The organism is Nocardia carnea NBRC 14403 (genome assembly GCF_000308515.1).
In the GTDB taxonomy this organism is placed as follows: Bacteria; Actinomycetota; Actinomycetes; order Mycobacteriales; family Mycobacteriaceae; genus Nocardia; species Nocardia carnea.
The window spans coordinates 1-57671 of record NZ_BAFV01000058.1; the positions used below are offsets into that span (position 1 = coordinate 1).

Consider the following 57671-nt stretch of genomic DNA (forward strand, 5'->3'; position numbering starts at 1 on the left):
ACAATCGTGCGCTCGCCCGGTACGGGATTACTCATTCGGATCGACCCCTCCTGGACGTCGGCTGAGCTATCGGGATACGGCGGACCGATAGCAAACTGTAACTGGGAACAAACGTGCGGCGCCGGATCGTTTATTCCGGCGGCGGTGCCGGGTGAACCAATGCTCGTCAGCGCTTGACACCATGGTATCGGTCCGGTTGGACCACGGATCAACTGAGGGCCGCTGCGATCGATCGAGCGGCAACGGCGAAACTGGCGGCGCGGACGGCTGGCGCAGACCGCCCTGTTCTGCGTACCGTGGGGATGTGCGTGACCATCTACCACCTGGCTTGCCGCCGGATCCGTTCGCCGGAGACCCCGCCGACCCGTCCGCCGCGCTCGATGCCATCGAGCCGGGGGAGCCGCTGGATCCTCATGAGCGCCTTGCGGTCGAAGAGGATCTCGCCGATCTCGCAGTCTACGAGGCGCTACTGGCCCACCGCGGTATCCGCGGGTTGGTGGTGAGCTGCGAGGATTGTCGGCAGGATCACTATCACGACTGGGATATGCTGCGCGCCAATTTGTTACAGCTCCTGGTCGACGGCACGGTCCGGCCGCATGAGCCCGCCTACGATCCGACTCCGGAAGCCTACGTCACCTGGGATTACTGTCGCGGCTACGCCGATGCCTCGATGAACGAGGCGTTCCACGGCGACGGGTTCGACGCTTTCGACAGCTGAGTCCTTCGACAGTCGAGTCGGAGCCGCCGGGTCGACCGGCACATGATCGACCGCCATACGACGGCCGATCGTTTTGGCATATCCGCACCAGGTTCACAACGCATCACCCGTACAGACCTGTGACCGCCCACCTCGGGTGGGCGGTCACAGGGTGACAGATATTCGCGAACGCGACCGGTAGCCGTGCCGCGGTTCAGTTGGTGGGCCCGCTGGGAACGATGGTCGTCGGAACAGACGGCGCTCCGGTCTCCGGGACCTGCGGTACCGACGGTTCGGCCGGACCGGGTGAGCTGATCGTGGACGGCGGCACCTGAGAGGTCGGCTCCACCGAATCGATCCCCGGCCCGTCCGAAGTGGTCGGGTCGGGGGTATCCGGGGTGGTGTCGTCCGGTGCGATATCCGGCGCCTGGGTATCCGGCGCCGAAGTGTCCGGATCATCCGTATCGGGTGCCGGCAGGACCGGTGCGGTGACATCCGGCGCGGTCGGCCGGTCGCCACCGGGCCCCGGGGCCTCCAGCGGAAGCTGCTGACCCGGCCGGGACGTGGTGGTCACCGTAGGACCGGGACGCTCGGACGTATCTCCGGGCGTGGCCGGCTGCACCGGTGCCTCCGGATCCGGAGCGGGAGCCTTCTCCTCGAGCTGTGCGGCAATATCCGGTGCGACCTGCCCGACCTGGCCGACCAGTTCACGCCAGCGCGCAGCGAGCTCGTTGCGTTTCACCGGATCGTCCACCTGGGTGGCATTGGCCGAGGCCTGTTCCAACCGGGCCTTGGCCTGGTCCGGCTTACCTTCGTCGAGCAGCTCCTGCGCGGCGGCCAGATTGTCGTCGGCGTACTGCACGACGGTGCTCTGTGCCTGTTCGCTGAACACCACCTCTTTGACGCGCCACAGCGCATCACCGGGTTCGGCCTGATACGAGAACACCGACAGCCCCCCGAACACCAGAGCCAGCGCGGCCGCCGTGGTCGCTATCGGGCGGAGCAGCCGCAGCCGCCCGCCGGATTGCGCACTGATCCGCGCCTGCCGGGCACCGATCTCCTGATTGACCGCCGCGACGACGGTATCGAGATCGGGTGCGTCCGGTAGCGGCGGAGCCACGATCTCGGCCCGCCAATCCGCCAGCAATGTCGCCAGCTGGAGCTCCTCGGTGCTCTCGGTGGGTATGGGCCCGCCCCGGGCGATAGCGTCGATCAGTTCGTCATCACGACGGACCGCGCTGATATCGACCGGTTCGGACCCGGCACCGGAGCCCTCGGCGTAGGGATCGGTGCTCCGCGATCCGCGACGCGCCCACTTGTCGCCCCGACCGCGCCCGCCATCCCTAGCCATATATTTCACCTGCCCTCGCCACTTGTGCCTTCAGTTTTGCGAGCGCCCTGTGCTGGGCGACCCGTATCGCTCCCGCCGTACTGCCCACGGCGGTCGCGGTTTCCTCCGCTGACAAACCCATCACCAGTCGCAGGATCAGGATCTCTCGATGTTTCTCCGGCAACGTGGCCAGCAGAGTGTTCATCTGCCGGCTCGTTTCCGATTCGAGAGCTCGCTGCTCCGGTCCGTGGTCTGTAGATATGACATCTGGTACTTCGGCCATCGCCTCCGCCTTGTTACGGGAGGCGTTGCGATGGGCGTCGGCGACCTTGTGCGAAGCGATTCCGTATACGAAGGCCATGAACGGCCGACCCTGGTCCTGATACCTGGGTAGGGCGGTCATGACCGCTAGACAGACCTCCTGCGCGACGTCGTCCGCGGAGAGTTGTCCACGCTCCGCGGCACCGATCCGCGCGCGGCAATATCGCATCACCAGCGGACGGACCAATTTCAGTACCTGAGCTAGAGCGGACCTGTCGCCCTGCGCGGCAGCGGCGACGGCGCGGTCCAACTCTTCGCCCGTGTGCGTCATCGTCAGCGGATTTCCTGGCGTTACAAAGTGGCACGGCCGGTAGCGACCTGTGCTTCCGCCGGTCCAGCGGAACGGGATCAACAATAGGACACGGCCGCCCGCACGGGTCGAGACGGTAGAACCTGGGTTACCGTCCGCTATCGCGAAATCGCCCGCCACGCCTAGAGATGAGCGCACGACACGCCTCTGCGTCGGCCGCCGCGGAGGCGTGTCCGGCGGCCGGTTCCGCGGCGGACGCCGGTAGACCGGTTCGCAACATTGCGCACGCCCAGCGCAGCGGTAGCAGGCCCGATTCCCGGCATTGCTCGTCGACCAGGGCAGCGAGTTCGGCAGCCCGCGCGGTATCGCCGGTGACCCCGGCGGCCGCGGCGACCAGCAGTCGCGATTTCACCGTGTGGCGAATCGAGGGGCCGTGCTCGGCCAGGCCCAGCGCGATCTCCGCCGCCGCCAGGGCCTCATCGGCCCGGCCGCCGGCCAGTGCGGTTTCGGCACGTACCCAGTGCAGCCGGACGAGCGCACGAGAACGATCGACGGCCGCCTCACTGCCGCCTCCCCGAGCGGCACCGGAGCGCATCGGACCGGATGGGAGCTCGGCATCCAGCAGCGCACCGCAGCGGTCCAGCAACCTGGTGGCGAGCGCGAGCCTGCCGGTACCCAGCGCATCGGCGGCGAGACCGGTCAGTGCATCGGCTGCGGCATCGACCAAGTCGGGGACGCGGTAGAAACCAGCCGCGCAAGTATCGGCCGGTCCTGGATGTTCGGCGCAGCCCGCTACGCCCCCCGCGCTCACAGCGCCCGCACTCGCGCCACCCGCGGGGTCCGCGTCCGCGAGCCGACTCGACCGGCGACACCGCCCCGGACTGTTCGGATCGATGGGTTCCGCGCTCCACTGCCCGGAAGCAGGGGCGCCGGGCAATCGCGGCAGCACCAGTGCGGCGGCATGACCGTCGTCGTGCGCGGCCCGCGCATGCCGGCCGAGTTGGCGCCGTAACGATCCCTCGGTGGAGGCGGCGAGCGAGAGCAGCACCGGATCGCCGGTGCTCGCCTGCAGCCGGCGCAGGGCGATACGGGCGGCCGCATAGTGGCCCGTACCCCCCAAGGCCACGGCTCGCCACCACATTTCGAGGCTGCTGTCCGGCTCTGGCAACTCGGCAGCGGACCGATGCTGCCGTGGCCCGAAAGCGAAGTCGGCGAGCCGGGGAGAGCGGGTTTCGGAGGGGAGAACCGGGGCGGACACGGGTGCACTGTACCGAGGCCCGGCCGGGCCGGCGGCCGGTGAATCGGCCGGGCCGAACCAGGGCGGGTGTTTCAGCAATCTTTCAGCATTAATCGAATCGACCGTGTTTCGATCAGGTTAAACTCCGCCCATCAATCCATGAGCGGATACGCATCGAATTCAGCAACGTTTCGCTTAATTAACCCAGAAGCCGCCCGGCCGCCATCTGTAATCGTACCGAGATCAGCGATTCCGGCCCCGATACGGGCCCGGATCGTGTACACATTTCGGTCCGGACCGTTCCCGCACCCCATATGGAGATCACTACCTGCGAAAACGTCGACCAGCGCCGACGGATCGAGCAGCAGGCAGCAGGGTAACCACACAGTATCGCCGGAAGATTAGCGAAAGTAAACAGCCAGATGGGTTAAATTCATGCCGCAAAATATTCGACAAATCAGCGCGCCGAACTGTTGACGGAATTTCCCCGTTACCCCTAACGTAACTCATCGCCACGAACGGCGCCGGGCGAAAAATCGCCCGGGATGCCTACGGTCCGAGCGTTCACACGAACGCCGGGCACCACCCGAGAAGTTGACCCATCACTCGCTCGACAATGCCGACGAGCTCGCGTCTACGAGGAGTTCAACCCATGCCCATGCCCACCCACCTTCCCGGACCGAACGCCGATATCTGGGACTGGCAGATGCGCGGTTCCTGCCGGGGTGTGGACTCGGCGGTGTTCTTCCATCCCGACGGGGAACGCGGCCGGGCCCGGGCAGCTCGCGAGCTGCGCGCCAAGGAAATCTGCCGAACCTGCCCGGTCCTCATGCAGTGCCGGTCACACGCACTGAAGGTCAGTGAGCCCTACGGAATCTGGGGCGGGATGTCGGAAACCGAACGCGAAATGCACGCGCGCCGCAACCGGCGCCGAATGGCGGTGTAGCCGCTTCGGCCGGCATCTGCCGTGGCAGGGCCCGTTTCGTCGGTGCCCGGCAAGCTTCGGCGCCTTCCCCAGCGGGTACGACACCGTCTCTTCCGCGGGGCCACATACGGTCTCGGTCATAGCGTGGGGTTATTGTTATGACCGATGACACACGAGAGTATCGAGCTCTCAGCGCTGCTGCAGCGCTGTGGCCATTCGGACGCCGAAGCTTTCGCCGAACTCTACGATCGGACCCGCACGCGGGTCTTCGGTCTGGTGTTGCGTGTCCTACAGGATTCGGGGTTCGCCGAGGAGACCACGCAGGAGGTCTACCTGCAGACCTGGCGTACCGCGGCGAGTTTCGACCCGGCCCGCGGTTCGGCGGTGACCTGGCTGATGACACTGGCCCATCGCCGTGCGGTCGACCGCGTACGTGCCGAACAGGCGCATACCCAGCGGGAGATCGCCTACGGCGCCCGGGTACTCGGGCACGACTACGACGAGGTCATCGAGGAGGTCGAGCGCAAACTCGACCATCAGGCCGTGGTGATCGGCCTGCGTAGCCTCACCGATAACCAGCGCGAGGCGATATCGCTGGCCTATTACGACGGCCGGACGTACGCGGAGGTCGCGCGGCATCTCGATATCGGCCTGCCGACCGTCAAATCCCGGATCAGAGACGGGCTGCTGAGATTGAAGAAGAGTATGGCGGCCGCCCCGCCCATCGGCGAGCGGCGGCCGATACGAGAACGGGCCGTTCACATTCCGCGCAGAGTGTGAACGGCCCGTTCTCTGTGTCCCTACCGATCCCGGCCGGTGGCCGGCCGGGAGATCGGATCAGTGGGCGTGACCGTGCCCGTGGTCGTCTTCTTCTTCGGCGGGCTTTTCCACCACGGCACTTTCGGTGGTGAGCACCATCCGCGCCACCGAGGCGGCATTGATGACGGCCGAGCGGGTCACCTTGACCGGGTCCACGACACCGTCGGTGAGCAGATCACCGTAGGTCAGGGTGGCGGCATTGAAGCCTTCCTTGCCCTCGCCGACCTTGCTCACCACAACGGCACCGTCCAGACCGGCGTTGCTGGCGATCCAGTACAGCGGCGCCCGCAGCGCGCCGCGCAGCACCTCGGCACCGACGGCCTCGTCACCGGACAGGCCGGCGATCAGGCTGTCGAGCTTGGTACCGGCCTGCACGAGCGCGGTACCGCCGCCGGGCACGATGCCCTCCTCGACGGCCGCCTTGGCCGCGCTGACCGCATCCTCGACCCGGTACTTACGCTCCTTGAGCGCGGTCTCGGTGGCCGCGCCGACGCGGATCACCGCGACGCCGCCGGCCAGTTTGGCCAGCCGCTCCTCGAGCTTCTCCCGGTCCCAATCGGAATCGGTGGCCTCGATCTCGCGGCGCAGCTGCGCGCTGCGGGCGGCGATATCGTCCTGGGTGCCGGCGCCGTCGACGACCGTGGTGGTGTCTTTGGTGACCACCACGCGGCGGGCCGAACCGAGTACCTCGAGGCCCGACTCACGCAGGTTGATGCCCAGATCGGGGTTGACCACGGTACCGGCGGTGACGACGGCCAGATCGTCGAGGAACGCCTTGCGGCGATCACCGAAGAACGGCGCCTTGACCGCGACGGCCTTGAGGGTCTTGCGGATGGAGTTGACCACCAGGGTGGACAGCGCCTCACCCTCGACGTCCTCGGCGATGATCAGGACCGGCTTACCGGATTCGGCGATCTTCTCCAGCAGCGGCAGCAGGTCCGGCAGGGAGCTGATCTTCTCGCGGTGCAGGAGGATCTGCGCATCCTCCAGTACGGCTTCCTGGCTGTCGCCGTCGGTGATGAAGTACGGCGACAGGTAGCCCTTGTCGAACTGGACACCCTCGGTGACCACCAGTTCGGTCTGCAGAGTGGAGGACTCCTCGACGGTGACCACACCGTCCTTGCCGACCGTGGTCAGCGCCTTGCCGACCATTTCGCCGATCTCCGGGTCCCGCGAGGAGACGGTGGCGACCTGGGCGATGGCCTGTTCGCCGTTGACCGGGGTGGCCGCGGCCACCAGGGCCTCGGAAACCGCGTCGGCGGCCTTGGCCAGGCCGGAACCGATGGCGATCGGGTTGGCACCGGCCGCGATGTTCTTCAGACCGCCGCGCACCATCGCCTGGGCGAGCACGGTGGCGGTGGTGGTGCCGTCGCCGGCCACGTCGTTGGTCTTGGTGGCGACGCTCTTGACCAGCTGGGCGCCGAGATTCTCGAACGGATCCTCGAGATCGATATCACGCGCGATGGTGACACCGTCGTTGGTGACGGTGGGGCCGCCGAACGATTTGGCCAGCACCACATGCCGGCCACGCGGGCCGAGAGTGACCTTGACCGCGTCGGCGAGCTTGTCGACACCGCGCTCCAGTGCCCGGCGAGCCTGCTCGTCGAACTGGATCTGCTTTGCCATATGTCTTCGCTCCTGTATCTGGTGCGCTTCGAGTTGTGTGGCACAACGCACTCCGCCCCGGGTCAGCGTTCGACACCGGGGCGGAATGCATGCGCGGCAGTCGGATTATTTGCCGACGACAGCCAGCACGTCGCGCGCGGACAGGATCAGGTATTCCTCACCCTGGTACTTGATCTCGGTACCGCCGTACTTGCTGTAGATGACGGTGTCGCCCTCTGCGACATCCAGCGGGATGCGCTTTTCACCTTCGTCGTCCCACCGGCCGGGGCCGACGGCGACAACGGTGCCTTCCTGCGGCTTCTCCTTGGCCGTATCAGGGATGACCAGGCCGGAGGCGGTCGTCGTCTCGGCCTCGTTGGCCTGGACGAGGATCTTGTCCTCGAGCGGCTTGATGTTCACGCTCGCCACGTTGAGCCCTCCACTTTCAGGGGATAACGGTCGTCCGGAACTGTTGTTCCGGACCATCGATTTCGGTCACGATGCTGACCCTGCGCATAGCCCCGTCGTCGCGGGTGCCGGGACCGCCTGCTCAGTAGTCAAGCCTGGCACCGGGCAACAATCGGTGCCAGCTAGCACTCTATACATGAGAGTGCCAGCGCTCAAGGGCAGGCGGTGCCAACCCGCCGATCGGCCCCGTGAACAGCGAGATGATCTTGCTGTCACCAACACGCCAGCGGACGCGGCCGCTGGTCGCCGGGTTGGGGGCGGGCCACGGCGGGTAACCCGAGAGAAACAGGGCTTCCCAATGATTCTCCGACTCTGTAACGTTCGGATAACAGATCGTGGCACCATGGGTGATGGTTGTTCGCGAGCCCACCGCTTCCCGCAGACGGCGATGGTCTCGCGAACAGCCTCGCCCCATGTCCGGACAGGCCGGCGCGAACGACGAGGTTCCCGCTCGAAAGGAGGTGAAGAGAATATGCGTACGTCGCTCGGCATCTCCGCCGGGAACGAGGTGGTGTGCTCCGCACTGGTCACCACCGCGGCCAACGGTGCGCGGAAGTTCGACTACCGGGTCGTCTCGGCGGAGGAACATTCCGACCTCGGCGATCTCGTCGCGTCCTCGATCGAGTTGATGACGACCCAGCTGCCCGGGAGCCATCAGCACGAAGCCGTTTTCGGACCGCATGTTCCCGCCCCCAGGACCTCCGGTCTCGACGTCGTCGCCGAACGCCCGCCCACCGGCGTCGCCGTGGCCTACCGCGGTAAGGAACAGGCCCAGGCGATCCGGATGGCCACCGGCAGACACCGCGAACCGCAATTGGTTCCGGAGACCACCGCGGCGCTCACCTTCCTGCGTGATACCGGCCTGCTGGACCGATACGGCACGGTCGCGGTGATCGATCTCGGCGCCTCCGGCTGCACGGTCTCGGTGGCCGATCCGGCCGACGGTACGGTCCTGCACACCGCCCGCACCACAACGGTGAGCGGGCGCGCGATCGACGATCTGCTGTACCGGCACCTGGTCGATCAGCACTATGCCCGGCGCGGCACCCGGCCCAACCGGAGTGTGCTGGTCAATCGAGCGCGCACCGCCAAAGAACATCTGTCGGTCACCCAGGCCGTCACCATCGACCATATCGCCGGCCGGCCGCTCAAACTCACCCGTACCGATTTCGAACTCCTCGCCGCCCGCCTGCTGCGCGAACTGGCCCGGTTCACCTCGATGACCTTCGGCCTGGCCGACCGGTCGCCGGAAGCGGTCGTGGTGATCGGTGGCGGAGCGAATATCCCGGCGGTACTGGAAACCCTGCGCAGCGAACTGGATCTGCCCGTCCTGACGGTGCCGGACCCGGACGCCGTGATCGCCAAAGGCGCCGCGCTGCTGGCCGATACCGCCAGCTCCACCACGCCGATCGGCGCACTCGCCCCCGACAAGTCCGGGAACACCCTGCTCAAGGCATTCGGTACGGTCGCCGGCGCCATTGTGGTGGTCGGGCTGATCGTCGGCTACGGAGTGAACACCGGCACACCGAATTCCGACGACGAGGTCTCCCCCGCCGGCACCACCAGCAGCGCGCAGGTACCGCCCACCACCACGGCCGCAGCGACCACCTCTGTTGCCCCCACCACCACCGAGGCGGCGCCGCAGCCGATCGAAGAACCCGCCGAGACCGGTACGCCCTACGTGCCGACCTACGAGCCCACCTACGAACCGCCGGTGACCACCGAACCGCACACCGGCGAGGCACCCTCCACCAGCAGCGAGCCGACCTCGCCCACCGAACCGACGACGATCACCGGCACCACCACCCCGCCGTCCTCGCAGCCGACCTTGCGCCCGGACCCGAATCTGCCGCCCATCCCGTTCCCGGAAGGGCTGGGCCCGGGCGTTCTCGCACCGCCGCTGCCCCTCGAAGAGTCACCGGCCCCGGACGCCCCGTCCACCTCGGACACCCCGTCCGAGGAAGGCACTCAGAGCACCGAAACCACCTTCCAGGTCACGCCCCCGCCGCCCGCGCCGGCACCCCGGCTTCCGGGTACGGGGTCGGCGGGGTAGCGCGCCTCTGCCCCATACGACCCGCGATTCCGCCTGCGCCACGCCATGAGCCGGCCGTCGCTCTCGTCGGCCGTTCCGACCGGGTTGTGGAAGTCGCGTACGGCGGCGCCTTTCGACAACCCGCCTACCGGTCCGCGGCTCGACACGGGACAGCCGCCTCCTGCACGCCGGGCCTCCCGGCTCAGCAGTGGGCAAGGTGGCCGAGGTGAACCGGCGGCCGAAACCGACCGCTCAGCTCACTTGGCTGACCGATACCGGCAGACCCGGATCACTGGCCACCGACAGAGGCGAGGGTTCGGCGCCGCCGCCGATCACATGGGCGCCCAGCGCGGCGATCATCACACCGTTATCGGTGCACAGCCGCGGTTTCGGTATCCGCAGCGTCAAACCGGCCGCGGCACATCGTTCTTCGGCCATCGAGCGGATACGGGTGTTCGCGGTGGCACCGCCGCCGAGCACCAGCGTGTCCGCACCCACATCCTGGGCCGCCCGGACCGCCTTCATGGTCAGCACATCCGCGACCGCTTCCTGGAACGAAGCCGCGATATCGGGTATCGGCAACTCCTCGACACCCTGCCGGTGCTGCGCCTCCACGTACCGGGCCACTGCGGTTTTCAGCCCGGAGAAGGAGAAATCGTGGCGGGCATCGCGCGGACCGGTCATTCCGCGGGGGAAGGCGATCGCCGCCGGATCGCCGGTGACCGCGGCCGCGTCGAGTGCGGGGCCTCCGGGGTATCCGAGGCCGAGCAGGCGGGCTACCTTGTCGAAGGCTTCACCGGCGGCATCGTCCACGGTGCTGCCCAATTCGATCAGTGGCCGCGACAGATCTTCGACATGCAGCAGATGCGTATGCCCACCGGAAACCAGCAGCGCCACACACGGCGGCATCGGGCCGTGCTCGAGCGTGTCCACGGCGACGTGACCGCCCAGATGATTCAACGCATAGAACGGGATATCCCACGCCGCGGCATAGGCTTTGGCGGCCGCCACCCCCACCAGCAGCGCGCCCGCGAGCCCGGGCCCGATGGTCACCGCAAGGGCGTCGGGGGCAACGATCCCGGCGGTGGACAGGGCGCGGCGCATGGCCGGCACGATCGCCTCGAGATGGGCACGCGACGCGATTTCGGGAACCACCCCGCCGAAGCGGGCATGTTCGGCGACGCTCGAGGCCACCTCGTCGGCGAGCAGTTCACAGCTGCCGTCCGGATGGCGCCGCACGATTCCGACGCCGGTTTCGTCACAGGAACTCTCGATCCCCATGACGATCACGACAGCACCCCGTCCGGAGTACGCGGGACGACACCCGCGGGAACGTCTTCCAGCGCGGGCCGGCGCATCGTGTACGCATCGGCGCCACTGGGGTGGTAGTAGTTCTTGCGCAGCCCGATGATGTGGAAACCGTGTTTGGCGTACAGCGCGATCGCCGGCGCGTTATCGGTGCGCACCTCCAGGAACACCGGACCGCCGCGGCGCCCGGCCTCGGCCAGCAACGCCTCCAGCAGAACGGTGCCGATACCGGCGCGATGGCAGGCCGGATCGACCCCGATGGTGTGCACTTCGGCTTCCGGATGCTCGGCATCGCCGAGCAGCGCGATCCCCGCGTAGCCGACCATCTTCCCGGACTCGTCGCGCGCGGTGATGTAGCGGTTGTAGCGGGCCGAGAGCTCCGAGCGGAACGATACGGCCTGCCACGGGTCGTCCTCCGGGAACAGCAGCTGCTCCAATTCCACACAGCCTGCGATATCGGCCGGTGCCATGGGTTCTATCCGGATCCCCATCGTCACGCTCCCATCCGGTCGAGGGTGCGGTAGCTTTTCTCGACCGCGTCGGGTCGCCGCAGATACATCGGAACCAGCGGCTCCGGGGTCGCGCCCGAAAGCAACGCGGGCGCCGCCACCTGCACCAGACCGGCGGGCGACGGAGTCTGTGCGGACAGCACGGGCAGATCGAACAAGGCGGAATGTGCAGCGGACCCGGCGATCTTGGTGGCGCCGGCTGTATCCAGGTCGGCGGGTTTGCCGACCTCGGGTCCGGCGATTCGGCGGATGCCGTGACCGCGGTAGCGCGCGGAATACACCTCGCGGCGGCGGGCGTCGGTGACGACCAGTAGTTCGTCGTCCGGTCCGAGTTCACCGGCACAGTCGGCGGCGAGACCATCCAGACTGCACACACCGTGCACCGGAATACCCAGCGCATCACCGAACGCGGCGGCGGTGGCCATTCCGACACGCAGCCCGGTGAACGGTCCGGGACCGATCCCGGCCACCACTGCCGCGATATCCGTGCGGGCGATCCCCGCTTCGGAAATACATTCCAGAATCTGCGGGGTGAGTGCTTCGGCGTGGGCGCGGGCATCGACGAGCGTCCGGACGGCGAGGGTCCGCGGGCGGGCGGTGCCCGGGCTGTTCGCACCGGCCGCCGCCTGCTCCAGCTCGACCAGTCCCGCCGTGACGGCAGGCGTCGCGGTGTCGACAGCAAGTGCAAGCATGATTTGGTCCACGATACCGGGTGACCGACCGCACACGATGGTGGCGCACGGCTACTCGCCGGGGCCGGTGGCCACCCACTCCCAAGTAGCCGTCCGCACTTCGGATTCCGGTTCGCGGGCCATCCGCACCAGTAGATGGCGGCCCGTCAGCCGTTCCACCACACCGCTGCCCCACTCCACCACGACGACCGCGTCGTCGAGTTCGGTATCGAGATCGAGGGCGTCGAGTTCGTCCAGGCTGCCGCCGAGCCGGTAGGCGTCGACATGTACCAGCGGCACCGGCGGACCGTCCGCGCGCGGGCCCGCGGCATGGCGGCGGGCGATCACGAAGGTCGGTGAACTGACCCGGCCACCGACCCCCAGACCTGCGGCGATACCGCGGGTGAGCGCAGTTTTACCGGCCCCGAGCGGGCCGTCGAGTACCACCAGATCACCCGCACGCAGGCCGCTCGCGAGTTCGCGGCCGAGCGCCTCGGTATCGGCGACGGTCGGTAGTTCGCGTTCGAACCGCTGCTCGGATGCGGTGGGTTGCCCCTCGCTGTGATCAGCCACCGGCGGCCTCGCTCAGACCGTCCTCGCCGACCACCCCGGCGCGTAGCAGCAGCCGGTCCAGGGCAGCATTCGTCTCGTCCGGATACTGCAACTGCGGCATATGCGCGCACTCCGGCAGCCGGACAAGTTCGCAATCGGCCAATTCCCGCGCCAGCGTACGAGAATTGCGAAACGGAATCACCAGATCGCGAGCACCGCCGAGTACCAGCACCGGAACCTCGCGCAGCACCGGCAGTGCCGCGGCCTCGTCGTGTAATTCGATGGCCTTCAGGAACTTCACCACGGTTTCCACCGGTGTCCGGTCGATCATCATGGTGGTGAACCGCGACAGAGTCGGGCTCACCGGGCCGTGGAACGAACTCACATGCAGGATCGGCGTGATGATGTGCCGGGCGGTGACCCGTCCGGCCTGCACCAGCGCCGGCGCGGCGTGCACGGCCAACCGGAACCCGTCGATCGCCGGATTACGCAGGAGCTGGCCGATCCCGGCGGAGGTCACCTCCGCGGCGGCGGTGGACAGCAGGGCCACGGCCCGCACGCGCTGCGCGAACAGATCACCCGCATGCGCGGCGGCGGCCAGCACCGCCATTCCGCCGAGAGAATGCCCGACCAGGATCAGCGGTCCGCGCGGAGCCTTGGCGTCGATCACCGTGAGCAGGTCGCGGCCGAGCTGGTTCACCGTGCAGCTGTCGGTTTCCGGGGTGCCCGACCGGCCGTGCCCGCGCAGATCGAACAGCACCATCCGCAGCCGCGACCCCCAGCGTTGCGCCAGATGCCGGCGCTGGAAATGGAAGGACTCCATGCTGTTACAGAAGCCGTGGACGAAAACCACGGTCGCCTCGGCATCGCCGGTGCCCCATTCACGGGTGGCGAGGCAGACCCCGTCGTCGGCGATCACCTCGCCGGCGCGGTCGAGGTCGATCAGCGCGAAGTTCTCGTCCCGGTATTCGTCGCGCACCGGCGGCCACAGCACTTTCGCGCCCGCCCGGCGCAGTGCGTGTACACCGGCCATGGCGCCCACCACACCGGCCGTGGCCAGCCCGCCGCGTAACAATGTCGTCCGTGGTTTCACCGCGTTCCTCCCCGATAACGCCGGTGTACCCGGCCACGCGGCGCGCACACCACTTCGTAGTGGATGGTGCCGAGCAGGTCCGCCCAGTCCTGGGCACGCGGTTCCCCGCGGGTGCCGGGGCCGAACAGGATGGCGGCATCGCCCTCCACGACCCCGTCGCTGTTGTCGCCGAGGTCGACCACGAGCTGGTCCATACAGACCCGGCCGCGGTTCGGCCGCCGCCGGCCGGCGACCCACACCTCCATCCGGTTGCCGAGCGTCCGGAACACCCCGTCGGCGTACCCGGCCGGGATCAGCGCGACAGTGGTGTCGGCGGGTGCGATCCACTCGTGGCCGTAGGAAACGCCCTCCCCCGCGGCCACCTCCTTGACCAGCGCCACCTCGGCCTGGAAGGTCATCGCGGGCCGCAGATCGAATTCGCCGATATCCGGAACGGGCGTCAGGCCATAGACGGCGATCCCCGGGCGGACCATGTCGAACGCCAGATCCGGCCTGGTCAGAGTGGCCGCGGAGTTGGCCAGGTGCACGAGTTCGGGTTCCAGTCCGTACTCCTTGGCGGTGGCGATGGCTTCCAGGAACCGGTCGCGCTGCCGATCGATCACCGGGTTGTACGGCTCGTCGGCATGGGCGAGATGGGAGAAGATCGCGCGGAACCGGACGATGTCCTCGTCGACGAGTTTTCGCAGGTCGGCGAGCACCCTCGGATAGACGAGCGGATCGACACCGTTGCGGTTGAGCCCGGTATCGACCTTCAGCGTGACGATCGCGCGACGGCCCAGCTCACGGGCGGCCGCGGCCACCGCTACCAGCTGTTCCGGCGAGGAGATACCGATCTCGATATCGGCGGCGACGGCGGCGGCGTAATCGGCGTCACAGACATTGAGCCAGCACAGGATCGGTGCCTCGATGCCGGCGGCCCGCAGCTCCACTGCCTCCTCGATCGTGGTGACCCCGAGTTCGGCCGCCCCGGCGGCCAGCGCCGCCCGGGCGACCTCGACGGCCCCGTGGTTGTAACCGTCGGCCTTGACCACCACCATCACCGCGGCGTCGCCGGCGTGTGCCCGCAGAACGCCCACATTGTGCGCGATGGCCTCCAGATCGACGACCGTCTCCACTTGCCCATTCACATCTGCCGATACTGCCATCTCCCCGAATCGCCGGGTGCGATGCCCACCTGCCTATGCCTCACCGACCTGCATCGGCCCGTCCGGCAGCACCGGTAGTGGAGCCATCGCAGCCGGACGTCGTCATCAGCGCATCAGCTGGTATCGCAGGTGTGCACTTCTTCGGATTCGACGCACTGGCTGTAGCGACGAAGAAAGCAGCACAATAGGCAGAGCCTCAGCCGAATCTGCGCGGGCGCAGGATTCGAACCGACTCGGGTGTCCACCTTTGTACCGCTGTCTCGAAGCCGGGCACCCCCGCCCGCCGGCATCCTGCGAGCTATCGCCTCATCGGCTGGGCGGCAGAGCCCGCAAATGCGCGATGGCTTGCCGGAGATGACGTAGCAGGGGCCCGGCCGAGATCGGGGCGGCGCCGGACTCCACGGAGTGTGCGGCGATATCGGCGGCGGTTGCGTGCGCCCGCGCCGCCGCAGCCGCGGCCCATCCCGGTTCCCGGCCCGCGGCGAGCAGGGCGCCGATCACACCCGACAGCACATCGCCGGCCCCGGCCGTCGCTGCCCAGGAGCCGCCGGCCTCGTTGACCAGCACCGGCCTGCCGGGTTCGGCGATCAGGGTCGCCCGTCCTTTGAGCAGAACGGTGACCTGCCATGTTTCGGCGAGTTCACGCACCGCTGCGACCCGATCCGGGCCGGGTTCGCGGCCGGTGAGTCTGGCGAACTCGCCGGCGTGCGGGGTGAGCACCGTGGCTGCCCGGCGACCACGGACCAGTTCGGGTTGCTGCGCCAGCAGAGTGAGACCGTCGGCATCGACGACCACCGGCAGATCGGTGGCGAGGATCTCGGCGAGGCGGTCGCGGGCGCTGCGATCGGTCCCGGAGCCGGGGCCGAATATCCAGGATTGAACCCGGCCGGTAGCGGCCAGATCGGGGGTCGCGATCACTTCCGGGTACTGCGCGAGGACTGCCCGGCCTGCGGTGCCGACATAGCGGACCATCCCCGAGGTCGCGGCGACCGCCGCCCCGGTACAGAGCACCGCCGCGCCCGGATAGGTCTCGCTGCCGGCATGCACCCCGACAACTCCCTGCGTGTACTTGTCGTCCTCCGCCCCGGGCACCGGCCATCCAGCCCCCACTTCCGCCGGGTCCAGCGCGGCGAGCTGCGGGGCCGGCAGTCGTAAACCGATGGGCACCAGCACGATCCGGCCGCAACGCGACGCCGCCAGCGCGTGCACCGGTTTCCGGGCACCGAACGCGACGGTGACCGCCGCCTGCACCGCGGGCCCGTCGACCGCCCCGGTATCCGGATCGACACCGCTCGGCAGGTCGGCAGCGATTATCGGAACCGTCAGCCCCGCAACGATTCCGGCCGCAGCAGCACGCAACGACCCCCGTCCGGATATCCCGACGATCCCGTCCACCACCACATCCGCACCGGCCAATTCCGCAAGGGCCGCAGCCGGTTCAGCACATACCCGGCCACCGGCCCGGCGCAGTGCGGCAAGTCCGGCGGTATGGGCACGTTCCGGTTTCAACAGCACCGCGGTCACCGCCACGCCACGCCGGCACAGCATCGATCCCGCCCACAACGCATCCCCGCCGTTGTCCCCGGAGCCCACCAGCAGGCCCACCTTCCGGCCCGCGATTCCGCCACTGCGGGAGCGCAGTTCGGCCGCCACCACCGTGGCCAGCCCATAGGCGGCGCGCCGCATCGGCGCCCCCGCGGAGACCCGGGTGAACAATTCGGCCTCCGCGGCCCGCACCTCGTCGGCGGTGTAATAACCGGACAGTTCGCGCACCGAACACACCTCCGCAGTCGACAGCCCACGACGCCAGCAGACTACGCTTGGCCGTCATGCCCCGACCTCACCGTGCCGTATCGGCCGCCGTCACCGGACTTATGCTCGTGGCGGCCCTGCTGGCCGGTTGCGGATCCGACGAGCCCGCCCCTTCCCGCACCGATACGTCGGTCACCGGGTCGGCGGAGAAGCCGGAGGCGACGGTGACCGTCTTCGTCGAGGAGGACGCTTTCTCACCGGCCGAACTCACCATCACCGCGGGCGATACCGTGTCCTGGCATTTCGACGGCGATATCCCGCACGGCGTCCAGGGCATCGGCGACAAGGCGATGGGCCTGAACAGCCCGCTGTTCGAGGTCGGCGATTGGAGTTACACCTTCACCGCACCGGGCGAATACCGCTACCTGTGCCCGATCCACCCGGATATGCGCGGAACGATCACCGTCGAAGAAGCGTGATCGGCTGCCCGCGCCCGAAAACGGCGACGCGGGTTACCGCTATTCCACTGTCACGGATTTGGCGAGGTTACGCGGTTTGTCCACGTCGTAGCCGCGGGCCTGCGCCACCTCGGCGGCGAAGATCTGCAGCGGAACCGTCGACAGCAGCGGCTGGTACAGCGTCGGCGCGGACGGGATCTCGATCAGATCGTCGGCGAACGGCCGGACCAGATCGTCACCCTCCTCGGCGATCACGATCGTGCGCGCCCCCCGGGCCTGGATCTCGCGGATATTGCTGAGCAGTTTGGCGTGCAGCACCCCGCGCCCCTTCGGCGACGGCATCACCACGATCACCGGCAGCCCGTCCTCGATCAACGCGATCGGACCGTGCTTGAGCTCACCCGCCGCGAAACCCTCCGCGTGCATGTACGCGAGTTCCTTCAGCTTGAGCGCACCTTCGAGCGCCACCGGGTAGCCGACGTGGCGGCCGAGGAACAGGATGGTGCGCTCGCGCGCCAGTTCCCGGGCGATCGCCCGCACCTGCGGTGCCGTTTCCAGCACCCGGTCCACCAGTTTCGGCATAGCCTCCAACTCGGCGAACTCGCGCGCCACCTCATCGGGGTACTTGGTGCCGCGCGCCTGCGCCAACGCCAGCCCGACCAGCAGGTTCGCCGTCACCTGGGCGAGGAACGCCTTGGTGGACGCCACCCCGATCTCCGGCCCGGCGCGGGTGTAGAGCACCGCATCGGATTCGCGGGGAATCTGCGCACCGTTGGTATTGCAGACCGCCAGCACCCGCGCCTTCTGGCTCTTGGCATGCCGGACAGCTTCCAGCGTGTCGGCGGTCTCACCCGACTGCGATACCGCGACCACCAGGGTCGAGCGGTCCAGCACCGGGTCGCGGTACCGGAATTCGCTGGCCAGCTCCACTTCGACGGGCAGCCGGGTCCAGTGCTCGATGGCGTACTTCGCGACCAGGCCGGAATGGTAGGCGCTGCCGCAGGCCACCACGAACACTTTCTCCACATCGCGGAGTTCCTGGTCGGAGAGGCGCTGCTCGTCCAGCACGATCCGGCCGTCCAGGCCGGGGGTCTGGTCGAAATGACCGATGAGCGTATCGGCGACCGCGCCGGGCTGCTCCTCGATCTCCTTGAGCATGAAGTAGTCGTGGCCGCCCTTCTCGGCGGCGGCGAGATCCCAGTCGATGGTGAACGGCCGGGAGTGCACACCTTCGGTAGACCCGTGGAAGTCGGTGACGCGGTAGCCGTCGGCGGTGATCACCACGGCCTGGCCCTCACCGAGCTCGACGGCTTCGCGGGTGTGCTCGATGAACGCGGTGACATCGGAGGCGATGAACATCTCGTTCTCGCCGACCCCCACCACGAGCGGGGTCGAATGCCGGGCCGCCACGACCGTGCCCGGATGGTCGGCGTGGGTGAAAACCACCGTGAAGGCGCCCTCGAGCCGCCGCAGTACGGCCAGCACGCTGGCCTCGAAATCGCCCGCGGTCGGCCCTTCGGCGTAGGCCCGCGACACCATGTGCACGGCGACCTCGGTATCGGTTTCGCTGCGCAGCTCGACCCCGGCGTCCTCGAGTTCGCGGCGCAGCTCGACGAAGTTCTCGATGATGCCGTTGTGCACGACCGCGACCTTGCCGCTCGCATCCTGATGCGGATGGGCGTTGCGATCGGTCGGCGCGCCGTGCGTGGCCCAGCGGGTATGCCCCATTCCCGTGGAGCCGGCGAACACGCCCGGGCCCGCCGCGTCCAGCGCCTCTTCCAGATTGCTCAGCCGGCCGGCGCGCCGTTCGATCGCGGCCTGCCCGGTGCCGTCGAGAATCGCCACGCCCGCGGAGTCATAACCTCGGTACTCCATGCGGCGCAAGGCAGCGACGACGACGCCCAACGCGTCCCGGTACCCGACGTACCCCACGATTCCGCACATGGCTCCCCAGAGTACTTATCGGCTAACGTTCTCGTCGTGTCGGCGTCTGTGAAATCACTTCTGAGCACTCTGACCAGCCGCGGCCCGCACCGGGTGCTCCGCGGGAACCTGGCCATCGCGGGCCAGCCCGGGGTGGTGTACACGCCCGAGAGCGGCCGCGACCTACCGGCTGTGGCCTTCGGCCACGGCTGGCTCAACGGTGCCGGTAACTACTCCACGCTGCTGGAACACCTCGCGTCCTGGGGCATCGTCGCCGCCGCGCCGGATACCGAACGCGGCCCGCTGGCCTCCCACCTGAACCTGGCCACCGACCTGCTCACCACTCTCGATATCTGCACCGGCGTCCGTCTCGGCGACGGCACCGTCACCGTCCATCCGGACCGCCTGGCCCTCGCCGGCCACGGCATGGGCGCGGGCGCCGCCGTGCTCGCCGCAGCCCAGCGTCGCGTGGCCGCGGTCACGCCTTTGTTCCCTGCGCCCACCACACCGCCCGCCGAATCGGTGGCCCCCGATATCGACACCCCTGCCCTGATCCTGGCCGGCGTCTCCGATATCGACTCCCTGAACTCCAACGCGGTCCCCCTCGCCGCGTCCTGGTCGGGCCCGGCGATCCTGCGCACCCTCGAAGGCGCCGGCCCCAACGGCCTCGCCGAGGGCCGCCGCCTGCTCTCCGCTCTCGGCGGCGGCAAACACGAACCGAAAACGGCCCGCGCCACCCGCGCCCTTCTCACGGGCTATCTCCTGCACACTCTCCTCGGCGACAAGACCTACGCCGGCTTCTCGGATCCGGAGACGTCGATCCGCCACACCCACGTCATCGATCCGGCGGCCGCACTCCACGACCAAGAGGAGACGCGCCAAGCCGCCGCGACCCCCGACCCGGCAACCGTGGGCAAGCTGGTCCGCACACTGCGCAAGTAACCACCGCGACCGGAGCACCTCTTCTCGCACCCTTTCCACACCGCGCCGGTCGCGGCAGCGCGACATGCCCACAGCAGACCGGATAGTGATCCACACCACACCATGTCAGGTTTTTCGAAGCTGCGTTGTCTTGTTTTCGAACCCTCGAAACGAAGGAGACACCGTGAGCAACAACATCGATGTGGTGGTGGTCGGCGGCGGGTATGCCGGAGTGATGGCGGCCAATCGCCTGACCAAGCGCGACGACGTGACGGTGACCGTGATCAATCCTCGTGAGGTCTTCGTCCCCCGGCTGCGGTTGCACCAACTGGTGGGTGGGACCCACGACGCGGTCGTCGACTATCAGGACGTCCTGGCCGAGAACGTCCGGATGGTGGTCGACAGTGTGACGCGGATCGATCCCGCCGAGCGGAGCCTGACACTGGCCGACGGCACAACGATCGGCTACGACTACCTGATCTATGCGGTGGGCAGCTCCGGCGCCGTGTCCCGAGTACCCGGTGCGGCCGAATTCGCCTACCCCGTAGCAACGTTGGAGGCTGCGCAGCGGCTCAGGTCCGAGTTGTTCGATATCCCCATGACCGCGCCGGTGACGGTGATCGGCGGCGGCCCGACCGGTATCGAAACCGCCGCGGAACTCGCCGAGCAGGGTCGTGCGGTCACCTTGATCTGCGGCAGTGTTCTCGGCTCATATCTGCACCCGAAGGCCCGGCGCACGGCCCGCAAGTACTTCGCCCGGCTGGGGGCGACCGTGATCGAAGGCTCCGATGCGACGGTCACGGCGGTCACCCAGGACGCCGTCGAACTCGGCGACGGGCGGACCCTCGCGAGTGAACTCACGATCTGGACAGCAGGCTTCGATGTCCCCGACCTGGCCAGGCGCAGCGGACTGACCACCGACACCACCGGCCGCATGCTCACCGATGAAACACTGACCAGCGTCGACGACGACCGCATCATCGCGGCAGGCGACTCATCGGCCCCCTCCAACCTCCCGTTCCGCATGAGCGCCTACACGGCCTACTGCCTGGGCGCCCACGCCGCCGACACCGTCCTGCACCGCATCGCGGGCGAACAGCCGGCCCCGATAGACCTCGCCTTCCCCGCCATGTGCCTCAGCTTCGGCCGCCAAGCCGGGATCTATCAGCTCGGCCACAAGGACGAAACCGGAATGCGGCTGTATTTCAGCGGGTTCGCGGGCAAGAAACTCAAGGAATTCGCCTGCGAAGCAGGTATCAAACACCTGGCGACCGAAGCACGCAAGCCGGGCTCACACCGCTGGCTCAAGGACGGCAAACACCGGCCGCAGCTGCTACAAACCCAGCGCGATAACACATCCACGCCGGCCACCTAGAACACCGAAATCCGCCACAGCCCCGAACACTCAGGTGTCGTAATGATACCGGCAAGCAATGACGGTCACTGTGTCATCATCGGCGTGGTAAACGATTCTGTGTTCCTTGGTGATACGCCGCGACCACCACCCGGACAGATTCTGCCGCAACGGTTCCGGCTTTCCGATACCCTCGCCGTTACCGTTGCGCCGGATGTCCTCGATGAGCCGGTTCACCTTCTTCAGAACAGCTCGATCCTCGGTCTGCCAGGACAGATAGTCCTCCCACCCGTGGTCGTCGAAGAGGACCTTACGGCTCATTGATCACCCTCTGTGTCGACGAGGCCACGGGCCTGGACTCGACCGGCGCGGACATTCTCTATCGATTCCGCCAGGCGGCGCGCATTCGTACGCGACGAAAGAAGGTAGGCGGTCTCCTTCAAGGCTTCGTATTCGCGCAGGCTGATCACGACCGCGGGCTCCCGGTCCCCGGACCGCGTGATGATGACCTCGTCGTCGTCCTCGGTAGCGGCATCGAGGACCGCAGCGAAGTTATCGCGAGCCTCGGTGGCATTCATCGCACGCATCGGTTCTCCTTGTCAGGCGGTCTACCACCATAGTACACATTCCGTACAGAATCCCGTACGGATAATAGATCTGTGAGATTGTGGTAGCCCGGCGATCGAGTCGCGACGATCGACGCCATTTTGCCCTGGCATCATCGCCGGCCGAAGCCGCGCCGAAATCAGCAGTCGAACGCGCCCCCAACGTCTCCCGAACCAGAATGCCGCATTCCTCCCGGGTCCACGGAGTTCAGAACCGCCAAGGCCGGTGAGACTTCATCGGCCCGATCCGCAGCCTTCACTACCTCTGACACCAGTTCGGCAAGTCGGCCCTTAGCAGCGTTCGGTGCTGTAGGCCACGGTTTGCTTGGGGCTCACGGAGGTGATGGAATCCGAACCGGATCGCATGGAACCGATTTTCGGACTGGTGCGTCAGAACCTTTACCGGCCCGAATGCGGAAGAGGGGTACCCAGGTGAACGAACGCGACGAAAAGCAGGTGCGAAACGACCTGCTGCGAGTCGAGCTCGATGGGTTGCTGGAGAGCTTCGCCCAGTAGCGCGAACGGCTGGGAGAAGTCCAGTCAAGACTCATGTCGACCACGGTGACCGGGCGGTCCGCTGACAGCATGGTCACGGTCGACAGCAATGTCGCAGGCATTCCGGTCGATGTGCGGCTCGATCCAGCCGCATTCAAACGCTCCACCCCGGACAACCTCGCCCGTTCGGTCCTCGAAGCAGTACAGGCCGCTGCGCAACAGGCCAACGAAGCCACTCAGCAGGCCACCGCCCCATTTCAGTCAATGGCCGCCGAAGTACCTGACCTGCACGATCTCATTCCCGGCGCCCCTAGTGTGAAGGATCTGTTCGCAAATCTCTCTGCACCCCCGGCGACCGAACATCCGGATACTCGGCTCGATCCGTCCGAAGAGGACGAAGACGAGTACTACCGCAGCCGTTCCTACTTGAACCGTGACAGGTGAACGGCACCGATCCGGAATCCGCACTGGCCGGCCTGGCACTCCGGATACGCGGCGAACGTGGATCAAGTTCGGTACCTGGTTCCAGCAATGGGCGATGAAGTCGCCACGGAGGGCATTGATGAATGATCTGTACGCCGATCCAGCCGCCTTACGCGCGACTGGGCCTCGGTTCACCGCCGTGGCCGATGACGTGGCCACTGCCGCGGGCCGCTTGCGTGGTGTGATCGAAGCCGAGGGCGAATGCTGGGGAACGGACCAGCTCGGGCAAGCGTTCAGCAAGGACTACAAGCCCGGTGAAGTAGAGGGCCAAGAGGCAATTCAGGGCCTTCGTGATGTGTTTGCCGGATATGCGAAGGATCTGCCGGCGGTGGCCGATTCGCTGCAAGCGCAAGACGACTCCACCCAGTTCAGCCCTTACAGCGACCAGCACGGCCCGTTGTCGCTGGCGCTGACATTGGGCGCTGATTTCATCGAAACAGAGCCGACGAACCTCGACCTGGACGATGTCGGTTGCATACAACCCGGCGGACATGCGGCCACACGGGCCCATCACGTCAACTACGTAGCACTCGGACACTGGTTCACCCACCAACTCGCAGAGATCGAAACGTACGGCGAGGCCAGATACCACCGTCCTCCGCACGTTGGAGGGTCAATATCTCAAAAGTATCGGTAACGACGACGGTTCTCGCGGCAGATCACTCCAGCCCTGCCCTTGGCAGCGCCCGCCCTACATTCGCCACGGGCGAGCACCAGCATCCAACGGCTTGACAAACACCATTTGCACCGACACATGCCTGAAACGCAGGGTTACAAGAATCCAGTGCCGCCATCGCCGCAAGGGCGCCCGATGAATCCATCGAAACAGCCGATCCCGCCGCCCCTATCAGTCTAGGCAGACCCCCAGATATCGCTGTCGAGGTCGTCCACGTCCTGCATCTCAGCAGCCATATCCTGGAATTCGATTGACTTGTTGGTTGCCAGATTCAGAGAAACCCTTATCGAAGTTGCTCTCAGAAACACTGTGCTATACGTTCCCGCCCAACGCACTTCGGGTACATCGCCCGGAAGTCGACGAGTCGGCTCGCCCAGCACTTCCGTGATCGCAGCGGCATACCAGGCGAAAGTATCGCGGACACCGTCGCGCCCGACATTGTCCTGATCGGCGAAGTCGGTCAGCATCACTTCTATCTCGTCCACGACGCCGTCGCGACCCAGCTGCCTCAATGATCGTGACGGCTCTCCGCGACGCCTACGGGATCCCGAGCCCCGAGGCCCTCGAGTACAACGCGTGGGACGAGAATTCCGGCAACGCCCCTTTGGAACTTCCATCACTGGGGATCGAATTCCACCCGAACAAATGAAATTTAGACCTTGCAAAGGTTTGAGGTAACCGAATGAACGACATTCACATATTTCACTATCTAGGCCGGTTCCCGCTACCCGCCGTATCGGATAAGGATCGCGAAAACGCACGCCGAAACCCTGGAAAATGGTTCTACTACCTGGACCCAGCAGTCCCATCAGATGGGCCGATCTCTCCGGAAAACGTGATGTCCGGCCGAAAGGCAGAAGATAAGGGAAACGTAACCGACGACGTGTGGCGAAATGCCGATTTCATTCCGAATGGGGAAACGGCGAAGATGAAGTTTGCGAATGCGTTCGAATTGATCTTCTGGCGGACCCTGGAAGGGTACTACATGGCCGCAGATTTTATCGAAGGTCTGTCGCGAGCAGAATTTATAACAATGGCCACTCCTGAGCAACCCGGCATGGTTCCTCTACACTACGAAAATGATGGCGAGCAGGTCCTCCGGGTATATACGTCAGCGCAGTTCCTGCCGAAAGATGCCAACCCTTGGCTCCGCGTGCCGATCTCCGGAATGTACGTCTTGGACGAGATCTGTGCTATCGAGAACTCCGTCATCCATTTCAACCCGGACGGAGGCCCGAGCGTCGGTTTCGCAGGATCGATGATCGCTTCGCTGTGGGAAGAGTTGGCCAACGTCAAGGAAAGGATCCAGGCGGAGGAAGCAAGCGGCCATCCCAGTCCGGTGCAGAGGGAGCCTGGGCGACCGCGGTGGATGCCGTAGCGCTGATTGACTGAACCAACTCACACAGAGCCTGGGCCCACGCGTCTCAATTCATGGCCCGCCTGGCCCGGCGATGACGGCCCGTGCGGCGCTAAACCCTGGATGGTCGGCACCGAGGGCGGAGCACTCCGCCAATCTTCGTGAGCGCCCCGGAGCCGCCACCGGCCCAACCGCTTCAGACCAGCCAGCTTTTTCTCCGATAGTATTCGGCTTCGTCGTCACCATCGTCGTCTATCGGTGCGACGACATTGTTCCTGCGACGGGCGGCGGCGGAGCGTGCAATCGATTCACGTGTGTCCAGCTCGCCGACTGGCACCGGCTGCGCTGGGAAACCACTTCCATCACCCCGTTGCACGGGTATTCCGCCGCCTCCAACCGGCGACAGAGCCGCGTCCTGCTGCCGGCGCAGCTCCTCGTCTCGCAGCCGCTGAACCTCCGTCTCCCGCAGTCGGAACGACTCCACCTCCGGCTGTCGCCGAGCAAGCGGGGCCTGCTCATTGTCCTGTCGGCCCTCCGGAGAGACGGGCTCTGCCATCTCCTGCTGAAGCTGTCGCATCTCGGCCGCTGCCTGCTCGGCTTGCGCGCGATTCCGCGCTTCGCGCTGAGCCTTCGCCTCCTCCATCCGCGCCACCATCTGCTCTGAGTACCTGCGGCATTCCTCGCCGATCCGTTCGACTTCGCTCACCATATCTACCTCACCGATCGCGCCCGGAGCCATTACCGTGTTCCTCCCCGGGGATCACAGCGGACCTGCCTCCGCCAACTGAGCACCAGTGTCCACCGGTGGCGCTGGCGGAGGAGCCGGCGCCTCTGGATCGGGGGAATCGTCTTCCGGGTCCTGTGGCGGCGGATAGTTCTGTGGCTGATGCTCTACGTCTTCCTGCGGCTTCCCGGCCGGAGCGCCCGGAACTCCGGCGGGTTGACCAGCGGGCTGCTGGTTCTCGGTTTCCGGTGGCGCCTCGCCGGGCGGATTCTCGCCGACGATGGACGGCTTACCGTCCGGGCCGATTTCGACCTTGTACGTCACCGGTTCACCGCTGGGGCTGTCCACCACCAGTTTCAACTGACCGTCGGGACCCACTTCGAGTTTGTAGTTCTGACCGTTGAACTCGATGCCCTTGTCACTGTCGGCATCCGGCTCACCGTCACCGTCCGCGTCTTTATCAGGTTTGCCGTCACCATCGAGGTCCCTGTCGGGCTCGCCGTCACCGTCGGCGTCCTGGTCCGGGACCCCGTCACCGTCCAGATCCTTGTCGGGCTCATCATCACCATCGGGATTGATGACGTTCTCGGCTTGTTCCCGGAGTTGTTCGAGCGTACTGGTGATCTGCTGACTCGCCGAACTCACCAAACCGTTCAGCCCCTCGGTCAACTGAGTGCCGATACCCGATGAAGCAAGCTGTGTGCCCAGCGCGGCAACCGTGGATAGTGGGTTGTCGGTGCTGGGGGCGGTTGTTGACGGTGTGGTGGTTGTCGACGGGGTCCCCGGGGTCGACGGCGTCCCTGGGGTCGTGGGAGTTCCGGTACCGGTGGGCTGCCCCGTCGGAGTCCCGGCCGGATTGGTGGTCTGCGGTGACTGTGAAATCTTCGGGCAGGGATATTTGGTCTCGTTCAACCCGTGGAACGTTTTCACTAGTTCATCGTAGATATTTGTCACCTGCTGATTGCACTGATTACAGGCGTCGATAAAATTCCTCATATGGGACTCATATTCCGCTTTGAACGGATCATTGAGCCAACTTATGCAACGATCCCTCATTTTGGACGCCTGTTGATGCCTGATAGCATTAGTCGAATTTTGAGTATCGGCGGATGGTCCGGACCCGGACGACTTGAGCCCTTCTCCTGTTACATCTGACCATTCGAGATCACCAGCATTGAATGCGCACTCAGGAAATATTCTGTTGACTTTGTCCAGCAAACTGTCACCGAACCATCCGGTACCAGTTTTATCGAACCCTTTGGCAAAGGTGATTATGCTGTCTATATCTTCAGGAGTCTTACCTTCAACCGTGATTTCTTCGCTTACCGAAATCTGTTTGGCAGCTTCGGACTTGATCGCAACCGCCTCGCGTAGAGCTTGCTGTGCGGAATCCATATTTCCGTAGATCCTACGCACAATGGCGACATCAGCCTGCGCCAACTGGGTTTGCGTCGCAAGCATATTCGAGGCGTTGGTCGCCGCCTCTCCCCACCACATCGAGGGTAGGGTATTCGCGAACGTAGCCTGTTTATTGAGCTCGTTGGCAACATTTTCCAGTACGGTCTTCAACGCATCTGCGGCATCACGGAACGGCTGATCTTTCAAACCATTCTGCTGATAAAAAAGGGTATGCAGTTCATTGTACGACTTGAATTCAGGCGACTTCGCGTCACCTACCCACCGTAGATAGCGGACTTCGAGTATATCGAAATACCGTAGTGCCCGCGATCCGAACTCGAGGATTTCGGTACATGTCCAAGTCTGCACGGTCAGCTCGCAGCCTGCTGAGTGCTTGCGGAATTTTCCTGGTCCACAGTCGATATCTCCAGTAACGTCTGTCCCATTGCGTCACCGGATAGTTGGGTGGCCTCGGACCAATCGTTCAACCAAGCCTGCACAGCCTCCAGCCCAGCATGGATTTGATTGCCTTGCGCCTCGTACGCGAATCCGGTGTCGCCGGATCCGACCATATTCTTGACGACGCTCCCGACCTGCGTCTTGACCTCACCGGCGCTGGCACGCATATCATTTGCCAACTTCGTCAGGGCGGGGCCATCCATCCCGACCGACTGATCACCCGTACTCATGGGTCTCCCCTCCGTCCTGCCCGCCCCTCCCGGGAACTCCCCGATCGGCCCTGCGGCGCTCTGCTGTTACTTGATTCGACGCGCCCGCCCGGGGTTCGGTTCCCTTCCGACTCCGGGCGTTCGAAAAGTTCTTACTCCCCCACTGTCCCCTGATCCGTCTGCCGCCATTCGCCCGTTCCGTCCGGGTTGCGGTGGTACTCCCAGGCCGCGTAGTCGCCGTCGTTTTCCACCACGCTGAGCTGGTCAGCGTAGCCGTCGAGGTCGGAGTCGGTCCAGACGCTCATCGAGTCGGAGTTGGTGGTGGTGAAGGTGTCGAGGATGCCGTCGCCGTCGAGGTCTTGGGTGGGGCTTTCCATCTCGACCGGGCCCAGGCTGTCCAGCGATGAGGTGGCGTCGAAGCTCGGCATTCCGAGACCTGGGAACTCTCCGGATACGGGCATGGGTCCTCCTGAGTTCCATATATCGGCGGCGCTACGAGTTTCGGCCTATCTTTCCATCTCGGGCAGCGGAACGCAGCCCCCGGATCCCACCGCAGTCGCGGCCCGGTCCCGAATCCAGGCGGAATACAGCGCAGCCCCGCTCCCATACGGGAACGGGGCTTGGCGGCGGCTAACGGATAGCCGAGGGGTTCCGGTGCGCGATCAGCGTTTCGGCATCATCAACCACATCACCAGGTAGACCACGAACTGCGGGCCGGGGAGGATGCAGGATACGACGAAGAGCAGGCGGACGATTCCGGAGCTCCAGCCGAAGTATTCGGCGATACCGCCGCAGACACCGCCGACCCACTTGTCGGTGGTGGAGCGTGTGAAGCGGCGTGTGGGGGCGGTCATGGGCGGTCCTTTCGATAAACGGGGACTACACATTCCACTGTCCACGCCGTGGCGTGGGCTCGCATCGGTAGCGATACCGATACTCACCCTGATATCCGGCGGCCCGGGCTCAGGGTCGACCCCGAACCAGCGGTCCCACTGAGGGCTTCGCGTGCCGCACAGTGCTCTCATCGCGCCGATTCCGACCGGACCGGAACTCACCACGAGCACGGTCGCGCATGTCCCGTACCGCGCCGCTCACTGATTCGATGGGTGTGCCGAGGTCACTGGAGGATGCGCAGGCAAGATGGGGGCACAGGAACGGTTCATGCGCAGGTCAGGAGTCATATGCAGAACACCGTCGAACTATTCGCCGCACCGGGCACGCTCTCGGCGCAGCTCGGCGCGGATACACTGTTCGCCCTGGTCGCGACCGGTCTCCTCTTCCTGTCGGCCCTGGTGTTGGGGACGTGGAAGTATCACGGCATCCGCACCTCACCGGAGGGCACGGCGCACGTATACGTCGATATCGCGCACCGCGCCGCCCTGATGTACTCGTTCGCAGGACTGCTGCTGGCGGTGTTCACCGAGCTCAGCGGGTGGCCGACCGCGGTGAACCTGGTGGCCGCCGCGATCGTCCTCGCGTTCTTCGCCGGCGCCATCGCGACCTATGCGTGGCACGGATACCGCCGCGATACCACCAACCAGTTCCACGGCGATATCGGCGCGCAGCTCAGGGTCACCATGATCGCGCTCGTGGTGGGCGAGATCGGCGGATTCCTGGTGTTGTTCAGCGGTTTCCTCTGGACCCTGCGCTGACGACTTTCCAGACCTATACGGCCGCTACGCGTTTGGCGATATCGTCGGCGATTTCCTCGGCCTGCGCGGGATCGGTGGCCTCCACCATGACCCGTACCAGCTGTTCGGTACCGCTCGGACGCAGCAGAACCCGCCCTGAGTCTCCGAGCACGCGTTCGGCCTCCTGCACCGCGGTACGGACCTCCACGGCCCCGGTAGCGGCCGCCTTATCGGTGACGGGCACGTTCACCAGCACCTGCGGCACCTTCTGCACCACATTCGCCAACTCCGCCAGCGGTTTTCCGGTCGCGGCCATCCGCGCCATCAACTGCAGACCGGTGAGGACCCCGTCGCCGGTGGTGCCGAAACGCGGGAAGACCACATGCCCGGACTGTTCGCCGCCGAGGGTGAAGCCGCCGCTGCGGAGTTCTTCGAGCACGTAACGGTCGCCGACGCCGGTGGTGCGTACGGTGATTCCGGCGTCACGCATGGCTATATGCAGGCCCAGGTTGCTCATCACGGTCGCAACCAGGGTGTTCTCGGCCAGGGTTCCGGCTTCGTGCATACCGAGGGCGAGGATGGCCATGATGGCGTCGCCGTCGACGAGTTCGCCGGCGGCGTCCACGGCCAGGCAGCGGTCGGCATCGCCGTCGTGGGCCAGGCCCAGATCGGCGCCGTGTTCCCGGACCGCGCGCTGCACCTGCTCCATATGGGTCGAGCCGACGCCGTCGTTGATATTGAGGCCGTCGGGTTCGGCGTTGATCGCGATGACCTGCGCACCGGCTTCCCGGTAGGCGGCGGGACCGGCCTCCGACGCGGCGCCGTGCGCGCAGTCCACTACGACGGTCAGACCGTTCAAATCCCGGCCGGTGACCTCGACAAGGTGCTCGATATAGCGCTCATGGGTGCCTTCGAGACTGAATTCCGGGATATCGAAGCCGGGATGCCGCGACCCCGGCGCGGCGAGCACCCGCCCGATACCCGCGCCGGTCGGCCGGGCGAAATCACCGGCGGCGGCGACGGCCTCGATCCGGTCCTCGACGGCGTCGTCGAGTTTGTGCCCGCCCGCCGCGAAGATCTTGATCCCGTTGTCGGGCATGGGATTGTGCGAGGCCGAGATCATCACTCCGAGGCTCGCATCGTGCAGGGCGGTCAGGTAGGCGACGGCGGGAGTCGGCAGCACGCCGACGGGTAACACATCCATTCCGGCAGCGGTCAGCCCCGCGGTGACGGCGGCCTCCAGCATCTCCCCGCTCGCGCGCGGATCCCGCCCCACCACCGCGACCTTGCGGCGACCGGATCGGACCTCGGTACCCAGAACCTGCGCCGCCGCGCCCGCGAGGCGCAACGCGAGCTCCGGGCTCAACGAATCATTGGCCAGCCCGCGTACACCGTCGGTGCCGAACAAACGTCCCATACCTTGCCCCTGTCAGTGAGTCCACAGCGCGCGACGCTCCTGCCGGAAACGCCGTCGAGACGGCCGGCCGACGAGCACCGCGGTAGATATAGCACGAGAGCAGGCGACCAGACTCCGGCTGGTTGCCTGCTCTCGGAACCGACACCGGCCTGCCCACCCACATACCGTGAGCGGACAGGCCGGCACCGGTGATATCAGCGCTTCGAGTACTGCGGCGCTTTACGGGCCTTCTTGAGGCCGTACTTCTTACGCTCGGTGGCACGCGGGTCACGGGTGAGGAACCCGGCGCGCTTGAGCGCGGGACGATCGTCGGCGTTGGCCACGGTCAGCGCACGGGCGATGGCCAGGCGCAGCGCACCCGCCTGCCCGGAGGGGCCGCCGCCGTGCAGGCGCGCGATCACATCGAACGATTCCAGGCGCTCGACGGTGACCAGCGGGGACTTCACCAGCTGCTGGTGCACCTTGTTCGGGAAGTAGGCCTCGATCGAACGGCCGTTGAGCACGAAGTTGCCGGTACCCGGCACCAGGCGCACCCGGACCACGGCTTCCTTACGGCGGCCGACGGTCTGGATGGGACGGTCCAGCGGGGCCGCGAACTCGACGAATTCGGCATCGTCTTCGTAGACGACACCCTCGTCCAGCACCTCGGCGGCGGCGTCTTCGACGACCGCTTCGTCGTATTCGGTGTATTCCTCGGGAGCGGTCACTGGGCCACCTGCTTGATCTCGAACGGAACGGGCTGCTGGGCGGCGTGCGGATGGTTCGGGCCCGCGTACACCTTCAGCTTGCCGGCGATGGCATTGCCGAGCTTGTTCTTGGGGATCATGCCCTTCACGGCCTTCTCCACCAGGCGGTCGGGGCGGGTATCCAGCACCTCACCGACAGTGCGGGACTTGAGGCCGCCGGGATGCCCGGAGTGGTGGTAGATGCGCTTACCGTCGCGCTTGTTGCCGCTGATGGCAACCTTGTCGGCGTTGATGATGACGACGAAATCGCCACCATCCATATGCGGAGCGTAGGTCGGCTTGTGCTTGCCACGCAGCAGATTCGCTGCCTGAACGGCAAGACGGCCGAGCACTACGTCAGTGGCGTCGATGACGTACCACTGCCGGGTCACGTCACCCGCCTTCGGGCTGTACGTAGGCACAGTGCTTCCCTGTCTGTCGTCGATGCTGCCGGCCACAATGCGCGGACGAGGGGTTCCCGGCGGCCGGTTGAGACCCGGGCTCGGTGTTCCGCACACCAGCGGACCACGATACCAGCCGGCCGGTGGCCCCCGAAATCGGCCGCTACCGGCTCAGATGTCGAACGGAGGACCGGGGTCGGTGACACCCGGCCGGCCGGGCACCAGATAGCGCAGGGTGTCGATACCGGATCGGCCGCATTCGGCGCCGTCGTCGGCCGGCGCTTCCGGGCCGGGTGCGGATTCGCCCGCACCCGGGGCCGGTGCCTGCGCATAGAGCGGACGCTCCAGCGGCGCTACCCCGGCCTGATCGGGCGGTTCCACCAGCACGCGCGGCATCGGCACACAAGCCGCGGCACGATGCTCGCTCGAGGTATCGACCTTGTGTCCGGCCGGAACGACGACGCCGGGCGGCGCGATCTGCGCCTGCGCGGTAGCCGACCCGGCGACGACCCCGGCTGCGGCGAGAGCCGCCACACCCAGCACGGCGGGCACACCGAACAGGTTGTCCTTCATCTTGTTCCAGAGCTTGCCCTTGCCCGGTGGTACGTCACCGCGGCCGACCTGGATGGTGGCATATTCGCTTACCGGACCGTGCGGACCGGGCCCCACGGCGGACGGGTGCGGATGCGGTCCGGCGGCCGGATTCCGCCCCGGCGAACCGGGTGCCTCATCCGCTCGCCCGGGCGCTCCATCCCGCGGACCCGGCATGTTCGGACGGGCGGGCGGCGCTGTCTGCAGGTAGCCCGCTGAGTCGCCCTCCTCGTCGTCGTCCTCGTTCTCGCTCACCAGCAGATGCGTGGCGCCGAGAACGAGGGCGTGCATGGGGTGTTCGGCCTTCTTCAGCCGTTGCCCGAGATGATTACGGAAGGCGAAGCGCAGGGTTTCGTTGAAGACGACCTGGCCCGCGAGCAGCACCGTCGAATTGTCGGCGCCTATTGCCCGTGCCGCGGCCATCACCTCGATCACGGTGTCGTCGGCGATGCGCGGATCACGGGTGGATTCGGGGTCGATCGGGACGTACACCGATTCGGTGGGCCGTTCCTCGTCACCGTGGACCGCGACCACGAGCACATTGGCGCGGCCGTCGACCACCTGGCCGTCGAAATGGACCGCCGTCGCGCCGAGGCCGTCCGGCAAGCGGTGATCAGGTGCCCGGACCAGGCCGAGCGCCCGCACATACCCGGAGAGCGCGATGGACTCCGGAATAGGCTCCACCTCGACATCGAGCTGCTCGACCAGTCGCGCATAGGCGTCGATCTTCGGATCCGGCCAGTCGTCCGGATACGGCAGCGCGACCACATCGGGTTTCCCACGCAGATGGGTTCCGACCGAAGCCAGCGGGTTGTAGAGCCGGGCCCGGAAGACCAGTTCGGCGGGCCAGGTGGCGCCCGCGATCACGATCTGCGGATGCCCGAGTATCTCCCGTACGTCCGGAATCGCCATACCCAGATCGGGCCGTTGCCGGCCCGCTGCGGCGGTATAGAGCTTGCCGGAGGCATCGGCCAGCAAATAGGCGGGTGGGTTGTAGCTTCCCTCGACCTGGACTGGGCGGATGGGTACGCCGGATCCGCCCGCGGCCACGGACACCACATCCCACCCGAGGTGTACCGCACCAACTCGCACCATCACAGGCATCAGTGTGCCTGGTGTGTGGTCGTCGCGCTCGCCGCCCCCACCCACCAGCGGCGCGAACAATGGAAGCAGCCGGTCATCGATCTCACCGCGCCGACTTCTTGAGCCGCAACCGGCTCCACGTGAGCAACGCGAGCACTGCCGTGAGGGCTACCACCATGCCGATATCCAGGAACCACGCACCGCGGGTGTGTTCCCAGAGCCCGTCCGGTTGCGCCGCGATGAACAGCTCCCGAATATTCACCGTCGACGCCGCCGAGGCATATCCCCACCGCGACGGGAACAGCCACGTGACCTGCTCCAGCACCACCCGGTCGGTGACCGGAATCATCCCGCCGGCCATCACCAGCAGGCCCATGATCGCCACCGCCAGCAGCGGCATCACCTGTTCACTGGACCTGGCCAGGCTCGACAACAGCAACCCGAGCACCACACAGGACACCGCGGTCGCCGCGATATCGATGTACAGCTCGGCACCGCCCATCGCCAGTACCGACCCCTCCTGCGGCCGCTTCTTCCCGAGCAGTACGAAACCGACCAGCACCGCCGACTGCACCAGCGCGGCGAGACCGAAGATCGTGACCTTCGCCCACAGGTAGGCCCCCGACCGCAACCCGACCGCGCGTTCCCGCACGTAGATCGTGCGCTCCCCCACCAGATCACGCACGGTGAGGGTCATACCCATGAAGCAGGCGCCGAGAATCAGCACCACCAGCAGCATCTGCGGTTCCGAATCACCGTTGGGCACGAAGGTGCCGTCGTCCTGCTGGATCAGCGGCGGCCGGCCGAACCCGTTGCTACCGGGCACCAGCAGTGACAGTCCGCCGAGCACGAACGGCAGCAGCACCAGGAACGCCATATAGCCGCGGTCGGCCAGGATCAGCCGCAGCTGCCGCCGGGCCAGGGTGGAGAACTGTTTCCAGGCACCCGACTGTGGTGGCGAACCACCTCCGCTCTGCCGCGCCGCGGGTGGCGGTGGGGGTGGTAGCGCCGCCTGCCGGGATCGATAGTGGGCGAAGGCCGCATCGGGGTTGGCGGCGACATCGGCGAAGATCTTGGCCCAGTCGCTGGTGCCGAGCGCGGATTCGACGCCCGCCGGGTTACCCGCGTAGGCGGTTTTCCCACCGGGGGCCAGCAGCACCACCTGATCGCACATATCGAGGCAGGCCACAGAGTGCGTGACCACGATGACCACACGCCCGGCGTCGGCCAGTTCGCGCAGCATCATCATGACCTGCCGGTCCAGCGCCGGATCGAGGCCGGAGGTTGGTTCGTCCAGGATCAGCAGCGAGGGGCCGGTGAGCAGTTCCAGGGCCACCGAGGCGCGTTTGCGCTGCCCGCCGGAGAGCCGGTCCACCCGGGTATCGGCGTGCTCGGTGAGCGAGAGTTCGCGCAGCACGCCGTCGATGACCTGCTGCCGGTCGGCCTTGGAGGAGTCCGGCGGCAGCCGCAGTTCGGCCGCGAAACCGAGCGCCTGCCGCACCGTGAGCTGGCGGTGCAGCACATCGTCCTGGGGAACCATGCCGATACGTGAACGCAGCGCCTCGTATTCGGCGTGCAGATCGCGGCCTTCGAAGACCACCTGCCCGCCGGAGGGCTGGGTGCTACCCGCGATCAGCCGGGACAGAGTGGATTTACCGGCACCGGACGGTCCGATCAACGCGGTGAGCGTGCCGCGTCCGGCCTGCATGTTCACATCCACCAGCAACTGTTTGTTGCCTTCGACGGTGAACCCGACCCCGTGCACGGTCAACCCCTGTTCGGCGACCGGCCGCTGCCGGTGCGCCAGCGTGCCCTGGGAGACCTCGAAGTCGATATTGCCGATGGTGATGATGTCGCGTTCGCGCAGCACCGTGCGCTGCCGGCGGACACCGTTGACGAACGTGCCGTTGGCCGAACCCAGATCCTCGATGACCAGGCCCTCGGAGCCCGCGACGAGCCGGGCATGCTTCCGCGACGCCAGCGGATCGTTGACCACGATCTGGTTGTCGGAGGTACGTCCGATCGCCAGCCCGCCCGGCGGAATCCGGTCCGCCCGGGCTATCGGGCCCTCGCTGGCGCGGTGCCGTACCGGCGGTACCGCGGCAATACTCGCTTTGGCGGTCATGTTCACGTTGGCCGGTTGCTGCGGGGCCGGGCCGGAATGCGGGGCCGGTGGGGAATGCGGGGTCGCGGCCGAATGCGAGAGCGGACCGGAATGCGGGGGCTGCGACGGATGTGCCGGGCTCGGTGCCCACGGCTGTGGCTGCTGATGCGGCGGGCGTTGCGCGGGCGGCGGATTGACCGGGGCGGAGGCATGCTGCGCGACCTGCGGTTGCACAGCGGGCTGAGGTCGATGCGGCGGCTGTGCCGGTTGATGCTGCCCGCCCGGAAACTGCTGTTGTGCACCCGGGAATTGCTGCTGCCCACCGGGGAACTGCTGCTGCCCCGACGGGTACGGCTGCTGCCCGGACGGAAACTGCTGCTGCGCAGGCCGCTGCGCCTGCTGCTGCGGAACCCCGGACGGAACCAGCCACAGCAGCGGCCCGGTGATCGCGTCACCGAGACGGACCTGCGTAGGCCGGTCGATCGGAACGGGTCCCCCGAGCCGGCGTGCGTCGACGAACACTCCGTTGGTACTGCCGTTGTCGGTGAGCACCCAGGCTCCCGACTGCCAGGCCAGAATCGCGTGGACCCGCGAAACCAGCGGACTGTCGACGAACAGCGTCACCTCGGGCGCACGGCCCAAAGTGATCTGCTGATTCGAATCGAAGACACGTTCGGTTCCATCGTGGCGCACCGTGATAGTGCGCACCCCCGGTGCAGACATGCAGCGGATACTATTCCATTACCCGGGCATCGGAGATGCCCCCGCTTGGGGGGTGATCGCCCCGCTCAGCGGGAGATGCCAGCACCCGAACCGGCCGAAAATGGGGGAGAATCCATGCCGAAACTCCGGGTCGCCGCACTCGCTGTGGCGGCGCTGTGCGCAGTGCTGCTGGTCACCGGGTGTACCCGTGCGGTGGACGGCCGGGCGGTCTCGATCTACGACAATCCTTTCCAGGTGGCCGGGCTGCCCACGACGAGCGGCCCCAACGGGCCCCGCGCGAACGTCCCGCCCACCGATTTGAGTGCCGAAAACGGTGACGGCGGCGAGATCGACACGTTGGCGTTGAACGCGGTCACCGACGTCCAGGCGTACTGGGAGAAGCACTACGGCACCGAGTTCGAGGGCGAATTCGACCCGGTGGCGAAGCTGATCTCCTGGAGTGCCCGCGATTCCCGCCGCGAATCGGTGGAATTCTGCACCGAATCGACCTACCGGATGGTCAATGCCGCCTACTGCCGGTTGGACAACTCCATCGGCTGGGACCGGGAGCTGCTGCTGCCGACGATGTCGGAGACATTCGGGCAGATGGCGGTGGTCATGGTGATCGCCCACGAATACGGTCACGCGATCCAGAACAACGCCGATATCGTCGACCGCGACGATCCGGTGATCGTCAAGGAACAGCAGGCCGACTGTTTCGCCGGTGCCTACATGCGCTGGGTCGCGGAGGGCAAATCGGACTACTTCACCATCAACACCTCCGACGGGTTGAACTCGGTACTCGCCGCGACGGTCGCGATCCGCGATTCCGATCCCGACGACCCGGAAAGCGTGCACGGTTCGGCCTTCGAGCGGGTCACCGCCGTGCAGGTCGGATTCACCGACGGCGCCAAGGGCTGCAAGGGCATCGATATGGACGAGATCGAACAGCGGCGCGGCGATCTGCCACAGAGCTTCGACGGCGCCTCCGGTGAATTCGATATCACCGAAGAGAGCCTGGTCGAACTGAGCAAGGCGCTTTCGGTGCTCCTGCCGGTGCCCGACGAGCCGGCCTACAGCTACGAGGGCGCCGAAATCGACTGCCGCGACGGCGTCTCCACCGAGCCCGTCACCTACTGCCCGGCGAACAATACGATCGCGACCAATGTCGACGGACTCTCCGAACGTGGTGCGCCGACCGACGATTCCGATGTCCCGCTGCCGGTGAAGGTAACCGGTGACTACAACGGCTACGTCGTATTCATCTCCCGCTGTACCCTCTCGGTGCAGCGCAGCCGCGACCAGGAACTGGTCGGCGCGAAAACCGGGTTGCGGGCGGCATGCCTGTCCGGTGTGGCCACCGGCAAACTGGCCGAGACCGGCCGCGCCGAAGGCGATATCACGCTGGCCGCCGGCGATCTGGACGAAGCGGTATCCGGCCTGCTCACCGATGGTCTCGCCGCCAGTGATGTGGAAGGCAAGACGGTACCGAGCGGGTTCTCCCGGGTCGACGCCTTCCGCGCCGGAGTGCTGGGTGGAGAGGAAACCTGCGCCGCCAGGTACCAGTAGTCGCGGGGCCGGTAGCGCGTCAGGACCCGAAGGGTGGCGGTGCAGCGGATTCGAAGCGCAGCATGCGGTTACCGATCAGGATCTCCGTCCCCGGCACCAGCACCATCGGCTGATGCGGCGGCACCCGCGCCCATTCCCGGAATCCGGGAGCGCGGGCCCGGGTGCCGTTCGTGGAACCCCGGTCCACCAGCGTCACATCCCACTCGACCAGCAGCAGTTCCGCATGCGCGCGTGACATGCCACCCGAGTTGTCGGTGATCTGCAGCGGAGTGAGCCCCCGGCGGGCCGGCTCGGATTTCTCCGGATCGCGGCCGAGAACGGAATCGGTCTCCAGCAGATAGGTCGAACCGTCGTCGAGGACCAGAATGCCCAGCGGGGGCCGCATAACTTCGATGAGCGGCTGGGTTTGATCCACCGGCATCCCGCACACACTGCAGAACGCCGAGCGCGGGTCGGTGGGGTGGGCACGCGCGCATTTGAACCCCCTGACCTTCACGGTCAGCGCGGCACCTTTCGCGGTGGCTTCGGTGCGCCGGCGTAGTTCCGGATCCAGCGGCGGGGTCCCGCGCTCCGGCGGCCCCTGCCGGGACTGCTCACCCTGCCCCGGCTGCGGTACCGGGATATCCCTGCGAGGAGTGGGATACGCGGGCCGCCGCGGGCCGGCCCGGTTCGGGAGTGAATCGGCGGTCTCGTCGAGGCCCTCCCCGGGAGGGCTCGCCCGCGGCGGTTGCCGACTGCTGATCTCCGTCTCCGCGTGGTGAGGATCGGTGGCGGCCGGCGGGACACTGTCCTGTTCGCGGTCGCCGGATGATGCGACGGTCGCCCGCTCGGACAGTTGCACACTGTCCACAGCAGGCCCGCGGGCTTTCCCAGGCTCCGCCATCGGATCCCCCCGCGTCGCCCCCACCTGAGGACCCTCGGCTCCCAAACCACCCCGCGACGCCCCCACAGCACTTTCCACTGCTGATTCCGGTACGCCGTCGACCTCCGGATCTCCGGTCGTTCCCCCGGAACTACCCGCCGCGCTCACCGGCACGTTCGCCGTTCCCGATCCCGGCGCCGAGGCCTCCGGCGTCACCTGAGGTTCCGCAGGCTGTTCCCGGCCGCCGCGCACGGCTTCTTTACCGAGTACCACCCCGCTCCCCCGGCTCGGTTCCGCCGGCACGACAGTTCGACGGACCGCCGGCGCCCACGCGATCGCCCCGCCGGCTTCGGCGATGCCCTCGACCAGCCGGCCGATCCCGCGAGCGGCGGGGAGCTCGGGCCGGACAGCGTCGTCATCCGGGTCCGCGAGCGGGTCGTCGACGAACAGCGCCACCGCGTGGGAGGGAACAGAGGTGGTCCGGTCGACAGTGAAGGCCGCGTCGCGGCCGTGGAAGTATTCCGTGGTCGCACCGGCCACGACTGCGGTGACGGCGCCGTGCAGGAAGATCGCCACCCGGCCCGGTCCCGCGGCGGACAGGATCCCGAAATCGGCCGGAGTGCCGGGGCCGGCCTGCGCCGAGTTCGCCGTGAGCCATCTGGTGGCGTGCCGGGCGATCGTGGCGCCGGGGCCCTCGGGTTCCCGGGCGGTGGCCTCGTAGACCAGTTCGGCCAGGGCCACCAGCGCCCGCACGGCCGGCGAATCCGCGGTGGGGCGGCCGGTGCCGCGGTGGGCCACCAGCACCACCGCGCCCGCGACCCGGGCCACCGCATGCGACCCGGGCACCACCTCGACCTGCTGGTCCTGCATGCGGATCAATCTCCGCCCGGGTGCTGCCGCGGGTTGTCTGCCACTACACCAGGGTATGGCAAGGCCGGGGCCGGCCCTCCCCGAGATCTCCGGACGTCCGGTAACTTCGACACTGCAGCTTCGATCGGAACGAGAGGCGGCCCATGGTTCGGATAACACGTCGCGGCGCCGTCACCGCGCTGGTCGCTCTCCTGATGGCCGGGCTGTCCGGATGCGGTTCGGTGGCCGGTACGGCAGTGCCCGGTGAGATCGATGTCCGCACCCTCGATGTCGGTGATTTCCCGGTCGACCGGTTCAGTTATCCACAAGAGGCCGGTGAACACGGCGTGGTGCTGGAAGGTATCCGGATGTCGGAGGCCGTCGTGACGAGCAGCCAGGTCGATCCGTCGCTGAAGTTCGGCCGGGGCTCGCGGGTGCTGCCGGACCCGGCGACAGCGGTCGATTTCCTGGCCAATGTGTCCGAGCCGATTCTCGAGAATCACCGGATGGTGGTCGGTTATGCCGCCGGGGGTGCCGATCAGGACGACCCGGAGGGACAGCCCCGGCCTACTTCGGATGCCACCGCGATCCAGGTGGTGGCGCTGCGGTTCCCCGACACCGGCAGCGCCGCGAAGGCAGCCGAGGAACTGGAGGCCGCCGATATCGGCGTTTCGCCGGACAACCGGAAGCTGGAATCGGAGAAGTACCCGCAGGCTCTGCTGCACTGGCGGCCCGGTGTCGCGAGTATCGGCGCGTTCCTCGCCCATGAAGAGTTCGTCTTGTCGCTGTTCGTCCAGCGCCCGGTGGCCGACAGCGCGGATCTGGTGTCGTGGGTGGACAGAACTCTGACCGCCCAGCTCGATCAGCTCGGCCGGTTCGCACCGACGCCGACGGCCGATATCGCCGATCTGGCGGTCGATCCGGAGAATCTGCTGGCGCGGGTGGTGGTCGCCGATCGGGAAGGTCACGAGCCGGATCCGGACCAGTTCGCTGTCTACGGCCGCAATTATCTGATCAATTCGGCCGACGATCAGCCTGCGCGGGCCCGGTTGCTCGATGAGTCCGGGTTCGAACGCACCGCTTACTCCGCCGGCAGTTCTGTGGCGCGGGTGCGGGATCCGGCCGGAGCGCCGATCCTGGTGAACGGTTTCATCGAATCGGCGGGCCCGGCCTACGATCCGATGGCGGCACCGGAGGAAGTGCCCGGCGTGAAATGCCTGGAGCTCAACAGCTCCGGTGATCCGGAGCGTCAGTACCGGTACCGCTGTTTCGTCCCGTACAAGCGGTACGTCGGTGTGGTGTCCAGCGATGACGAGACCGAGATCCGGCAGAAGACCGCGGCCCAGTACGCACTGCTGGCAAACAGTTTCTGATCCCGCTCCGGCCTGGTGCGGCCGGGCGGAAAACGTTGCAGCCCGGCACTTCTCACCACCGGCGAGTCGTCCGGAATTTGCCGCAAGGGCAGGCTAGCCTTACCGTGTTCTGCGTCTCACCGCAGCGAAACACCCGATGACCATACACCCGCCTACCTGTACGTTGAGCGCGCTATACCCAACCGCTATCACATGCCGTAGTTAGGTAAGCCTTGCCAGCGCCGCGGCCACGCACTAACTTCGCACATCGACTCCTCCGCACCGGTACCTCGATCCACGATTCCGAGAAGGGAAACTTTGGTGAACAGCGTTCTCTCCGAACGTAAAGCGCTTCACCCACCCAGCATCGACGATATCGAGCACCGCGAGTTACCCGGCACCGCCGCACAGGCGGTACGCGACCTGGCCGCTGAGATCGCCCTCACAGCGACTCACTCCTCGGTCGACACGGCCGAACCCCTGGCAGACCCGGTCCTGCTGGCACAAATCAGCGCCCGTGCCGGTGATCTACCGGTCGAGGTGCGCACCGCCGTCCGCCCACCGGCCACCGCCGCCGGCGCCTGCATCGTGCGCGGATTACCACTGTCCGACAGTGAAATCGGCCTCACTCCACCGGATTGGCAGACCGCCGCGCTGTGGAGTACCGACCCCGGCCGGGCACGCGGCTCGCTCGAACTGGATATCGCCATGCTGCTGCTGGCCGCGGCAGCCGGAGAACCGTTCGGCTGGGCCGGACAGCAGGACGGGCGCCTGGTCAACAACATCATTCCCGCGGCGGGACACGAATTCGAACAGTCGGGCGCCAGCAGCACAGTCCTGCTCAGCCCGCATACCGAGGACGCATTCCACTCGCTGCGCGCCAATATGCTCATGCTGGTCTGCCTGCGCAATCCCGAATCGGTCGGCACCACGGTGTCCTCGGTACGGCGCGTCCGGCTGACCCGCCCGCAGCAGGACATCCTGCGCACGCCCACCCTGCCGATCCTGCCGGATGTCTCTTACGGGTCGGCATTCGAACGGGCCGATGCCGTCCCGGTGCCGACCCTGTGGAGCGAACCGGGTCACGAAGACGACCCGGGTTCGCTCACACTTCGTTTCGACCCGGCCTACACCCCTCTCGACGAAGCCGGTCCGGCGTTCCAGGAGGCCTATGCGCAGCTGGAACGCGAACTCGAACGAGTATGCGTGGTACCCGCGTTACAACCCGGTGAGCTGCTCCTGGTGGACAACGATGTCGCCGTCCACGGCCGGGTGCCGTTCACTCCCCGCTACGACGGCACCGATCGCTGGCTCAAACGAGTGAACATCCGGCTACCCGAACGCCCGCGCCGCGCAGCCGAATCCAGGGAGAATGGATACGGTCAGCAGATCGTCGCGCCCTTCGCACCGGCGCCGCCGCGACAGGCGGCACCGGCGTGGGAGGCGCGGGAAGAGCGGAACGGTGCAGTAGATGATCGAGGATCCATTGGGCACACGTGACCGAGCAACTCCACTGCGCGTCCTGAGCCGCAGCGACCTGGCCGATGTGCCGGTGGCTCCGGCCGAGGTGGTCCGCGCTGTGGAAGAGGCCTATATCGCCCTGGCCGCGGGAGATTCGGACAACCCACGCAAACTCAGCGTCGCCAACCCGGACGGCTGGTCGGTGGCCTACGCCATGCTGGGCCGCGACGGCCGGCGCCGGGTGGTCGCGATGAAATCATCGTACAAATTCGACCCCGGCCACGACCGCACCACCAAGCGCTACTTCACGACGATCACGCTCTACGACGACACCACGGGCGCCCCCATCGCCATGATGGACTGCGCCCGGGTGGGTGCGCTGCGCACCCCGGCGGTGTCCGCGCTGCTCGTGCGGGAAACGCTGAGCCGGGACGCGGATTCGGTGCTGCTGATCGGTACCGGGACCCAGGGCCGCAACGCGCTGCCGCATCTGCTCGCCGCCAATCCGCAACTGCGCAAACTGACGCTGTTCGGCACCCATCCCGAAGGTATCGACGCGGTGCACCGCCAGCTCGCCGAGTATGCGCCGCATGCGCTGCTGGAAACGGTGGACGACCCCTACGCGGCGGCGCGGACAGCGGATGTCGTACTGGCCACGGCCGGGCCGGGTACCGAGGTCGCGATCGAATCCGAACATCTGAAACCGGGGGCGGTGGTAGTCCTCGTGGGCTACGGTCTCGCCCCCTCCACGCTGAGCGACGCCGACCGGGTGATCGCCACCAGCGCCGAGCAGATGGCCTTGACCGGCACCGATATGGCCGACGAGAACGGCGTACTGCGCCCGGTGGACGCGGAACTACCGCAGATTCTGAGCCGGCGCGCCGTCGCCCGCCGCCGCGCCGACGAACGAATCTTCGTCTACAACAGCGGTCTGGTGCTCACCGATATCGCGGTGGCCCACGCGCTGGCCGAACGGGCCATCGCCGAGGGGCGGGGCACGGAGGTCGCGCTATGGGATTGACCGGAGCCGGCGCCCCCGCGGGAGCCGGCCCCGGTTCCCGCGGTGAGCACGCGGGAACGGTGGCCGCACCGCTGCCCGCGCACCGTGATCCCTGGGAAGAGCAGGTGCTCGCGGATCCGCACCTGCTGGCGGATATCGCGTACGCGGTCGGCGGGCCGTTCCATATGATGTATCCGGCCCGGGTGGTCGAGAACATCCACGGATTCCAGCGGATTTTCGCTGCCGCCGGAGTTTCCGGGGCGGTCTTCTACGGGAAGAAGGCGAACAAGGCGGCGTGCGTCGCCCGGGCCTGCGCGACCGCGGGAGCAGGGGTCGACGTATCCAGTACCGGTGAACTCGTCGCCGCACTGGCGCAGGGTGTCCGCGGTGCGGATCTACTGGTGACCGGGCCCGAGAAGGCCGATGAATTGCATTGGCTCGCCGCCCGGCACGGCTGCCTGATCGCCGTGGACAGCCTGGGCGAGCTGAAACGCCTTTCCGCCCTGGATATCCCGGTACGGATATTGCTGCGGGTACTGCCGGCAGCTTCGGCCAGCCGGTTCGGGATGTCGGCGGACGAACTCGGCCGAGCCGTCACCGCGGCGGCCGATCACCCGTCGATCACGCTCCAGGGCTTCAGTTTCCATTTGTCCGGATACGATCCTGTGCCCCGTGCCGAATTGGCAGTCCAGCTACTGGATCGTATTCAGGCGGCCCGGGCACAGGGCCATCCGGCCACCACGATCTCCGTCGGCGGCGGATTCGGGGTCGATTACGTACCCGCCGAACATTGGTCCGCTTTCCGGGACGAAGCCAACCGCCGATGGTTCCATTCCGGAAAAGCCTTCGAATCGTATTACCCGTACTCCTTTCCCGACCCAGGCCCGGCCATGCTGGCCGCGATTCTGGAACGCGACGACCTGGCCCGGCGGCTCCGGCAGACCGGCACCACCCTGGCGGTCGAACCGGGCCGCGCCTTGCTCGACCGGGCGGGCAGCACCGTGTTCCGCGTCCAGGGCCACAAGACGCGCCACGAGCACGGGCAGCCGTACCGGGTACTGACGGTGGACGGTTCCAGCCTGAGCCTGTCCGAACAATGGTTCGACAGCGAATACCTGCCCGACCCGGTGCTCTGGCCCACCGCCGCCGGAACGCCCACCCCCACGGTCGTCGGCGCCGCCACCTGCCTGGAATCGGACATGCTCAGCTGGCGGCGGATTCCGCTGCCGCGTGCCGCGGAGACCGGTGATCTGCTGCTCTACCCGAATACTGCCGGGTACCAGATGGATTCCAACGAATCACCATTCCACGAATTGCCCATCCCGCCGAAGGTGGTGCTTTCGCAAGCGCCGGGCGGACGATTCCGCTGGGCTCTCGATCGATCCTGACAGCCTTATTTCATCCTGACGGTAAGGCCGCCCGGCCCAGGCCGCTTCGCACCGACCGCTATCGACGCCCAGGAGTTCTGCCATGCCCCTCGTCACCCGCGTGACGGACCTGATCGGCCGCACCCCGCTCTTCGAATTGGCGACCACCCCTTCCGGGAGCCGCTTGCTGCTCAAACTCGAACAATTCAATCCGACGGGTGCCGCCAAGATACGGATGGCGCGGGAAATGGTTCTGCATGCGGAACGCCGTGGTTTCCTGGGCACGGGCGGGCATATCATCGAATCCACGTCCGGAAATACCGGGCTCGGCCTGGCGGTGGTGGCCGCCGAACGCGGCTACCGTTTCACCGCGGTGGTCGACCATCACGCGAGCAAGGACAAATTGCGGGCCATGCAAGCAATGGGTGCCGATCTGGTCTTCGTCGCCGACGACGGCGACGACACCTTGGCCACCTCCGCCCGCGAAGACCACGCCGAAGCCATGGCGGCCGGGCTACCCGATGCGTTTTTCACCGAACAGCACAACAACGACGCCAACGCGGTGGGCTATTACGCGGTGGCCGAGGAATTACTGGCCGAGGTGGACCGGGTGGATATCCTGCTCTCCGCGGTCGGCACCGGTGGTTCCTTATTCGGTACGGCGACCCGATTACGGCAGCTGGGGTGTGTACCGCGCGTCATCGGGGTGGAACCGGTCGGTTCGATCGCGTTCGGCGGCCCCGGCGGACCCTACTGGCAGTCGGGCACCGGCACCCCGCCCGGCGCCACCATCGGCACCGCCGTCGACTACGACCTGCTCGACGAGGGAGTCAAGGTATCGGATCGGGACGCCTTCGCCACCTGCCGCGCGGTATCCCGCCACCTCGGGCTGATGCTGGGCGGTTCGGCGGGCGGCTCCGTATATGCGGGGCTGACCGGGCTCGACGAGTTCCCGGCCGGTTCCACCGTGGTCACCATCGTGTGCGACGGCGGCGAAAAATACCTCGACACGGTATTCGACGACGACTGGATGGCCGAACACGATCTGCTCGACACCGCCGCCGAACGCGAGGTGCACGCGCTGTTGACCCGTTATGCTCCCGCGGGCCGTGGTACACAGCCGGTGGATGCGCCCGTACTCGGCGACGCCGGCACCGGTGATTCCGCTACCGCACGGCCGGACGAGCACACCCACGACGAGCACGACGATACGGAGGATTCGGACACCATGGTGCGGGCCCGGTGATCAGCACACCACTCTCGCGATATCGTCCCGACGGCCGCCGGGCGGCCGGTCCCGCCCCCCGGCGGTTCGCCGCCCCGGATTTCCGGCGGCTCGCCGCCCTGGCCACCCCGATCGCCCTGACCCAGCTCGCTCAGGTCGCGGTATCCACCACCAATATCGCCCTGATGGGCAGTCTCGGTGTGCAGGCCGTGGCGGCCGGTGGGCTGGCGCTGGTGCTGTTCAACCAGATCCGCACCATGTGCGTCGGGTTGATCACCGGCAGCGGTAACCAGATCGCCGCGGCCGTGGGTGCCGCCGGGAAACGGGGCACCGATCCCGACCCGGAGATCCGCGATGTGGTGCGGTCGAGTTTCCTGATCGCGACCGCCGCCGGATTACTCGGCGGCGCGATCCTCATCGGGCTGGGCTGGTCGCTGCAATGGCTCGGCCAGGACGCCGGTGTGCTCGCGCAGGCCCGGCCGCTGATGGTCGCCTTGGCTCCCGGCCTGCTGCCGTGCCTGTGGTTCCAGGTGCTGCGCCAGTACACGGTCGGTATGCAGCGCCCACAGGCCCTGTTGTTGGTGACCCTCGGTTCCATCGCGGTCAACCTGGTGCTGGCACTGAGTTTGATCCACGGCTGGGCCGGGCTGCCCGCCCTGGGCCTGACCGGTGTGGGTGTCGCGAGCTCGCTGGTTTTCCTGCTCATGTTCGTGGCCTTCTGGGCCATGGTGCGCCGCGACCCTCAACTGGGTCGTACCCTGCCGCTGCGCCCGTGGCCGGTGCGCCCGGCAACCGTTCGCGCCGAACTGCGGCTCGGTACGCCCATCGCGCTGACCTATGGCTCCGAAGCCGGGATGTTCTCGGTACTCGCCCTGGTCATGGGTTCCCTGGGCCCGGCCGCGCTGGCCGCGCACAATGTCGTCTACCAGGTGATCTATATCGTCTTCCAGGTCGCCATCGGTATTTCGCACGGCGCTTCGATCCTGGTCAGCCACAGTGTGGCGCGCGAGGAAACCGCGCACGCCCGCGGCCTGGCCTGGCTGGCGCTGCGGTGCGCCGGGGTGGTCGCGCTGGTCACCGGCCTGGCCTATGTCTTCGTCCCGCAACTGGTGTTGCGCCCGTTCCTCGACCTGGACGATTCGGCGACCCTCGAGGTGGCCCGGTCGCTGCTGCTGATCGGTATCGTCCTGCAGTTCTTCGACGCGGCCCAGAACATCGGCACCGGACTGTTGCGCGGGCTACAGGCGACGAACGCGGGCTTCCGGTTATCGGTGGTCGGCTACTGGTTCGTCGGCCTGCCCACGGCGGTTGTGCTGGCCTTCCCCGCCGGACTGGGCGCTGCGGGAGTGTGGTGGGGACTGACCGCGGGCCTGGCCGCCACCGCCGCCCTGATGCTGCGCAAATACTTCGCCCTGCTCGACGAGCACGATGCCCTGGTGGCTCCGCGCCACCGGGAAACCGTGAGTTAGGATTGCCTTTCCAAAGTTCACGGGAAGGAGTGGTGAAGTGCGTATTGTCGTCCTGTTCGGTTCGGAAATGGGCACAGCGGAAAAGGTGGCCGAGGCGATGGCCGGGGAACTGACCGGATACGAGACCGCGGTTTTCGATATGTCCGAATTCGACCTAGCCGATCTCGATCCGCGGGCCTTCCACCTCATCGTGTGCTCCACCTACGGCGAAGGCGACCTGCCGACCGGCGCCGAACCGTTCTTCGACGCCCTCGACGCACAACAACCGGACCTCACCGGCCTCCGATTCGCCGTCTTCGGCCTCGGCGATTCGGTCTACGACAACACGTTCAACCGGGGCGGGGAGATCGCCGCCGGAAAACTCACCGCACTCGGCGGCATCCAGATCGGCGACCACGCGCGCCACGACGCCTCCACCGAGATCACACCGATCGCAATGGGTCGCGAATGGGTGCGCACACTACCGCTGGATTCCGCTGTCCCTACCGGCGTGTGACCGCCGTGAATCCGGGCATATCGGCAGATCGACCCGGCACGACGCGTGGCGGTACGGCAGAGTAACCGTTGTGGCCGACAGCCTGGACGAGGTGTGGCGGACCGTGCGCGGGATGCTCGACGGAGCAGCCACGGATCTCGCCCAGGGCGTTTCCGGCTATCACGTGCGAGCCCGCGACGGGGTCGCCGCGATGGCCGACAGGGCCGGCGGCGCCGACACCGACGCGGCAGGATTACTGCAGCCGACCACAACAACACGCGACCCGTCCAGCGGAAATACCACTACCGCACGGTCTTCCGTCTACGTTCCGGGCCGGGACCTGACCGACGAAGTGGACTACAGCGCGTTGCGACGGTCCGGGGACGACTCACTCTCGGGGATCTCCCCAACTTTCGAAAGAATCCGGCGACTACAAGGATTCGACGGTCCTGTGTCCGTTGTCTCGCCACAAGAGCTCGAGGCGGCGATCACGGCGGGCGGCCCGAGACTTTTCCGCGGATTCGAGAAGGACCAGTACCGCGATGCCTTCCTCGCCGGGCCGGTGCGCCCCGGCAGCGGGACCACCGGATTCGGTACGTACGCCACGCCGCTGGAAGCTGTCGCACTCCACTACACCGACCCGACCGGCAGACAAGGACGCGCGACCAACAGCGCCCGGGTACTGCGGATGGCACTGCACCCCCAGGCCAAGACGATCACCCTCAGCGCACTCGAGTCCGATCGCCACCGCGCTTCGACGGAAGTATCCCGGCAACTGCGGATCGAACGCGAAAACCCGAACCGGACAGACGAGGACACGGCTCGCTACAACGCATTGCTGGACAAAGAGCTGGTACTGGCCGATATAGGACAGTACGGCGCTTTGCGCGGCTGGGATGCCATCGACGCAGCCGGTACTTTCCGGAACAAGGAGTGGAACGTCCTGAACCCGACAGCCCTGTTGGTACAGCGCCCGGCGTAGCGGATGCGGTGCTGTCGCAGACCGGGTCGGAACTTCCCCCGCACGTGTCCGTGCTGCCCTCTAGACTGGGGCGTGGTACGGCACACCCCCGCCGAACCACGTCGATCCAGGAGGGGACGATATGGCAGCCGGAGTCAGTCCAGCCGAACAGTCGGCAACCGACCATCCCGAACTGGAAGCGCTGCCGGAATGGCCGCGGGAAACGATCGCCGTCCTGGTCACCACCGACCCGGCGCCGCATGCGATCCCGGTGTCCTGGCCGGTCCGCGCCGGTGACCGGCGAATCCTGCTGAGTCTCAAGTTCGATCGCGGTTCGCTGGCCCGGCTGCGCGAGCGCCCACAGGTGGCGCTGCTGATCCTCGGCGGGAACAACGTGGCACTGTGCGCCCGCGGTTCGGCCAAGGTCATCGCCGAGGAGATGCCCGGCGCGGACGACTATGTGGCGGTCCGCCTCGATGTGGACGTCATCGACGATCACCGGCAGTCGGCTTTCGCGGTCGCGCAGGGTATTCAGCGCACCGTGCTGGACGACAGCGAACTACACGCCCTGGAACACCGGGTGGCGACGCTGAAATCGTGGGCGGAGAACGAACAACAGGTCTAGGGCCGGCCGCAGGGTTCACCGATCCGGCGGCCCCGGACAGTCGATATCCGGCGCCGAGGCGTCGCGGGGAAGGAGATCATGAGCGTCACTCTGGCCAAAGGCGGCAATGTCTCGCTGTCCAAACAGGCCCCCAATCTGACCAAAATCGCTGTCGGACTCGGTTGGGACGTGCGCACCACCATGGGCGCCGATTACGACCTCGATGCCAGCGCCCTGGCCACCGGCCAGAATATGAAGGTCCTCTCGGACCAGCATTTCGTCTTCTACAACAACCTCCGCTCCCCGGAGGGCACCATCGAACACACCGGCGACAACCTCACCGGTGAGGGCGAGGGCGACGACGAGGTGATCAATGTCGACCTGGCCAATACGCCGGAGACGATCACCAATATCTTCTTCCCGGTCTCCATCCACGAGGCCGACCAGCGCGGGCAATCCTTCGGCCAGATCCGCAACGCCTATATCCGCGTCGTCGACCTGAACACCGGTTCGGAACTGGCCCGCTACGACCTGTCCGAGGATGCCTCCTCCGAAACCGCCATGGTGTTCGGTGAGCTGTACCGCCGCGCGGGTGAGTGGAAGTTCCGGGCAATCGGCCAGGGGTACGCATCGGGTCTCGCGGGGATCGCCCGCGATTACGGTGTGAACATCTGAGACCTTCGGGTTGATACGCTGACCGGGCCTCGACGTCCTACGTGCGGCCGACAACCGGCGCAGCCACCGCCCGGGTCCAGCTGAGGGGCCCCCGAGTTCTCGGGTGAACTCGGGGGACACTCGATCAGCCGGCGAAACGAAACCGTTCACGGTTTCGCACGATGCGCGCCCGCAGGGTTCCCGACCCGCTCACCGGAGGCCGGCAACAATCTCGGCGCCGAAGTCCGAGCTTCAGCGGAATGGCCGCTCCAGCATGTAGGTTCGCAGCTTGTTCTTGATCACGACCCACGTCAGCAGCAGCGGAACCGCCACTGCGGCAGTAAAAACCACCGTACTTGCCAGGTATATGGCGAGTGAGGGTGAGTCACCGCGATAGTCCGGATCAGCACCAACCCAGGTTCGGAAATCCGATTTCCAGCTGAGGTAACCGATCACCGACGCCGCGATCAACCAAGCGAAATAGGTGAACAAGTGAGCGGCGAAAAATGCGATCCGCTGATTCGGCGTCAGCACCTCCCGATCGCTACGCCCTTGCAATGGCGGTGCCGGTCGGTATCCCGGTTGTGCCTGCGGCAACTCTGGATTCATACATTCCCCCCAGTTCGAGTCCGACATCACGATAAAGCACCCTGTCGGAGCGCCCTAATCCGATGCTGTTCTGTACCTCGTACGTATCCGCCGAGCGCAACTCCAGTCGACTGGTCGAATCGGTACCGTCTGGTTCGTGTGGCGACCCGCTGCACCTAGCTCAGCTCGGGTTCGCCGGTCCCAGAGGGTTCGGCGTCGAGGCGAGTTCGCCCGGGACCGATGCAGCACGCGGTGTCGTCGTAGCGAGCCCGAACAACCCGGCAACGCTGACGGCATCAATTATCGGCAGGCCAAAACCGGTGCCAGTCGTCGTTGTTCAGGAATGAGCGAGCGCCGCGAACCGCTTCGGCGGAGTCTTCGGCGCGGCGGATGGTTGCGGCGAATTCCAAGGTGGCTTTTCGTAACTGCTCTTCCGCGCTCTCCGCACCCCCGAGCCGGATGACGCGCAGCTCGTCCGGGATCAGATCGTCCGGTAGCCCGGCCTGGGCGCTGCGGGAACGGACCTTCTCCGCCAAGGCCAGCGCGGGTTGCGCCATCGCGATACCGTCCAGGCAGGAGCGGCGTGCCTTCTCCGCGGATTTACGCTCCTCCCAGGCCTTTTCCTGGGCGGCCACCTTTTCGGTCACCGAGGCGTGCGGGTCGAAACCGGCCGCTGCGGGGTCGGCGAGGTGGGGGCTGCGGTTCACCAATTTGGCGACCAGCGCGGCGGCGACATCGTCGATGGTGAATTCGCCGGCCGCTTCGGCGATCCGGGAGTGGAACAGCACCTGTAGCAGCAGATCACCGAGTTCTTCGCGGATGGTGCCGGGATCGTCTTCCTGTATGGCGTCGAGAAGTTCGTAGGTCTCCTCCAGAAGGTACGGGCGCAACGAATCGTGGGTCTGGGTGACCTCCCATCCGCCGAACCGCCAGAGCCGGTCCATCACCTCGACTGCCTCGGACAACCCCGCCGCCACGCTCGCCGTTTCCGCTTCGAGAACGCTCGGCAGGGGCCGCACCGAGCCGGCCTCGGAGGGTGAGACAGCGGACTGTTGACCTGGTGCGGCCGGCTGTCCCTGATCCGGCTCCGCATGTTCGGACTCGCCCGTCCCGTGGCGCCTCGAAGCGGCGGCAGGCTGCCCGATCGCGGATTCCGGAGTGGGCCGATCGGAAGTCATCGTGCCGGTGACACCTCGGTGGCGACGGTGAGATCCACTGCGCCGGCGGCCTTACCGTCCAGGGCGAGCAGCAGGTCCGCGAGATGCTGCAGCAGGGCCACATCGCGGAGCCGGTCGGCGCCGACGCTGTCCTCGACGCGTGGCAGCGGCAGCTGCACCACCCCGCTGGCGGCGCGGTAGGAGGCGCTGGGGTAGATCCGCTTGAGCCGCATCTGTTTCGAATCGGGCAGCGAGAGCGGGGAGAGCTTGACCGTCGTACCGGTGACCGCGATTTCGGCGACCTCGTATTCGCGGGCGAGCAGCCGCAGTTTGGCCACCGAGACCAGGCGGCCGACTTCCACCGGCAGCGGGCCGTAGCGGTCGACGAGTTCCTCGACCACCGCGGCCAGTGCCGGATCGTCGTGGGCGGCGGCCAGTTTCCGGTACGCCTCCAGGCGCAGGCGGTCGCTGGCGATGTAGTCGGGCGGGATATGCGCGTCCACCGGCAGGTCGATACGGACCTCTTTGGTTTCCTCGGTGGTGATCGGTTTCCCGTCGGCGGCCGCCCGGTAGGCCTCCACAGCTTCCCCCACCAGCCGCACGTACAGGTCGAAACCGACACCGGCCACATGCCCGGATTGTTCGGCGCCGAGTACGTTACCGGCGCCGCGGATCTCGAGATCCTTCATGGCGACCGCCATACCGGCGCCGAGGTCGGAATTCTGCGCGATGGTGGCGAGGCGGTCGTAGGCGGTTTCGGTGAGCGGTTTCTCCGCCGGATACAGGAAGTAGGCGTATCCGCGTTCCCGGCTACGCCCCACCCGGCCGCGCAACTGGTGCAGCTGTGAAAGGCCGAGGGTGTCGGCGCGTTCCACGAGCAGTGTATTGGCGTTGGAGATGTCGAGGCCGGTTTCGATGATCGTGGTGCACACCAGCACGTCGTATTCGCGCTGCCAGAACCCTTGGACGGTGCGTTCCAGCGTGTCCTCGTTCATCTGCCCGTGCGCCACCACCACGCGGGCCTCCGGGACCAGTTCCCGGATCCGGCGGGCAGCCTTCTCGATCGACGACACCCGGTTGTGCACATAGAACACCTGGCCGTCGCGCAGCAATTCGCGCCGGATGGCGGCGGTGACCTGTTTGTCGTTGTAGCCGCCGACATAGGTGAGCACCGGATGCCGTTCCTCGGGCGGGGTGAGGATGGTCGACATCTCCCGGATACCGGCCAGGCTCATCTCCAGCGTGCGCGGGATCGGGGTGGCCGACATGGTGAGTACGTCCACATGGGTGCGCAGGGCCTTGATGTGCTCCTTGTGTTCCACACCGAAGCGCTGTTCCTCGTCCACGATCACCAGGCCGAGGTTCTTCCAGCGCACCCCGGTCTGCAGCAGCCGGTGGGTGCCGACGACGATATCGACCTCGCCCTCGGCCATCCCGGTGAGCACTTCGCGGGATTCCGCGGGGTCGGTGAACCGGGACAGGCCCTTCACGGTGACCGGGAATCCGGCGAGCCGCTCGGTGAAGGTCTGCAGATGCTGCTGAGCGAGCAGGGTGGTCGGCACCAGGACGACTACCTGTTTACCGTCCTGCACCGCCTTGAACGCCGCGCGCACCGCGATCTCGGTTTTGCCGTACCCGACGTCGCCGCAGACCACCCGGTCCATCGGCACCGCTTTCTCCATATCCGCTTTCACATCGGAGATGGCGGTGAGCTGGTCCACCGTTTCGGTGAAGACGAACGCGTCCTCCATCTCGCGCTGCCACGGCGTATCCGGGCCGAAGGCGTGGCCGGGCGCGGCCTGGCGGGCGGCATACAGCTGCACCAGTTCGCCCGCGATCTCGCGGACGGCCTTACGGGCCTTGCGTTTGGTGTTCGCCCAGTCCGCGCCGCCCAGTTTCGACAGGCTGGGCATCTCCCCGCCGACATACCGGGACAGCTGGTCCAGCGATTCCATCGGCACGAACAGCCGGTCGCCCGGCTGCCCGCGTTTACTCGGTGCGTACTCGATCACCAGGTATTCGCGCCGGGCGCCGCCGACGGTACGTTCGATCATTTCCACGAACCGGCCGATACCGTGCTGGTCGTGCACGACCATGTCACCGGCGTTCAACGCCAGCGGGTCCACCTGGTTGCGGCGTTTGGCGGGTAGCCGCTTCCCGTCGCCCGGCGCGGTCACCCGGTTACCGGTGAGATCGGATTCCGCGACCACCACCAGACCGGCATCGCCGAAGATCACGCCGTCGTGCAGTGAACCGCACAGCACACCCACCACACCGGGCGCCGGTTCCGCACCGGCCTCCAGCTGCGCGGCCGGTACCTCCGCCTCACCGAGGCGTTCGAGTGTGCGCTGGGCCGTGCCGTGACCGGCCAGCACCACCACCGCCCGCCCACCGGTCGTGACATGGGCGCGCAGCGACGCGAAGATCGTCGCCACCAATTCGTCGGAGCCGCGGGCAGTGGGCCCGCTCTGCACCGGCAGCTCTATCTCGGACGGATCACCGGTCGCCAGCGGGCTCAATGTCCACCAGGGCAGTCCCCGGCCTTCGGCGCTGTCCCGGATCTGGGTCAGCGGGCGATACGCCGACGCCGCCAGATCCAGGCCGTGCGCGCCCATCGGGGCATCTGCCCCGAACGAGGCCGCTGTCCACGACGCCTCCAGGAACTCCTCACCGGTACGCATCAGATCGGCGGCGCGGGTGCGAACCTTCTCCGGATCGCATACCAGCAGGTGAGTGCCGCCGGGCAACTGTTCGGTGAGCAGCCGCAGCTCGCCCGGTTGCAGTACCGGCAGCAATGCCTCCATCCCCTCGACGGGGATACCCTCACCCAGTTTGTCCAGCATCTCCACGAGCGCGGCATCCGCGGTATTCGCCGCCGCCACCGCCGCCGCCCGCTCCCGCACCTCGGCAGTGAGCAACAGCTCCCGGCACGGCGACGCCACCACGGTGGACAGTGAATCCTCACCGAGCGACCGCTGATCGGCCACCGAGAACGCCCGCAACTCGGTGATCTCGTCGCCCCAGAATTCCACGCGCACCGGATGGTCGGCGGTGGGCGGGAAAAGATCGAGGATGCCGCCGCGCACCGCGAACTCCCCGCGCTTACCGACCATATCCACCCGGGTGTAGGCGAATTCGACCAGCCGCGCGACCAATTCGTCGAAATCTGCCTCGGCGCCGATTCGCAGCACGATCGGCTCGATATCGCCCAAACCGGCCGCCATCGGCTGCATCAGCGAACGCACCGTGGTCACCACGACACGCAACGGCACCTGATACACCGGATCATCGGGATGGGCCAGCCGGCGCAACACCTCGAGCCGGCGCCCGACGGTATCGGCGCCCGGCGACAGCCGCTCGTGCGGCAGGGTCTCCCAGGACGGGAACTGCGCAACCGCGGGGCCCAGCATCTCGGTGAGCTCGAGGGTCAGATCATCGGCCTCGCGACCGGTCGCGGTGACCACGACAACCGGCCGGTCGGCGGCAACGGTGGCCGCGACGAAAGAGCGCGACGCGCTCGGCGCCACCAACTCGACCGACGACCGGCCGAGCATCCCGGAAACAGTCCGCAACGCGGTATCGGCGCCCGCTGCCGAGGCCAATCCCGCCAGTGGTGGACGAGGGGCAGACATGGTTCTCTCCTGACCGCGAACGAAGGCGATTCTGTCTATATTGCGCCGCCTCCGGCGCCGCAGGTTCGGGGCCCCCCTCGGTCTCGTTCTTCACTCCGCCGCTCCTCCGCTTCGCTCCCCCGCTCTGTCGCTCCAGAACGAGACGGGCCCCGAACCATTGATGTGGGCCATACGGATGCCTGAAACGGGGGCCGAACCGGTCTTCTCCGGATCGGACCACGCTGAACCGGCCCAGCGGCGGCGTCGAGGTCAGCGAGGCGCGCAAAGGTTTTGCCCGTCGACCGAACCCCCACGCGCCGGCGCGCCGATATCACGGTACGTAGCGGCGGAGGCGGCGGGCGGCGAACTCGCGGAAGTAGGAGACCTTGTCTTCCGGGACGATCGACGGGATCAGGAAATACCAGGCCCGTTCCATGCGCGACGCCATCTGGTCCATCGATTCGGTGCCGACCGCAACGATATGCATACCGGTGGTGAGCCCGTAGAGCAGCAGGCCGATGGTTTCCGGGTCGAGGTCGGGGAGCAGATCGCCCTGCGTGATCGCCTTCTCGGCGAGCGTCCGGTAGGTCTCACCCCACATTTTGGCGATATTGTCGCCGTTGGCGCCGCGGTAGTCGCCGATCTGATGGGTCAGTTTGAGCATCGCGCCGACCATCGGATCGTTCATCGACAGATCCGCCACCACATACGTGATACCGATCGCCGCCTCCAGGGCCGGTACCCGGGAATCGAAGAAGCCTTTACAGGAGGCGGTGAGCCGCTCCTGGCCCTGATCGACCACGGCGCGGGCCAGTTCTTCCTTGGACCCGAAGTGAAAATACAAGGCGCCCTTGGTCACATTGGACTGCGCGATGATCTCGCTGAGGCTCGCATTGGCGTAGCCCAAGCGCAGAAAGACATCGGCAGCGCCCGCCAGGACGGAATCGCGGGTTATCTCCGCGCGCGCTTGCCTAGCCATCAGCTCCGCCTGTCATCCCAATAACCAGCCATCCTGAAGTAGACCGACATTGTCGAAGTAGACCGACTTACCGCCCGAACAGCACCCAAAGGATGGGTGAACCGTACCATCAGTCCCGGGTACGGTTCTCGATTCGACGGCCTGCCGGAGTTCGCGGGCAGTTCACGCACGGTTATCCGAACTGCCCTGCCCGCCGGGCGAGTTCACCGGGCCCGTCCCCGGGACGGCGGGCCATTCCGAGCTCAGCTGCGGATCCGCCTCGAGATGACTGAGACCGTTCCAGCACAGATTGACCAGGTGCGCGGCCACCACTTCCTTGGACGGACTGCGCACGTCCAGCCACCAGGTGGCGGTAGTGGCCACCATCCCGACCAGCGCCTGGGCGTACAGACCCGCCAGGCTGGTGTCGAAACCGCGACGATCGAAATCGCCCGCCAGCAGATGCGCGACCTGGCTGACCGCTTCGTTGAGCAGGCTCGAATACCGGCCGTCGGTCGAGGAAACGGGCTGATCGCGCACCAGGATGCGGAAACCGTCGGTGCGCTGCTCTATATAGGTGAGCAGCGCGAGCGCCACCTGTTCGAGGCGGACCCGGGATCTGTTGTTGGTGAGCGAGGAAGTGATCATATCGAGCAACATCGACATCTCGCGGTCGACCACCACCGCGTACAGACCTTCTTTACCGCCGAAATGCTCGTAGACGACGGGTTTGGAGACCTGGGCGCGCAGCGCTATCTCCTCGATGGAGGTGGCGTCGTATCCTCGTTCGGCGAACAGCGCGCGCCCGATCTCGATCAATTGCCGGCGGCGCTGGGTACCGGTCATCCGCTGCCGGGCCGGTGGAACCTGCTCGGCGATCTCCTTCGCACCCCCATCGGCCGGTGACTCCCCGGCCGTTCGCGGCTCTCCCGACGACACGTTCCCGCCTCCCTGGTTACCGGGGTCGCCGATACGGCCGGATCTCCGACCAGCGACCAAAACCATCGAGATCAACTGTCTCAGACCTGCCGCGACCGGGGTCACGCGGGCATGCTGTGCGCCCGCCCGGCACCGCGGAA

General features: G+C 66.8%; 55 protein-coding genes. 23 read left to right on the forward strand and 32 right to left on the reverse strand.

Annotated features, from left to right (window positions below; translation table 11 throughout):
- The first annotated feature begins 304 nt into the window (after positions 1–304).
- The gene (locus tag ON22_RS21680; RefSeq protein WP_030522220.1) at positions 305–718 is read left to right on the forward strand and encodes a DUF5319 domain-containing protein; all 414 of its coding nucleotides are present in this window, start codon (positions 305–307) and stop codon (positions 716–718) included.
- Between the two features lie 193 nt (positions 719–911).
- Here ON22_RS21680 and ON22_RS34815 read toward each other — a convergent pair whose 3' ends face one another.
- The 3 genes from ON22_RS34815 to ON22_RS21695 all read right to left on the reverse strand — a co-directional run bounded on the left by ON22_RS34815 (position 912) and on the right by ON22_RS21695 (position 3856).
- Positions 912–2048 (reverse strand): anti-sigma-D factor RsdA, encoded by a 1137-nt coding sequence (locus ON22_RS34815; protein WP_051157925.1) that lies wholly within the window; start codon positions 2046–2048, stop codon positions 912–914.
- On the reverse strand, positions 2041–2619 hold the full coding sequence (locus ON22_RS21690) for a sigma-70 family RNA polymerase sigma factor (RefSeq protein ID WP_033243420.1): 579 nt from the start codon (positions 2617–2619) through the stop codon (positions 2041–2043). The genes ON22_RS34815 and ON22_RS21690 overlap by 8 nt, the downstream gene beginning before the upstream one ends.
- A 127-nt stretch (positions 2620–2746) precedes the next feature.
- Complete coding sequence (locus ON22_RS21695; RefSeq protein ID WP_033243701.1) at positions 2747–3856, reverse strand: hypothetical protein; 1110 nt, start codon at positions 3854–3856, stop codon at positions 2747–2749.
- A gap of 631 nt (positions 3857–4487) precedes the next feature.
- Here ON22_RS21695 and ON22_RS21700 point away from each other — a divergent pair.
- Both ON22_RS21700 and sigK read left to right on the forward strand, forming a co-directional pair.
- The gene (locus tag ON22_RS21700; protein ID WP_033243421.1) at positions 4488–4781 is read left to right on the forward strand and encodes a WhiB family transcriptional regulator; all 294 of its coding nucleotides are present in this window, start codon (positions 4488–4490) and stop codon (positions 4779–4781) included.
- Positions 4782–4925: 144 nt separating this feature from the next.
- Complete coding sequence (gene sigK, locus ON22_RS21705; RefSeq protein ID WP_081595747.1) at positions 4926–5540, forward strand: ECF RNA polymerase sigma factor SigK; 615 nt, start codon at positions 4926–4928, stop codon at positions 5538–5540.
- Positions 5541–5597: 57 nt separating this feature from the next.
- Here sigK and groL read toward each other — a convergent pair whose 3' ends face one another.
- Positions 5598–7205, reverse strand: coding sequence for a chaperonin GroEL (gene groL, locus ON22_RS21710; protein WP_033243422.1), 1608 nt, complete (start codon positions 7203–7205; stop codon positions 5598–5600).
- Between the two features lie 105 nt (positions 7206–7310).
- Complete coding sequence (groES, locus tag ON22_RS21715; RefSeq protein WP_033243423.1) at positions 7311–7613, reverse strand: co-chaperone GroES; 303 nt, start codon at positions 7611–7613, stop codon at positions 7311–7313.
- Positions 7614–8124: 511 nt separating this feature from the next.
- Between groES and ON22_RS21720 the strand changes: the two genes are divergently transcribed.
- Positions 8125–9705, forward strand: a complete 1581-nt coding sequence (locus ON22_RS21720) for a DUF7159 family protein (RefSeq protein ID WP_033243424.1) — start codon at positions 8125–8127, stop codon at positions 9703–9705.
- A gap of 231 nt (positions 9706–9936) precedes the next feature.
- Here ON22_RS21720 and tsaD read toward each other — a convergent pair whose 3' ends face one another.
- The 7 genes from tsaD to ON22_RS21755 all read right to left on the reverse strand — a co-directional run bounded on the left by tsaD (position 9937) and on the right by ON22_RS21755 (position 16726).
- Complete coding sequence (gene tsaD, locus ON22_RS21725; protein ID WP_033243425.1) at positions 9937–10974, reverse strand: tRNA (adenosine(37)-N6)-threonylcarbamoyltransferase complex transferase subunit TsaD; 1038 nt, start codon at positions 10972–10974, stop codon at positions 9937–9939.
- Positions 10971–11483, reverse strand: a complete 513-nt coding sequence (gene rimI, locus ON22_RS21730; RefSeq protein WP_033243426.1) for a ribosomal protein S18-alanine N-acetyltransferase — start codon at positions 11481–11483, stop codon at positions 10971–10973. The genes tsaD and rimI overlap by 4 nt, the downstream gene beginning before the upstream one ends.
- A 2-nt stretch (positions 11484–11485) precedes the next feature.
- Positions 11486–12193, reverse strand: coding sequence for a tRNA (adenosine(37)-N6)-threonylcarbamoyltransferase complex dimerization subunit type 1 TsaB (gene tsaB, locus ON22_RS21735; protein WP_033243427.1), 708 nt, complete (start codon positions 12191–12193; stop codon positions 11486–11488).
- 51 nt (positions 12194–12244) lie between these two features.
- Positions 12245–12745, reverse strand: coding sequence for a tRNA (adenosine(37)-N6)-threonylcarbamoyltransferase complex ATPase subunit type 1 TsaE (gene tsaE / locus ON22_RS21740; protein WP_033243428.1), 501 nt, complete (start codon positions 12743–12745; stop codon positions 12245–12247).
- Positions 12738–13757: an alpha/beta fold hydrolase gene (locus tag ON22_RS21745; RefSeq protein ID WP_081595759.1), complete on the reverse strand. Its 1020-nt coding sequence runs from the start codon at positions 13755–13757 to the stop codon at positions 12738–12740. Before ON22_RS21745 ends, tsaE begins: the two co-directional genes overlap by 8 nt.
- Positions 13758–13813: 56 nt before the next feature.
- The gene (alr, locus tag ON22_RS21750; protein WP_033243430.1) at positions 13814–14962 is read right to left on the reverse strand and encodes an alanine racemase; all 1149 of its coding nucleotides are present in this window, start codon (positions 14960–14962) and stop codon (positions 13814–13816) included.
- A 306-nt stretch (positions 14963–15268) separates the two neighbouring features.
- Positions 15269–16726, reverse strand: a complete 1458-nt coding sequence (locus ON22_RS21755) for an NAD(P)H-hydrate dehydratase (RefSeq protein ID WP_033243703.1) — start codon at positions 16724–16726, stop codon at positions 15269–15271.
- A gap of 65 nt (positions 16727–16791) precedes the next feature.
- Here ON22_RS21755 and ON22_RS21760 point away from each other — a divergent pair, with 65 nt between their 5' ends.
- Complete coding sequence (locus ON22_RS21760; protein WP_033243431.1) at positions 16792–17193, forward strand: cupredoxin domain-containing protein; 402 nt, start codon at positions 16792–16794, stop codon at positions 17191–17193.
- Positions 17194–17232: 39 nt separating this feature from the next.
- Here the strand turns inward: ON22_RS21760 and glmS are convergent, their stop codons facing one another.
- Positions 17233–19116 (reverse strand): glutamine--fructose-6-phosphate transaminase (isomerizing), encoded by a 1884-nt coding sequence (gene glmS, locus ON22_RS21765; protein WP_033243432.1) that lies wholly within the window; start codon positions 19114–19116, stop codon positions 17233–17235.
- Positions 19117–19152: 36 nt separating this feature from the next.
- On the opposite strand from glmS, the gene ON22_RS21770 reads away from it, so the two are divergent.
- Both ON22_RS21770 and ON22_RS21775 read left to right on the forward strand, forming a co-directional pair.
- Positions 19153–20037: a poly(ethylene terephthalate) hydrolase family protein gene (locus ON22_RS21770; RefSeq protein ID WP_033243433.1), complete on the forward strand. Its 885-nt coding sequence runs from the start codon at positions 19153–19155 to the stop codon at positions 20035–20037.
- 163 nt (positions 20038–20200) lie between these two features.
- Entirely contained in the window at positions 20201–21391 is a 1191-nt protein-coding gene (locus ON22_RS21775; RefSeq protein ID WP_033243434.1) for an NAD(P)/FAD-dependent oxidoreductase, read from the forward strand.
- 30 nt (positions 21392–21421) lie between these two features.
- Here ON22_RS21775 and ON22_RS21780 read toward each other — a convergent pair whose 3' ends face one another.
- On the reverse strand, positions 21422–21691 hold the full coding sequence (locus ON22_RS21780) for a Txe/YoeB family addiction module toxin (protein WP_033243435.1): 270 nt from the start codon (positions 21689–21691) through the stop codon (positions 21422–21424).
- Complete coding sequence (locus ON22_RS21785; protein ID WP_033243436.1) at positions 21688–21957, reverse strand: type II toxin-antitoxin system Phd/YefM family antitoxin; 270 nt, start codon at positions 21955–21957, stop codon at positions 21688–21690. The genes ON22_RS21780 and ON22_RS21785 overlap by 4 nt, the downstream gene beginning before the upstream one ends.
- A gap of 543 nt (positions 21958–22500) precedes the next feature.
- On the opposite strand from ON22_RS21785, the gene ON22_RS34820 reads away from it, so the two are divergent.
- Both ON22_RS34820 and ON22_RS21795 read left to right on the forward strand, forming a co-directional pair.
- A complete protein-coding gene (locus tag ON22_RS34820; RefSeq protein WP_255218548.1) occupies positions 22501–22914 on the forward strand; it encodes a YbaB/EbfC family nucleoid-associated protein in 414 nt (137 codons plus the stop codon).
- A 118-nt stretch (positions 22915–23032) separates the two neighbouring features.
- The gene (locus ON22_RS21795) at positions 23033–23590 is read left to right on the forward strand and encodes a hypothetical protein (protein ID WP_156052253.1); all 558 of its coding nucleotides are present in this window, start codon (positions 23033–23035) and stop codon (positions 23588–23590) included.
- 215 nt (positions 23591–23805) lie between these two features.
- Here the strand turns inward: ON22_RS21795 and ON22_RS34825 are convergent, their stop codons facing one another.
- Positions 23806–24114: a DUF6301 family protein gene (locus ON22_RS34825; RefSeq protein ID WP_156052254.1), complete on the reverse strand. Its 309-nt coding sequence runs from the start codon at positions 24112–24114 to the stop codon at positions 23806–23808.
- 26 nt (positions 24115–24140) lie between these two features.
- Between ON22_RS34825 and ON22_RS36805 the strand changes: the two genes are divergently transcribed.
- On the forward strand, positions 24141–24278 hold the full coding sequence (locus ON22_RS36805; RefSeq protein WP_156052255.1) for a hypothetical protein: 138 nt from the start codon (positions 24141–24143) through the stop codon (positions 24276–24278).
- 33 nt (positions 24279–24311) lie between these two features.
- Entirely contained in the window at positions 24312–25007 is a 696-nt protein-coding gene (locus tag ON22_RS36810; RefSeq protein ID WP_156052256.1) for a hypothetical protein, read from the forward strand.
- Positions 25008–25182: 175 nt separating this feature from the next.
- Here the strand turns inward: ON22_RS36810 and ON22_RS21810 are convergent, their stop codons facing one another.
- The 5 genes from ON22_RS21810 to ON22_RS21830 all read right to left on the reverse strand — a co-directional run bounded on the left by ON22_RS21810 (position 25183) and on the right by ON22_RS21830 (position 28630).
- Complete coding sequence (locus ON22_RS21810) at positions 25183–25692, reverse strand: hypothetical protein (protein ID WP_156052257.1); 510 nt, start codon at positions 25690–25692, stop codon at positions 25183–25185.
- A gap of 54 nt (positions 25693–25746) precedes the next feature.
- Positions 25747–27477 carry an ICP22 family protein gene (locus tag ON22_RS36815; RefSeq protein WP_156052258.1) on the reverse strand — a complete coding sequence of 577 codons (1731 nt, stop codon included), beginning with the start codon at positions 27475–27477 and terminating at the stop codon, positions 25747–25749.
- A 2-nt stretch (positions 27478–27479) separates the two neighbouring features.
- Positions 27480–27797 (reverse strand): hypothetical protein, encoded by a 318-nt coding sequence (locus tag ON22_RS21820; RefSeq protein ID WP_033243441.1) that lies wholly within the window; start codon positions 27795–27797, stop codon positions 27480–27482.
- 131 nt (positions 27798–27928) lie between these two features.
- The gene (locus tag ON22_RS21825) at positions 27929–28237 is read right to left on the reverse strand and encodes a DUF6802 family protein (RefSeq protein ID WP_033243442.1); all 309 of its coding nucleotides are present in this window, start codon (positions 28235–28237) and stop codon (positions 27929–27931) included.
- A gap of 201 nt (positions 28238–28438) precedes the next feature.
- A complete protein-coding gene (locus ON22_RS21830) occupies positions 28439–28630 on the reverse strand; it encodes a PspC domain-containing protein (RefSeq protein ID WP_033243443.1) in 192 nt (63 codons plus the stop codon).
- Between the two features lie 327 nt (positions 28631–28957).
- Here ON22_RS21830 and ON22_RS21835 point away from each other — a divergent pair, with 327 nt between their 5' ends.
- On the forward strand, positions 28958–29428 hold the full coding sequence (locus tag ON22_RS21835) for a hypothetical protein (protein ID WP_051157929.1): 471 nt from the start codon (positions 28958–28960) through the stop codon (positions 29426–29428).
- 13 nt (positions 29429–29441) lie between these two features.
- On the opposite strand, the gene glmM is transcribed toward ON22_RS21835, so the two are convergent.
- The 5 genes from glmM to ON22_RS21860 all read right to left on the reverse strand — a co-directional run bounded on the left by glmM (position 29442) and on the right by ON22_RS21860 (position 36451).
- Positions 29442–30824 carry a phosphoglucosamine mutase gene (glmM, locus tag ON22_RS21840; RefSeq protein ID WP_033243444.1) on the reverse strand — a complete coding sequence of 461 codons (1383 nt, stop codon included), beginning with the start codon at positions 30822–30824 and terminating at the stop codon, positions 29442–29444.
- A 194-nt stretch (positions 30825–31018) separates the two neighbouring features.
- Positions 31019–31531: a 30S ribosomal protein S9 gene (gene rpsI / locus ON22_RS21845; RefSeq protein WP_033243445.1), complete on the reverse strand. Its 513-nt coding sequence runs from the start codon at positions 31529–31531 to the stop codon at positions 31019–31021.
- Positions 31528–31971 (reverse strand): 50S ribosomal protein L13, encoded by a 444-nt coding sequence (rplM, locus tag ON22_RS21850; protein ID WP_033243446.1) that lies wholly within the window; start codon positions 31969–31971, stop codon positions 31528–31530. The genes rpsI and rplM overlap by 4 nt, the downstream gene beginning before the upstream one ends.
- A 150-nt stretch (positions 31972–32121) precedes the next feature.
- Entirely contained in the window at positions 32122–33636 is a 1515-nt protein-coding gene (locus ON22_RS21855) for a hypothetical protein (RefSeq protein WP_231508520.1), read from the reverse strand.
- A 91-nt stretch (positions 33637–33727) separates the two neighbouring features.
- On the reverse strand, positions 33728–36451 hold the full coding sequence (locus ON22_RS21860) for an FHA domain-containing protein (protein ID WP_033243447.1): 2724 nt from the start codon (positions 36449–36451) through the stop codon (positions 33728–33730).
- A 114-nt stretch (positions 36452–36565) separates the two neighbouring features.
- On the opposite strand from ON22_RS21860, the gene ON22_RS21865 reads away from it, so the two are divergent.
- Positions 36566–37999, forward strand: coding sequence for a neutral zinc metallopeptidase (locus ON22_RS21865; protein ID WP_051157930.1), 1434 nt, complete (start codon positions 36566–36568; stop codon positions 37997–37999).
- 19 nt (positions 38000–38018) lie between these two features.
- On the opposite strand, the gene ON22_RS21870 is transcribed toward ON22_RS21865, so the two are convergent.
- Positions 38019–39731 carry an FHA domain-containing protein gene (locus tag ON22_RS21870; RefSeq protein ID WP_033243448.1) on the reverse strand — a complete coding sequence of 571 codons (1713 nt, stop codon included), beginning with the start codon at positions 39729–39731 and terminating at the stop codon, positions 38019–38021.
- A gap of 143 nt (positions 39732–39874) precedes the next feature.
- Between ON22_RS21870 and ON22_RS21875 the strand changes: the two genes are divergently transcribed.
- From ON22_RS21875 to ON22_RS21920, 10 genes are all read left to right on the forward strand, one after another.
- The gene (locus ON22_RS21875; protein WP_033243449.1) at positions 39875–41083 is read left to right on the forward strand and encodes a DUF7373 family lipoprotein; all 1209 of its coding nucleotides are present in this window, start codon (positions 39875–39877) and stop codon (positions 41081–41083) included.
- A 300-nt stretch (positions 41084–41383) separates the two neighbouring features.
- Entirely contained in the window at positions 41384–42562 is a 1179-nt protein-coding gene (locus ON22_RS21880; RefSeq protein WP_051157931.1) for a TauD/TfdA family dioxygenase, read from the forward strand.
- Positions 42534–43544: an ornithine cyclodeaminase gene (locus tag ON22_RS21885; RefSeq protein WP_051157932.1), complete on the forward strand. Its 1011-nt coding sequence runs from the start codon at positions 42534–42536 to the stop codon at positions 43542–43544. Before ON22_RS21880 ends, ON22_RS21885 begins: the two co-directional genes overlap by 29 nt.
- Positions 43535–44911 carry an alanine racemase gene (locus ON22_RS21890; RefSeq protein ID WP_081595749.1) on the forward strand — a complete coding sequence of 459 codons (1377 nt, stop codon included), beginning with the start codon at positions 43535–43537 and terminating at the stop codon, positions 44909–44911. Before ON22_RS21885 ends, ON22_RS21890 begins: the two co-directional genes overlap by 10 nt.
- An 82-nt stretch (positions 44912–44993) precedes the next feature.
- Positions 44994–46136 carry a PLP-dependent cysteine synthase family protein gene (locus ON22_RS21895; protein WP_081595750.1) on the forward strand — a complete coding sequence of 381 codons (1143 nt, stop codon included), beginning with the start codon at positions 44994–44996 and terminating at the stop codon, positions 46134–46136.
- Positions 46137–46234: 98 nt separating this feature from the next.
- A complete protein-coding gene (locus ON22_RS21900; protein ID WP_033243713.1) occupies positions 46235–47584 on the forward strand; it encodes an MATE family efflux transporter in 1350 nt (449 codons plus the stop codon).
- Between the two features lie 37 nt (positions 47585–47621).
- The gene (locus ON22_RS21905) at positions 47622–48080 is read left to right on the forward strand and encodes a flavodoxin domain-containing protein (protein ID WP_033243450.1); all 459 of its coding nucleotides are present in this window, start codon (positions 47622–47624) and stop codon (positions 48078–48080) included.
- Positions 48081–48150: 70 nt separating this feature from the next.
- Positions 48151–49041 (forward strand): hypothetical protein, encoded by an 891-nt coding sequence (locus ON22_RS21910; protein ID WP_033243451.1) that lies wholly within the window; start codon positions 48151–48153, stop codon positions 49039–49041.
- A gap of 121 nt (positions 49042–49162) precedes the next feature.
- The gene (locus ON22_RS21915; protein WP_033243452.1) at positions 49163–49645 is read left to right on the forward strand and encodes a pyridoxamine 5'-phosphate oxidase family protein; all 483 of its coding nucleotides are present in this window, start codon (positions 49163–49165) and stop codon (positions 49643–49645) included.
- Between the two features lie 78 nt (positions 49646–49723).
- Positions 49724–50299 carry a TerD family protein gene (locus ON22_RS21920; RefSeq protein ID WP_033243453.1) on the forward strand — a complete coding sequence of 192 codons (576 nt, stop codon included), beginning with the start codon at positions 49724–49726 and terminating at the stop codon, positions 50297–50299.
- A gap of 231 nt (positions 50300–50530) precedes the next feature.
- Here the strand turns inward: ON22_RS21920 and ON22_RS21925 are convergent, their stop codons facing one another.
- The 5 genes from ON22_RS21925 to ON22_RS21945 all read right to left on the reverse strand — a co-directional run bounded on the left by ON22_RS21925 (position 50531) and on the right by ON22_RS21945 (position 57438).
- Positions 50531–50887 carry a hypothetical protein gene (locus tag ON22_RS21925; protein ID WP_156052259.1) on the reverse strand — a complete coding sequence of 119 codons (357 nt, stop codon included), beginning with the start codon at positions 50885–50887 and terminating at the stop codon, positions 50531–50533.
- 275 nt (positions 50888–51162) lie between these two features.
- On the reverse strand, positions 51163–51810 hold the full coding sequence (locus ON22_RS21930) for a nucleoside triphosphate pyrophosphohydrolase (RefSeq protein ID WP_081595761.1): 648 nt from the start codon (positions 51808–51810) through the stop codon (positions 51163–51165).
- A 230-nt stretch (positions 51811–52040) separates the two neighbouring features.
- On the reverse strand, positions 52041–55655 hold the full coding sequence (mfd, locus tag ON22_RS21935; RefSeq protein ID WP_033243455.1) for a transcription-repair coupling factor: 3615 nt from the start codon (positions 55653–55655) through the stop codon (positions 52041–52043).
- Positions 55656–55965: 310 nt separating this feature from the next.
- Complete coding sequence (locus tag ON22_RS21940) at positions 55966–56613, reverse strand: TetR family transcriptional regulator (RefSeq protein ID WP_033243456.1); 648 nt, start codon at positions 56611–56613, stop codon at positions 55966–55968.
- A 162-nt stretch (positions 56614–56775) separates the two neighbouring features.
- Positions 56776–57438, reverse strand: coding sequence for a TetR/AcrR family transcriptional regulator (locus tag ON22_RS21945; RefSeq protein ID WP_051157951.1), 663 nt, complete (start codon positions 57436–57438; stop codon positions 56776–56778).
- Positions 57439–57671: the final 233 nt, after the last annotated feature.

Coding starts and splice junctions, on each gene's coding strand:
- ON22_RS21795 (WP_156052253.1), top strand. CDS start 23,033: ATGAATGATCTGTACGCCGATCCAGCCGCCTTACGCGCGACTGGGCCT.
- ON22_RS21855 (WP_231508520.1), bottom strand. CDS start 33,636: ATGGTGCGAGTTGGTGCGGTACACCTCGGGTGGGATGTGGTGTCCGTG.
- ON22_RS21940 (WP_033243456.1), bottom strand. CDS start 56,613: ATGGCTAGGCAAGCGCGCGCGGAGATAACCCGCGATTCCGTCCTGGCG.
- ON22_RS21785 (WP_033243436.1), bottom strand. CDS start 21,957: ATGCGTGCGATGAATGCCACCGAGGCTCGCGATAACTTCGCTGCGGTC.
- ON22_RS36805 (WP_156052255.1), top strand. CDS start 24,141: ATGATCGTGACGGCTCTCCGCGACGCCTACGGGATCCCGAGCCCCGAG.
- ON22_RS21825 (WP_033243442.1), bottom strand. CDS start 28,237: ATGCCCGTATCCGGAGAGTTCCCAGGTCTCGGAATGCCGAGCTTCGAC.
- ON22_RS21930 (WP_081595761.1), bottom strand. CDS start 51,810: ATGGACCGGCTCTGGCGGTTCGGCGGATGGGAGGTCACCCAGACCCAC.
- rimI (WP_033243426.1), bottom strand. CDS start 11,483: ATGGGGATCCGGATAGAACCCATGGCACCGGCCGATATCGCAGGCTGT.
- tsaB (WP_033243427.1), bottom strand. CDS start 12,193: ATGCTTGCACTTGCTGTCGACACCGCGACGCCTGCCGTCACGGCGGGA.
- ON22_RS36810 (WP_156052256.1), top strand. CDS start 24,312: ATGAACGACATTCACATATTTCACTATCTAGGCCGGTTCCCGCTACCC.
- ON22_RS21945 (WP_051157951.1), bottom strand. CDS start 57,438: ATGACCGGTACCCAGCGCCGCCGGCAATTGATCGAGATCGGGCGCGCG.
- ON22_RS21700 (WP_033243421.1), top strand. CDS start 4,488: ATGCCCATGCCCACCCACCTTCCCGGACCGAACGCCGATATCTGGGAC.
- ON22_RS21820 (WP_033243441.1), bottom strand. CDS start 27,797: ATGAGTACGGGTGATCAGTCGGTCGGGATGGATGGCCCCGCCCTGACG.
- glmS (WP_033243432.1), bottom strand. CDS start 19,116: ATGTGCGGAATCGTGGGGTACGTCGGGTACCGGGACGCGTTGGGCGTC.
- ON22_RS21830 (WP_033243443.1), bottom strand. CDS start 28,630: ATGACCGCCCCCACACGCCGCTTCACACGCTCCACCACCGACAAGTGG.
- ON22_RS21885 (WP_051157932.1), top strand. CDS start 42,534: ATGATCGAGGATCCATTGGGCACACGTGACCGAGCAACTCCACTGCGC.
- sigK (WP_081595747.1), top strand. CDS start 4,926: ATGACACACGAGAGTATCGAGCTCTCAGCGCTGCTGCAGCGCTGTGGC.
- ON22_RS21760 (WP_033243431.1), top strand. CDS start 16,792: ATGCCCCGACCTCACCGTGCCGTATCGGCCGCCGTCACCGGACTTATG.
- glmM (WP_033243444.1), bottom strand. CDS start 30,824: ATGGGACGTTTGTTCGGCACCGACGGTGTACGCGGGCTGGCCAATGAT.
- alr (WP_033243430.1), bottom strand. CDS start 14,962: ATGGCAGTATCGGCAGATGTGAATGGGCAAGTGGAGACGGTCGTCGAT.
- ON22_RS21865 (WP_051157930.1), top strand. CDS start 36,566: ATGCCGAAACTCCGGGTCGCCGCACTCGCTGTGGCGGCGCTGTGCGCA.
- ON22_RS21925 (WP_156052259.1), bottom strand. CDS start 50,887: ATGAATCCAGAGTTGCCGCAGGCACAACCGGGATACCGACCGGCACCG.
- ON22_RS34815 (WP_051157925.1), bottom strand. CDS start 2,048: ATGGCTAGGGATGGCGGGCGCGGTCGGGGCGACAAGTGGGCGCGTCGC.
- ON22_RS21870 (WP_033243448.1), bottom strand. CDS start 39,731: ATGCAGGACCAGCAGGTCGAGGTGGTGCCCGGGTCGCATGCGGTGGCC.
- ON22_RS21895 (WP_081595750.1), top strand. CDS start 44,994: ATGCCCCTCGTCACCCGCGTGACGGACCTGATCGGCCGCACCCCGCTC.
- ON22_RS21875 (WP_033243449.1), top strand. CDS start 39,875: ATGGTTCGGATAACACGTCGCGGCGCCGTCACCGCGCTGGTCGCTCTC.
- ON22_RS21690 (WP_033243420.1), bottom strand. CDS start 2,619: ATGACGCACACGGGCGAAGAGTTGGACCGCGCCGTCGCCGCTGCCGCG.
- mfd (WP_033243455.1), bottom strand. CDS start 55,655: ATGTCTGCCCCTCGTCCACCACTGGCGGGATTGGCCTCGGCAGCGGGC.
- ON22_RS21720 (WP_033243424.1), top strand. CDS start 8,125: ATGCGTACGTCGCTCGGCATCTCCGCCGGGAACGAGGTGGTGTGCTCC.
- ON22_RS21780 (WP_033243435.1), bottom strand. CDS start 21,691: ATGAGCCGTAAGGTCCTCTTCGACGACCACGGGTGGGAGGACTATCTG.
- ON22_RS21920 (WP_033243453.1), top strand. CDS start 49,724: ATGAGCGTCACTCTGGCCAAAGGCGGCAATGTCTCGCTGTCCAAACAG.
- groL (WP_033243422.1), bottom strand. CDS start 7,205: ATGGCAAAGCAGATCCAGTTCGACGAGCAGGCTCGCCGGGCACTGGAG.
- ON22_RS21915 (WP_033243452.1), top strand. CDS start 49,163: ATGGCAGCCGGAGTCAGTCCAGCCGAACAGTCGGCAACCGACCATCCC.
- ON22_RS21835 (WP_051157929.1), top strand. CDS start 28,958: ATGCAGAACACCGTCGAACTATTCGCCGCACCGGGCACGCTCTCGGCG.
- ON22_RS21890 (WP_081595749.1), top strand. CDS start 43,535: ATGGGATTGACCGGAGCCGGCGCCCCCGCGGGAGCCGGCCCCGGTTCC.
- ON22_RS21860 (WP_033243447.1), bottom strand. CDS start 36,451: ATGTCTGCACCGGGGGTGCGCACTATCACGGTGCGCCACGATGGAACC.
- ON22_RS21745 (WP_081595759.1), bottom strand. CDS start 13,757: ATGGCCGGTGTACACGCACTGCGCCGGGCGGGCGCGAAAGTGCTGTGG.